This window comes from Brotaphodocola sp., from assembly GCF_050873365.1.
Taxonomy (GTDB): domain Bacteria; phylum Bacillota; class Clostridia; order Lachnospirales; family Lachnospiraceae; genus Brotaphodocola.
Map to the genome: position 1 here is coordinate 57,672 of NZ_JBNMIQ010000010.1, position 43,639 is coordinate 101,310.

Annotated in this window: 35 protein-coding genes; 9 read left to right on the plus strand and 26 right to left on the minus strand. The window is 46.9% G+C overall.

Translation table 11 applies throughout. The features are described 5' to 3' along the window. Positions 1-33 precede the first annotated feature (33 nt). The 8 genes from ACR0QT_RS07020 to ACR0QT_RS07055 form a co-directional block, all read right to left on the minus strand. Positions 34-636 carry a metallophosphoesterase family protein gene (locus ACR0QT_RS07020; protein WP_432630114.1) on the minus strand — a complete coding sequence of 201 codons (603 nt, stop codon included), beginning with the start codon at positions 634-636 and terminating at the stop codon, positions 34-36. Between the two features lie 92 nt (positions 637-728). After that, the gene (locus ACR0QT_RS07025) at positions 729-2,648 is read right to left on the minus strand and encodes a BMP family ABC transporter substrate-binding protein (protein WP_432630115.1); all 1,920 of its coding nucleotides are present in this window, start codon (positions 2,646-2,648) and stop codon (positions 729-731) included. A 227-nt stretch (positions 2,649-2,875) separates the two neighbouring features. Then, on the minus strand, positions 2,876-6,022 hold the full coding sequence (locus tag ACR0QT_RS07030) for a DEAD/DEAH box helicase (RefSeq protein ID WP_432630116.1): 3,147 nt from the start codon (positions 6,020-6,022) through the stop codon (positions 2,876-2,878). Between the two features lie 307 nt (positions 6,023-6,329). Next, positions 6,330-7,118 (minus strand): sulfite exporter TauE/SafE family protein, encoded by a 789-nt coding sequence (locus tag ACR0QT_RS07035; protein ID WP_432630117.1) that lies wholly within the window; start codon positions 7,116-7,118, stop codon positions 6,330-6,332. A 273-nt stretch (positions 7,119-7,391) separates the two neighbouring features. Continuing rightward, the gene (locus ACR0QT_RS07040) at positions 7,392-8,297 is read right to left on the minus strand and encodes a glycerophosphodiester phosphodiesterase family protein (protein ID WP_432630118.1); all 906 of its coding nucleotides are present in this window, start codon (positions 8,295-8,297) and stop codon (positions 7,392-7,394) included. Positions 8,298-8,412: 115 nt separating this feature from the next. After that, positions 8,413-9,231 carry a carbohydrate ABC transporter permease gene (locus ACR0QT_RS07045; protein WP_432630119.1) on the minus strand — a complete coding sequence of 273 codons (819 nt, stop codon included), beginning with the start codon at positions 9,229-9,231 and terminating at the stop codon, positions 8,413-8,415. Further along, complete coding sequence (locus tag ACR0QT_RS07050) at positions 9,231-10,112, minus strand: carbohydrate ABC transporter permease (protein ID WP_432630120.1); 882 nt, start codon at positions 10,110-10,112, stop codon at positions 9,231-9,233. Before ACR0QT_RS07050 ends, ACR0QT_RS07045 begins: the two co-directional genes overlap by 1 nt. A 350-nt stretch (positions 10,113-10,462) precedes the next feature. Further along, the gene (locus ACR0QT_RS07055) at positions 10,463-11,806 is read right to left on the minus strand and encodes an ABC transporter substrate-binding protein (protein WP_432630121.1); all 1,344 of its coding nucleotides are present in this window, start codon (positions 11,804-11,806) and stop codon (positions 10,463-10,465) included. Positions 11,807-12,186: 380 nt separating this feature from the next. On the opposite strand from ACR0QT_RS07055, the gene ACR0QT_RS07060 reads away from it, so the two are divergent. Together ACR0QT_RS07060 and ACR0QT_RS07065 are read left to right on the plus strand one after the other, a co-directional pair. Further along, on the plus strand, positions 12,187-13,944 hold the full coding sequence (locus ACR0QT_RS07060; protein WP_432630122.1) for a sensor histidine kinase: 1,758 nt from the start codon (positions 12,187-12,189) through the stop codon (positions 13,942-13,944). Further along, entirely contained in the window at positions 13,941-15,323 is a 1,383-nt protein-coding gene (locus ACR0QT_RS07065; protein WP_432630123.1) for a response regulator transcription factor, read from the plus strand. The genes ACR0QT_RS07060 and ACR0QT_RS07065 overlap by 4 nt, the downstream gene beginning before the upstream one ends. A 183-nt stretch (positions 15,324-15,506) precedes the next feature. Here the strand turns inward: ACR0QT_RS07065 and ACR0QT_RS07070 are convergent, their stop codons facing one another. Further along, positions 15,507-17,009 (minus strand): sulfatase-like hydrolase/transferase, encoded by a 1,503-nt coding sequence (locus ACR0QT_RS07070; protein ID WP_432630124.1) that lies wholly within the window; start codon positions 17,007-17,009, stop codon positions 15,507-15,509. Positions 17,010-17,223: 214 nt separating this feature from the next. On the opposite strand from ACR0QT_RS07070, the gene ACR0QT_RS07075 reads away from it, so the two are divergent. From ACR0QT_RS07075 to ACR0QT_RS07100, 6 genes are all read left to right on the plus strand, one after another. Continuing rightward, complete coding sequence (locus ACR0QT_RS07075; protein ID WP_432630125.1) at positions 17,224-18,126, plus strand: helix-turn-helix domain-containing protein; 903 nt, start codon at positions 17,224-17,226, stop codon at positions 18,124-18,126. A 150-nt stretch (positions 18,127-18,276) separates the two neighbouring features. Continuing rightward, on the plus strand, positions 18,277-19,062 hold the full coding sequence (locus ACR0QT_RS07080; RefSeq protein ID WP_432630126.1) for an MBL fold metallo-hydrolase: 786 nt from the start codon (positions 18,277-18,279) through the stop codon (positions 19,060-19,062). A gap of 41 nt (positions 19,063-19,103) precedes the next feature. Further along, positions 19,104-19,898, plus strand: a complete 795-nt coding sequence (locus tag ACR0QT_RS07085; RefSeq protein WP_432630127.1) for a threonine/serine ThrE exporter family protein — start codon at positions 19,104-19,106, stop codon at positions 19,896-19,898. A 114-nt stretch (positions 19,899-20,012) separates the two neighbouring features. After that, complete coding sequence (locus ACR0QT_RS07090; protein ID WP_432630128.1) at positions 20,013-20,474, plus strand: threonine/serine exporter family protein; 462 nt, start codon at positions 20,013-20,015, stop codon at positions 20,472-20,474. A gap of 41 nt (positions 20,475-20,515) precedes the next feature. Beyond that, the gene (locus ACR0QT_RS07095; RefSeq protein ID WP_432630129.1) at positions 20,516-21,202 is read left to right on the plus strand and encodes a response regulator transcription factor; all 687 of its coding nucleotides are present in this window, start codon (positions 20,516-20,518) and stop codon (positions 21,200-21,202) included. Positions 21,203-21,249: 47 nt separating this feature from the next. After that, positions 21,250-22,959, plus strand: a complete 1,710-nt coding sequence (locus ACR0QT_RS07100) for an ATP-binding protein (RefSeq protein WP_432630130.1) — start codon at positions 21,250-21,252, stop codon at positions 22,957-22,959. A 238-nt stretch (positions 22,960-23,197) separates the two neighbouring features. Here ACR0QT_RS07100 and ACR0QT_RS07105 read toward each other — a convergent pair whose 3' ends face one another. From ACR0QT_RS07105 to acgA, 12 genes are all read right to left on the minus strand, one after another. Next, entirely contained in the window at positions 23,198-23,836 is a 639-nt protein-coding gene (locus ACR0QT_RS07105) for an RpiB/LacA/LacB family sugar-phosphate isomerase (protein WP_432630131.1), read from the minus strand. Positions 23,837-24,177: 341 nt separating this feature from the next. Next, complete coding sequence (locus ACR0QT_RS07110) at positions 24,178-25,524, minus strand: MATE family efflux transporter (RefSeq protein WP_432630132.1); 1,347 nt, start codon at positions 25,522-25,524, stop codon at positions 24,178-24,180. Positions 25,525-25,852: 328 nt separating this feature from the next. After that, positions 25,853-26,482 carry an SGNH/GDSL hydrolase family protein gene (locus ACR0QT_RS07115; RefSeq protein WP_432630133.1) on the minus strand — a complete coding sequence of 210 codons (630 nt, stop codon included), beginning with the start codon at positions 26,480-26,482 and terminating at the stop codon, positions 25,853-25,855. 202 nt (positions 26,483-26,684) lie between these two features. Continuing rightward, positions 26,685-27,632 (minus strand): ADP-ribosylglycohydrolase family protein, encoded by a 948-nt coding sequence (locus tag ACR0QT_RS07120; protein ID WP_432630134.1) that lies wholly within the window; start codon positions 27,630-27,632, stop codon positions 26,685-26,687. An 83-nt stretch (positions 27,633-27,715) separates the two neighbouring features. Beyond that, entirely contained in the window at positions 27,716-28,717 is a 1,002-nt protein-coding gene (locus tag ACR0QT_RS07125) for an asparaginase (protein ID WP_432630135.1), read from the minus strand. Positions 28,718-28,786: 69 nt separating this feature from the next. Beyond that, positions 28,787-30,244: a LarC family nickel insertion protein gene (locus ACR0QT_RS07130; protein WP_432630136.1), complete on the minus strand. Its 1,458-nt coding sequence runs from the start codon at positions 30,242-30,244 to the stop codon at positions 28,787-28,789. 148 nt (positions 30,245-30,392) lie between these two features. After that, entirely contained in the window at positions 30,393-31,520 is a 1,128-nt protein-coding gene (locus tag ACR0QT_RS07135; protein ID WP_432630137.1) for an aldo/keto reductase, read from the minus strand. A gap of 427 nt (positions 31,521-31,947) precedes the next feature. Then, positions 31,948-32,886, minus strand: coding sequence for an SIR2 family NAD-dependent protein deacylase (locus ACR0QT_RS07140; RefSeq protein ID WP_432630138.1), 939 nt, complete (start codon positions 32,884-32,886; stop codon positions 31,948-31,950). Between the two features lie 164 nt (positions 32,887-33,050). Next, on the minus strand, positions 33,051-33,701 hold the full coding sequence (locus tag ACR0QT_RS07145) for a 4Fe-4S binding protein (protein ID WP_432630139.1): 651 nt from the start codon (positions 33,699-33,701) through the stop codon (positions 33,051-33,053). Positions 33,702-33,742: 41 nt separating this feature from the next. Further along, positions 33,743-34,312 (minus strand): nitroreductase family protein, encoded by a 570-nt coding sequence (locus tag ACR0QT_RS07150; RefSeq protein ID WP_432630140.1) that lies wholly within the window; start codon positions 34,310-34,312, stop codon positions 33,743-33,745. Beyond that, a complete protein-coding gene (gene acgM, locus ACR0QT_RS07155; protein ID WP_432630141.1) occupies positions 34,312-35,451 on the minus strand; it encodes a radical SAM/SPASM domain protein, ACGX system in 1,140 nt (379 codons plus the stop codon). Before acgM ends, ACR0QT_RS07150 begins: the two co-directional genes overlap by 1 nt. A gap of 240 nt (positions 35,452-35,691) precedes the next feature. Further along, positions 35,692-36,033, minus strand: coding sequence for an ACGX-repeat peptide (gene acgA / locus ACR0QT_RS07160; RefSeq protein WP_432630142.1), 342 nt, complete (start codon positions 36,031-36,033; stop codon positions 35,692-35,694). A gap of 443 nt (positions 36,034-36,476) precedes the next feature. Between acgA and ACR0QT_RS07165 the strand changes: the two genes are divergently transcribed. Further along, entirely contained in the window at positions 36,477-36,797 is a 321-nt protein-coding gene (locus ACR0QT_RS07165; protein WP_432630143.1) for a winged helix-turn-helix transcriptional regulator, read from the plus strand. Between the two features lie 117 nt (positions 36,798-36,914). On the opposite strand, the gene ACR0QT_RS07170 is transcribed toward ACR0QT_RS07165, so the two are convergent. The 5 genes from ACR0QT_RS07170 to ACR0QT_RS07190 all read right to left on the minus strand — a co-directional run bounded on the left by ACR0QT_RS07170 (position 36,915) and on the right by ACR0QT_RS07190 (position 42,656). After that, a complete protein-coding gene (locus ACR0QT_RS07170; protein WP_432630144.1) occupies positions 36,915-37,616 on the minus strand; it encodes an HAD family hydrolase in 702 nt (233 codons plus the stop codon). A gap of 135 nt (positions 37,617-37,751) precedes the next feature. Continuing rightward, positions 37,752-38,906: an ATP-grasp domain-containing protein gene (locus ACR0QT_RS07175; protein ID WP_432630145.1), complete on the minus strand. Its 1,155-nt coding sequence runs from the start codon at positions 38,904-38,906 to the stop codon at positions 37,752-37,754. Positions 38,907-39,020: 114 nt separating this feature from the next. After that, positions 39,021-39,890 carry a TPM domain-containing protein gene (locus ACR0QT_RS07180; protein ID WP_432630146.1) on the minus strand — a complete coding sequence of 290 codons (870 nt, stop codon included), beginning with the start codon at positions 39,888-39,890 and terminating at the stop codon, positions 39,021-39,023. A gap of 21 nt (positions 39,891-39,911) precedes the next feature. Next, positions 39,912-41,003, minus strand: a complete 1,092-nt coding sequence (locus ACR0QT_RS07185; protein ID WP_432630147.1) for a hypothetical protein — start codon at positions 41,001-41,003, stop codon at positions 39,912-39,914. Between the two features lie 243 nt (positions 41,004-41,246). Continuing rightward, complete coding sequence (locus ACR0QT_RS07190; protein WP_432630148.1) at positions 41,247-42,656, minus strand: SPFH domain-containing protein; 1,410 nt, start codon at positions 42,654-42,656, stop codon at positions 41,247-41,249. Positions 42,657-43,639 lie beyond the last annotated feature (983 nt).

The following is a 43,639-nucleotide window of genomic DNA, read 5'->3' on the forward strand; positions in this document are numbered from 1 at the left end:
CTCTTCTCACAATTCTTATTCTCACACGTTTTCTCACGCTTCCGGATACTCGATGATATAGTGATCATAAGCGTTGATGACTGTCGTATTCTGATACTTGTCCTTGCGCTTAAACCCCTTTCCATAGGTTGCATGGACATGACCGTGAACGAAGAGCTTCGGCTGATACTTCTCAAGCAGTTCAAGAAAGCAGGCAAAACCCTGATGTGGAAGATCCTCCATATCATTCAGTCCCTTCGCCGGGGCATGGGTGACTAAAATGTCAAATCCCTTGCGTCTGCGAAGTTTCAACCAGAGATGGCGAATCCGCTTCTCCATCTGTTGTTCCGTGTACTGATTCACAGCGTCCTGACGGTAACGCATCGAACCGCCGAGTCCAAGAATCCGAATTCCTTTGTACACATAGATGTCATCCTCAATGCAGATACATCCGCCAATCCGCTCTTCTTTGTTCCAGTGATCGTGATTTCCCAGCACATACAGCACCGGCGCACGGCTGACTGAGGCAAAAAAATCAAGATAATTTCTCCTCAGATCCCCACATGCCAGAATCAGATCAATATCTCTGATCTTTTCCGGATCAAAGTGCTCATATAACACCTTGGATTCGTCGTCTGCCAGTACCAATATTTTCATAATTTTTTCCCCTTGCCCTGTCTCCTCATTTTTCTGTTTCAGGCACACTTAAAACATTTTCTGTCTCTCTGCTTTATTCAACACGTTTATATTTAGACATGCTCCAGTTTCAAGCGAATCTGCGGCTGAATCTCATCCCGGAAATACTCGACAGGCGGAATCTCTCCCACGATATTCTCAGCCAGCCAATCCATCCGCACAATCTCCTCCGGTGTCAGACTGCGTCCTTCTTCTCCAACGATAATTCCATTCTGAGCGGAAATCGGTCCCTCAAACGGCTGGAACGAGCCACTGCGGATTGAACTCTTAAGGAAACGAATCAAACGTTTTGTGTACTGTGGCAAATTCTCCGTACATACCACATCAAGCACATCGGCAGACATGCCCCACCAGAAATTGACTGCCTTCTTTCCCTTCAAATCCTTCGAGTCGAGTGCTCCACGGCAGATCAGGCGGACAATGCGCTCATAAAATTTCCCCCAGTCATTGAGCGTTGTCGCCAAGTTCTCAACCTTTCCGTTCTCGCACCGATGGAAGAGACCAAACTCTCTCGATGCCATATTCGGCGTGATCATATCATTTCCGGAGATATACCGGATTCCCTCTTTCTCCCAATCCACGGTGTCGTACTCCGGACGGATGCCCGACCAGCGCAGATAAACCTTTGCGCGCGGATTGATCATTCTCGCACCCATCGCAAACGCGTTGATACTGCTGATTCTCCCATAGCTCGGGAAATCGCCGAGATAGCCGAGCTTCTCCGAATCACTCATCGCCGCTGCCAGCGCTCCCATCAAGAACTTCGCCTCATAGATACGCGTGTAATAGGTATAAATCGAAGTATAGGAAATATTTACGGAACAGTTGAAGAAGCGGACGGATGGATGATCCAGCGCCGACTTCACACAGGAAAGTGCCATCTGGGGCATTGTCGCAAAGATTACGTTGCATCCCTCTTTCACTGCCTGCTCAATCGCCTGATCAACCTGTTCCTCGGTCTCCGCATTCTCAAAAATCGCCGTCTTGAGTCTTCCATCGAAACACTGTTCAAGATACATGCGTCCAAGCTCCTGTGAGTAGACTCTGCTCGAGTGTTCACGGTCACGCGCATAGATGAAACCAAGTTTGAGCATCTCCGGCTCGATCGACGGGCGGAACCAGTCCATCAGGCGGGACGGCGCTGCCGCCTCTGCCTCTTCTGGCTGTTGAACGACCGCAATCTTTCCACCGCGAGACTGCTGAAGCAGTTCCTCCCAGATCTTGTTCAAATCCTGCGTCATCTGATCCGCTGTGCGATCTTTGATCTCCTCATATCCATAAATCGTCACATAGTCAAGAAAGGCATCCGATGCCGTCATCTCCATATCTTCTGAGCGTTTTTCCTCAAATACCTTTGTGAAACGATCATGCGCACTCTTGAAGTACTGTCTCTCGTCCTCCGTCCAGACCTCATCCGGCTTCTTTCCCATCGCCTCGAGAAGCTGATTGTATCGCCCCTCCTCGCTGAACCAGACATCCGAGTTGAAGGACACCTGATAGAAATCAAGAAATTCATAGTAGAGCCGGATGTCCTTGTCATCTGTCCGTCTCGGAATCAGGCGGATCACCGATGCCGAAATGCTGTATGCATGCACATATTTGAGGACGCTGACGCGCTTGTTTCCCTCCTGCACATAGTAGCGGTTCATAAACTCATAAGCCACAATCGGATCATGGATTCCCTCTTCGACCTGATGATCGTAGAGGTGAGCCCACTTTGCACCAAACTCCGTCTTCTCCCCGAGAAGTGGCATGAAGTTGCCGGCAAACGCCTCCGTCCTTCCCTGTGTCTTCGTTCCCACAATCTTCTCAAGCGGAACATCGATCACGCCAAGATTCACTTCCGAGACAATATCCGTGTTCGCAAGAATCTGATCCAGCACCGGAAGATACGGGTACTCACCTTTTGAAACCGCGAGCTGATACTGTTTTCGTCCCTGACGAAGCGCACCGATGTAATCATATAAAGCCATGTTCTTCTGCCATCCTTTCTGTCTGTTTTTCTGTATATCTGTGTTTCTGTGTTTTTATATTTCCGTTTTTTATATTTCTGTTTCCTGTGTTTCGTTTTTTATTTTATTTTTCAAGTCGACGCTCGCGGAGACTTGGCGCGTGATTTTGGTCAGCTCTGCTGACATCTTCCCATCAAAATCACTGCGCATCCGCTCTGAGTTATATTTTGTTCGTATATTGAATATCACTACGACAACAGCTTCAACAGTTCCTCCCTGCTCAAGGATGTCAGCGAGAGCGTCTCTCCCTCAATGACCTGGCGTGCGAGATCCTGCTTCTGCTCCTGAAGTTTGAGAATGCTCTCCTCGATCGTGTCCTTCATAATCAACTTAAAGACGGACACCTGTTTCTGCTGTCCGATTCGATGTGTGCGGTCGGTCGCCTGATTCTGGGCTGCGACATTCCACCACGGATCGTAGTGGATCACGATGTCCGCCGACGTCAGGTTCAGTCCCGTTCCGCCCGCTTTCAGCGAGATCAGGAAAATCGGCACCTCATCGGTCTGGAATGCACCTGCAAGCCGGATTCTCTCCTCCTTCGGCGTCGACCCCGTCAACATATGGTAGGAGATGCCCTCCTTCGTCAGACGCGTCGCGATTCGCTCTAACATCGAGGTAAACTGGGAGAACAGAAGGATCTTGTGACCTCCCGCAATTCCTCCCTGAATCAACTCGACACAGGTATCGAGCTTTGCGGAAGCTCCGCGGTAATTCGTGTAGCAGAGCGCCGGGTCGCAACAGATCTGGCGCAGTCTCGTGAGTCCCGCCAAAATCTGAATCCGGTTTTCCCCGATTCCGCCGTCCATATTCTGAATCTCCTCTTTCAACTGCATTGCCGCCGCACGATAGAGATCCTGCTGGGTCGCCTCCGCCTGCGAGTAGACCACAGTCTCGAGTTTCTCCGGAAGCTCCTTGAGGACATCCTGCTTCATTCGGCGCAGGATAAACGGTCCGGTCAGTCTTCTCAAATCTTCCAGTGCCTGACGGTCGCCGTCGCGCACAATCGGAAGTTCAAATTTCTTCTTAAATCCCGAGTAGGTGTGCAAAAATCCCGGCATCAGGTACTCAAAAATACTCCAAAGCTCACTAAGCCTGTTCTCAATCGGTGTTCCGGTCAGCGCAAATCTTGTCTGAGACTGGATCATCTTGACCGCCTTTGCGCCCTGAGTCGCCGGATTCTTGATGTACTGTGCCTCATCGAGGATCTGGAAGCGGAACTTTCGATCCTGATACCACATCACATCCCGCTTCAACAGATCGTAGGACGTGATCAGAACACCCGGGCCTACCTCCTTGAGCACAGCCTCACGCTCCCCTGCATTTCCTGCGACGGTCTGAACCGGAAGATCCGGTGCAAATCGCCGAATCTCCTGCTCCCAGTTGTAGACAAGAGATGCCGGGCAGACGATCAGAAATGCCGAGTCAGGATTTCTCTGTGCCTCATCGAGCAGGAGCGTAATCACCTGAATCGTCTTTCCAAGACCCATATCGTCCGCGAGAATTCCGCCAAAACTCCACGCATCGAGCGTTCTCATCCAGCGATATCCGGTCTTCTGATACTCCCTGAGCACAGGGCGAAGTGTCTCTGGGATCTCGTAGTCGCTGTCCTCGACCGACTTCATCCCGCGCACAAGTGCCTTAAACAGGTTGTCACGGTAAAATGTGATTCCGCTTCCCTCCTTGAGCACACTGTCAAGATAGAGCGCGCGGAACGCAGGCACGCGAATCTTCCCTTCTGCAAGCAGGGCACGGTCGACCTCAAGCCCATCGACAAGGCGGGCAACTGTGACCATTCCACCGGCATCGAGACGCAGAAACTCTCCGCTCTTCAAGCGATAGTACGGCTTTTTCGGATCATAACCCGCAAGAATCTTCTGAAACTGCTCCGGCGTCATTCCATCTGCCTCGACATCGAGGTTGAGCCATCCCTCCTGTGCCTGCACGCGAACCTCAACGGCAGGTGGCGGAAGCACGCGGATCTTCTTCGCCGAATCCGACACATAGACCTCGCCGAGCACCATGAACTCTTTCATTCCCTCGTTCAAGAGCCGATACATCGCATCGTCATCGTTGCGAATCAGCAGTGTCTGATTCTGCTCATCCTGATACTTAAAATAGCGCGTGATGACCTGACTGATCCGGAATTCTCCCGGAACATCCCTGCACACGGTTCTCGGAACCTTGTCATCCTCGATCGGCTGGAACGAGAAATCCCCGTAAGAGAGCACCGGCTTCATCGTCAGCTCTCCCGGTGCCGGGCTGTCAAACGAGAACGAAGCGCGAAGCTCCTGCGGTCGATAACTCTCAAGATCGATATCCTTGACTTCCATCTGCGTGTACGGAAGAATCTTTTTTAAGACACGCTCATAGAAAAGAGGCATATCCCGATCCTGAATCTCCATCGTGTGACTGCGCTTGTCCTTGAGCATCTGGGAGAGGAAAATATCCATCTGTGCCGAGACAACCGGCTCCATACACATCAGATGCAGACCGATTCCGACATACCAGCGCGTCTCGCCCGAAAATCCATAGAGGTTCTCATCCACATGGATCTTCACACCGTCACGTCCTGCGCGCTCGATCTGAACCGGAATCGGGATCAACTCTTCCCGCACCTTCATCTGCATGCTGTTTCCCTGAAGATCCTCAACCTCAAGCTCGCGCCCCTCCATCAGCTTAAAGAAGCGGTCGCGATTTCCCCGGCTCAAATTTAACTCTCGAAGTTCTCGGACTGTCACAAACGAGCTTTTCCGAAACTGCTCAAAATGCTCCTGATAGACATTGACAAGCTCCATCAAAAAAGCACAGAGCGGTCTGTCCTCCTCGACGAACGAGTCGAGGCTGTGGTGGAAACTCAGCGTCTTTCCATAAGAAATCTGGGTTCCGCTCTCAACCGCATGGACAAACTCCGCGAGATCTTTCACGACATACGTCCGATCCCGCCCGATCTTAAATTCGAGACTCGTTCCCCCGTCTCTCTTCAAAATCAGTCTCGGAATCAGGCGAATTCCGCGCACTTCTCCCTCCTGCACAATCTGGGCAACCTCACGGTTTGTGTATTCCCGAATCATTGTGCGGATCTCCTGGGAGGTCATGACCGGTCTGCCATTCTTGATCGCCTGTTCTTTCTGCCAGGCTTCCCAGACAAACTTTTCATGCTCACACATTACATATTTTTTCAAACCAGTCTTTACACAAGAACAAGAGTAGCCGTTCAGCTGACTACCCTTGACAAAAAGACTTATTTCATAATGATTGCCCGCGTCTTCTACCGACGCCTGAACCCCAAGTTCTCCTTTCCAGAAAGTGCTGGTTTTCATTTCGGTAATTTTCATACGGTTTTCCTTCCGGACGATCCGGACCAGATCGTCCAGTCTATCCTTTCACAGGCTGTATGTTATTGGAATTGTCCTCCATCAAAAAAGCCTTTAAATCCCCCATCTTTAAAGCGATTTAAAGCGAGGAGACATCCACTCTGAGTTTATCCTTGCATTTCCTTTTATTGTACTTGATTCCAGGTCATTTTTCAATACCGAAACGCTTCCGCGCCCCACTTCCTTCACAAAGAATTTTGTGTTGCTGTACATGGGTAGAAATTTTCTGAACGGAAAATTCCGTATGATACCGTGGTAAAAACAAACATTAGAAACGAATCAGCACGGCACCCGAGATCATCAGCATCACAATCACCGCGGTCTTCACTTTCTTTTCATCGAGTCGCCCTGCGCAGCCAAGTCCGACTCCAAGCCCTGCAATCATGCAAGGAATCAGGCAGATCGCCTGCTTGACTACGCTCGCTGTCAGGATTCCGGTTCCCGCATAGAGGACAAAGCGGTAAAGATTTTCAATCAGAAACACCACGCTGATACTTCCCCGAAACGTCCGGGTATCCTTCGTCGCCCGCCCGACATAAGCCGCAAGAAGCGCACCGATTCCAAACATTCCGCAGAGGATTCCGGAGAGAATTCCAGTGATCAGCATTCCAACTGCCGAGGCCTTGCTCGCTTTTTTGCTCTGACAATTTCCTGATCTCTCCGAGCCCCCACCTGCCTCTGCCTGTGCACTCTCTGCAAGTTTATTTTTTCTCTCGCGAAGAAGCATCTCCAGTGCGACAACGAAGACAACGACTCCAAAAATTGACTTGATCCGATCTACATTCAAATGTTTGAGCAGGACCACTCCGCCTGTGCTTCCCGCAAGCATGAAAATCGTCAGTGGCATCCAGATTTTCTTGTCCGCGTACTTGCGCTCCTTCCACACAAGAAATGCATTTGCGGGAATTCCGAGAATCAGCTCCACCGGCGAGATGTTGATGTTGTCAAAGCGAAAACTCAAAACCGAGGAAAATACAAGCGTGTTTGCAAACCCGCAAAATCCCTTCACAAAATATGCCAGAAACCCGGCGATCGCCATCCATACCATCCGACTCATTGTCATTCTCCCTTATATCCCTTATATCCCTTATATCCACTCAATCTATCCTGGTTTTATCCTTTCATGTGGCAAGACAAACCATTTTCCACTCATCAGAAAACAACCCACCCGCACATTTCCATCTGAAAAAGAGAAACCAAAAGACTGCCCACCACAGCTCATGATCCAACCATGAAATTGCAGTGTGCAGTCTTTCCTATCACAAAACCATTTCCCAAATTTTTTGCTTTATTTTTTTCCCGCAAAGATCTTCTAAGCGTCTAAGCGTCATTACCGCATCTTATTTTCCTTTAAATAGCAGGATACCTCATACGGCCAGTCTGTCTGAAGAATCTGTACGCCACGGTCAATCAGCTCTTTCCAGCCCTTGTCTCCGCCATAGCGAAGCGACAGAAGATCGTCATATCCTGCACCAAAGACAAGGCGTTTTGCCAGGCTCAGAGAATTGCACCAGATCTTGATCTGATGATCTTTCAGCCACTGAAAACTCTCATCCGCGAAAATCGGCTCATCCACAGCGTGAGGCAGAATCTCAACTGCCGGAACAGATGCACACTCATCCAGCTCCAACAGCTTCGGGAACAGGTTCGGATCTCCGCACATCGGGATGAAGATGCAATCGCTGTGTGCCTTCGCCCACTTCATCGGTTCCTCATCCTTGAGATAGAACTTGAAGATCGCCTGATTAACCATCTCCTTCTCACACAGAAGCTCGTAAACCTTATCCCAGCAGTCCCAGCACTTGTCGAGAACGAGAATCGTCTTATCCTTGAGGCTGTCCAGAATCTCATCAAACGTCTCGATTCCTTCCACGCAGATCTCTCCAACGTAGTTGTAAACCGGCATTGCTCTCAGCTCCTCCAGGGTGTAATCGCCGATCTTTCCGTCGTTGTGGAACAGACGCTTCATATCGTTGTCATGATGACCGACAATCCGTCCATCCTTCGTCTCCTCCAGATCCATCTCTACCATGTCAGCGCCCTCTCCGATCGCAGTCAGAAAGGCGAGAGAGGTATTCTCCATCACACTCGAAGAAAATTTTCCGCGATGCGAAGCGATCAGAACGTCATGATTCTCCACATCGTATAACTTTTTCATTGTCTCCTGAAATGTCTTTGTCTCCATCATCTTCACCTCAGCGTTTTTATCGTACCCTTTCTGTTTCTTTTCTCTCAACTCCTATGACCGCCCGATGATCGTCCATCGTCGTCTCATCGAGCAGTCAATCCGTTAACCTGTTCTCGTCCGTTTTTATTAATTTTCATTAATTAATAAGATTAAACAGTCATACTTACTTTACAGCACTGTCCATAGCGCCCTTTACGAAGTACTTCTGTAAGAAGATGTATGCCAGTACCGGAGGAAGAACAACGATGAATGCTGCCGCTGCTGCTGCACCCAAATCCTGTTTGGAATCCGTAAAGAAGGTGCTGATTGCCAGCGTGATCGTGCGCATTGCCGGTTTCTGTAAGAAATACAGCTGGAACTGATAATCGTTCCAGATTCCAACACCGTTCAGGATGATAACGCTGACGGTCGTGGACTTCAGGCACGGAAGGATGACATAGAAGAAGGACTGCATCATACTGCATCCGTCAATCATTGCCGCCTCATCGAGGTCCTTCGGAATGCTCTTGATAAAGTTGCTGTACATGTAAATTGCCATCGGAAGATGGAAGGTTGCGGACACAATCACAATGCCCCAGAGATGGTTGATTCCCTTTAAGGATACCATTTCCTTGTACAGAGGAACCAGAATACTTAACTGAGGTACCATCATAACTCCGACGATCAGAGTCAGGATGATGCGGTTTCTCTTGCTCGTCTTTCTTGCGAGCGGGTAAGCTGCCATTGCTCCTGCTACCACGATGATGATAACCGAAAGGAAGGCAATCATCCAGGTATTCCACATGGCAGAGAGAAGATTTCCGTGTTCAATCGCAGTCGGATAGTTCTGGAAGTACGGATGCAGTGCCGGCATCCATCTTGAGGAACGATCTGACAGTTCCTTTAAGGACATGTTGACCATAATGTAAAACGGTGTGATGTGAAGCGCAATGATCAAAAGCGCTACCAGCGTCTGGAGCCATGTTCTGTCTTTCTTTTTCATTAGCTGAGCCCCTCCACTTTCTTCTCAAGGAAACGACGCACGATCGTTCCGATAATCATGATGATAACAAACAAGCAAAGTCCAACGGCTGCGGAATATCCTGCATTCTGATTCTGGAAGTACAGGTAGTTGATCAAGGTGGACAGGGAGTGGGAAGAATATCCCGGACCACCGGAGGTCGTTGAAAGGATGATGCCGAACAGTTTCAGTCCACCGATCAGATTGAGGACAACGCTCGTCGTGATTGCCGGAAGAAGGAGTGGCAATGTGATGTAGCGAAGTCTCTGAAGATAACCGGCGCCGTCAATCTCGGCTGCCTCCTCGTAGGATTCCGGGATGCCCTGAAGTCCTGCGATCATGATGATCATCGTCTTTCCTACGAACTGCAATGCATTGATGACTACGATGATCCATACGGCACGCTTTCCGTCTGCCATCCAGTCGACCGGTGCTTTTCCGAACAGCATCACGATATCGTTGATGGCACCGTGATTGTACTGTACGAGGAAGTAGGAAATATAACCCATGATCAGCGAAGCGATCATTGCCGGCAGATAGACAATCACGCGGGTAAGCGTCTGTCCGTGAAATTTCTTTTGCAGAAGCAAGGCATACGCCACTCCGACAATCGTCTGAATCGTTGTACTTCCGACACCGTAGAGGAAAGTATTCTTCAACGCGGTATAGAACATTTTGTCCTTAAACATTTTGACATAGTTTGCAAATCCCACATACTTGTATGTAGAAGAGTATCCGTTCCAGTTCGTAAAGGAAATCTGGACTCCGGAAAGCAGCGGGTATACGACAAACACTGTCAGCAATACCAGCGCCGGCAGATATAAGACATCGATGGATACCGATCTCGTCTGCTTCTGCTTCATTGATTTCACGCTCCTTCATGTTTAGAACAAGGTTCCGTCTCCAGCGTTTCTGGAAGCGGAACCCGTCCATTTCTGCTTTTATGCAGTCTCTTTTGTTACTGTTTACAAGTTAAGTTCTGTATTTCTGTCTCAAATTCTGTCTCTAGTCTTGTCCTGAATTCTGTCTGTCATCTAGTCGATTCTCAAGTCGTTGATCTAGTCGTTTTCAGTCAGTCTCTCATCTAGTCACTTATCTAGTCTAGTCTTATTTTCTGTCACTCATTCTGTCCGCAAAGATGTCTGTTTTTCTGTCATTCTGTGCACCTTCTGTGCGATCAGATTCATCTCTTAATCTTATTAATCTCTTAACCTTAGTTCTGCTCGCGAAGCGTATTGTAGTCGGTCTCCATTGTCTTTACGCTCTCTTCTACGCTCATCTCGCCACCCATCAGTGCAGAACCGATGGTACGCATGGTGCTCCACATTCCACTCGGCAGATATACACGGTCGAAGGTCGGGCTGATCTTAACATCTGCATACTTCTTGTAGTCTTCTGCTACTGCGCCAAGGTCCGGATCTACGCCCTTCAGAGCGGAACGCTTACCACTGGACTCACAAACTTTCTTTACGTTCTCCGGCTTTGCCAGATATTTCAGAACCTCCAGGCAGAGCTCCTCGTTCTTCGTATCTTTCCAAATACCATAAGCCTCACGCTCACCACCTGCAAATACATTCTCCTGAGACTCATCAACAGTCGGGATCGGAGCCATGCCGTACTGAGCATCCGGGTTCAGCTCGGAAGCCTGACGGATCAGATCCATGTTGGAGGTGATCAGGAACAGAACGTTGTTCTCAGACATACGCGGTGCGATATCAACGGTATCACAGGTTACGCAGTCCTCATTCAGATATCCGGAATCCTTCAGATCTACAAGTAACTGAGAAAGCGGTGCCCAGTTGTTCCAGTCAAAGGAACCATCGAGAAGCTGAGAAGCGTAATCCTGATCGTTTCTTACTTCCAGATAAGTCTGAGCTGCGATATCAAGCAGGGATGCCGGCTGTCTGCTGTCCTTACCTGCGATGAATACGCCGGTGTAACCTTTCTCTTTGCCCTTCTCACAGATGTCCTTGAGCTCATCCCAAGTCTTCGGAATGTCCACACCAAGCTCGGTCAGAAGTTTCTTGTTGTAAAGCAGACCACCCTGATCCATGTTCAGCGGAAGGACGAAAACCTGTCCGTCTGCATTCTGAACGTTGTCTAAGAAGGACGGCTCAATCTCGGAGAACCAAGGCTGATCGTTCAACGGACGCAGATACTCGCTGTAACGAACAACGCTCCAGCCGTGGGTTGCGAAGATATCCGGCAGATCGTTGGAAGCCATGCGGGCTTTCATCAACTGCTCGTAGTCAGAACCCTGAGTGGTGTAGCTGATCTTGACACCCGGATTCTCCTGCATGAACTGCTCAAGAATCTCATTGACTGCATTGTAAGTCTGCTCATTCGCATTGGTCACGATCTCGATCTCGCCCTCGAGGTTCTTGCTCTCTTCCTTGCTCTCTGCGGTGTCAGTCTTCTCTGCCTCGGCTGATGTCTCAGTCTTTGGTGCCTCTGTTGCCGGTGCATCATTTGATGATGATCCGGAACATCCTGCAAGTCCTGCTGCTACGATCGCTGCGGTACCGATTGCGAGCCAGCTTTTCACGCTCTTTCTCATAAACTTACTCCTCCTAATTGTGATGTCGTGTCGTGACTGTGGAAACCAGCCACAACGTTTTCTGATGACTCTATTATAGAATTGTTTTTTCTTTCGATGGTGTCAATTTTTTACGATTTCATTGTACTTTCTTCCGGTTTCTTATGAAATATTGTAAATTTTATGTAAGGACAGTATAATGAATCTAGCATTTTAGACAATACTTTCATTGAAATCCGCTTAAATTCGATTTGGTTTGATGTAAAATTAACAAAAGCTTGATTTTAATTTAACTTGAAAGGAATTTGAAACGGATTTATATTGAATACTTTGAATGTCTTGAATTTAATATTTTGAATTTAATATTTTAATTTTAATATTTTGAAGGAGAATCATCATTTATGCATACACACCGCTCGTTTTCTTTTCAACTTCAAAAGAGCTTTTTAATCAGTACGTTTTTCCCATTTATCCTCGTCGCATCTTTCATCGCAGCGATCTACTCCTCGATGTATCACCGCGACGTCCAGACGCTTCTCGATTCCACAGCGCACTCGATGGTCAGCAACATTCGTACCTATATGAATGAGCTGAACCAGCTGACGCTTCAACCCTACTACACGCAGAAGGTTTACTACTATTTAAAAGCAAAATCCGTCGGCGGGGGAATGCACAACCGTTTAAATGAACTTGACGTTCAGCGCGAACTCGACGAAAATATGACATATCTGCGCCTGAGCCGTCAGGATATCGACGGAATCTACATCATGTCCGGTCACAACTGCCTGTACTACACAGTGTCCTCGCCCGATCACAAATCGATTGTGACTCCGTTTGCATACTCGACAGAGAATTGGTACCGCCGTGCCCTCTCCGCCGATGGAAATGCCGTCACGATCGGACCTCATGTTCCGGATTACGTTCGCCCTGCCGGAACTCCGGTCGTCTCCGTCGCGCGCGCAATTCTCTCGCTCTACCCGAGATACCCGCTCTGCGTGATGAAAATCGACGTCAACACCTCAATGTTTGAGCGAATCTTTCGCGATTTCGCCCTCCACGTCGATGCAACGATCCTGATCCGCGACGAGAATGGGCGCGTCGTATATGCCAACGCCCCTCTTGATGAGAAGGAGCAGACGATCCTCTCCCGCGCCTCAAACGGTCAGACGATCTCGATGAAGGGGGAGGCTTACCAGATTCACGCCTACCCGATCAATGGTTACCCGTGGAATATCTGCATCGCCCTCTCAGGACGAGAGCTGAGTGCGCGCATCCGCACGATCTATCTGAGTACCCTCTTTCTCTATCTGATCGGAATGGCAATGGCGACGCTCTCCCACTCCGTGACCTCGAGAAAGATGGTTCACGCAGTCAACGCGATGAAGCAGGTCTTTGATGGCATCCAAAATCAGGATTTCAGCAAGCGCTACAATTACATTTCTCACACGGAGCTTGATGATCTCGGAGACCAGCTCAACTACACCACCGAGAAACTTGAGCAGACGATCCGTCAGGAGTACATCCTGAAAATCAAACAGAAGGACAGCGAGTTCAAGGCACTTCAGGCGCAGATTCAGCCCCATTTTCTGTTCAACACGCTCAACAACATGATCGCGTTAAACCAGATCGGCGATCAGAAAACGCTTGAGGATTCCCTCTATGAGCTCTCGGGAATGCTCCGCTACATCTTAAAAGCGCCGTCGATCATCCTACTCTCTCAGGAGCTCCAGTTTGTGCAGGATTACTGTGCACTCCAGAAGCTTCGCTTCAACGACCGCCTGAGCTGTGAATTTCACTTAAACATTCATCAGGAAGACTGGAAGATCCCGAAACTTCTGCTCCAACCGATCGTTGAGAACTCAATCCGCCATGGCGTAGAGCCGTGCACCCACCCGTGCACGATTCATATCACTGCGGAGGAGGCAAAAGGCGATATGGACATTCTGTTCATCACGATCTCCGACGACGGCACCGGATATGATATGAAACAGTATGACACCGATCAGACAAGCGGAGAAGGCGGAATCGGAATCCGAAATGTCAAAGAGCGCCTTCTCTCCTTCTCACCGGAAAGCACAATGGAAATAAAAAGTTCCATCGGAAATGGAACGATCACCCGAATTCGACTCAAAAAAACACCGGAGGTTGCACAACCATGAAAATTTTAATTGCAGACGATGAATCTCTTGTTCGCCAGTCCATCCGACTCTTTCTTCTCGATCTCGGCATTCAACCCGAAGATCTCACAGAAGCCGCAAATGGACTCGCGCTCTCGGAGGCACTGAAAAACAACTATTTTGACCTCGCCCTCGTCGACATCCAGATGCCGTATATGAACGGGCTTGAGGCAATCCGCGACGCGCAGGCAAGCGCCCCTGATACCCTCTTCTATATCCTGACGGGATTTGACGACTTCTCCTACGCGAGAGAGGCCCTCCGCCTTCATGTCAAAGATTACCTCTTAAAGCCGATCCGGAGAACGGAACTTGAGGGAATTCTCGAGGAGGTCATCTCCCAGGTTGAGCAGAGAAAGGCAAGCCAGATCCGCGACTTAAAGCTCTGCATCGCTTCCCTGTTCTCTGACGGAGGATCAGGCGATTCCGGAGTCACGCTTCCGATTCCCTGCCATCCGCTCTTAATCACGGCGGACCAGCCCGGAACTGTCCTCTCCGGCTCTCGTTTTTCCGAGGAAGCCGACGACCACATGATCCTGATTCCTCACCGCAAGGCAGACCGGCTGTTTCTGTTCTTATTTGAGACTCCGGAGTACCCGAACATCTATGCGGACTTTCTTCAGGAATTCACGAAACGCTACGGAAGCACGCACACGATCATCGAGGGAAAGACGTTCTCCGACACCTCGCTCTGGCAGTCCGAGCACCAGCGCATGACGACGCTCGCGTCCTGCCGGTTCCTGTTTGGAAGCAGTCGCTTCTATAAGAATACGACAACGGCACCCGAGCTTTCCAGCTTCGCGACTGAGATCTGTACTCAGTGTCAGAACAGCTTAAATGCCTACACGAACGGAGACTATGCCGGATTCTCGCTCGCGAGTGAGTTTCTCGCCCGCGAATTTCCGCGCCTGAATCAGGAATCCCCCGCGAATGCGACCCACCTGCTCTCGTTTCTTGAGCGCGCCTACGGCATCGATCCGTCCGCCCCGCTCTCCGGGCAGTTCTCGCATCTGGCATCGACGATGATCCAGAACACCTCGAGCGACTTCCGCTACGACGAGATCATCCGATACCTCGAACAGCACTATCAGGAAGACTTGAGTCTCTCCTCGGTCGCTGACCGCTTCTGCCTCTCGCCCGGATATTTCTCTACGATCTTTAAGAAAAAGGCGGGGCACAACTTCGTCCACTACCTGACCTATCTTCGGATTCGCGAAGCGAAACGACTGCTGATCGAGACCAAGATGACGATCAGCGAGATCGCAACCGCGGTCGGATACAGCTCCGCGAGCTTCTTCATCCGCTCATTCAAAAAAACCGAAGACGTTTCCCCGTCCGAGTACAGAAAAAGCAAGCATGCGTGATCTCACGCATGCCTGCTTTTTTATTTTTCAGATGTATTTTCCAGATTTCAAGTCTTACTCTTCTCTTCGTGTTCGTTCTGTTTTTACTCTGTTTTTCCTCTGTTTTTATTCTACTTTTGTTCCGTCTCTACTCTGTTTCTATTTTTTGTTTCTCTTCTGTTTTCTCGCGTTCTTTCGTGTTCTTTAATGCTGTTCTTTTCTTCTGACTGCTGAAACCATCGGAAGTCCGGTATCGTAGTCGAGCTGTCTCGGCTCGTACATCTCCTCTTCCTCTTTCTGGCGCGTGTATCCGCCGTTCGCCCAGGTCGGCTCATATCCGTTTCTCCACGGTCTGACAGCCCACTGGTATCCGCGGTACATATCTCGCGTCTCATCCATCTCTTTCAAGATCTGATCGTGCATTTCATCGCGGATTGTCGCATAGCGCTCATCGTCGATCAGGTTGTGAACCTCGCACGGGTCTTCCTTCGTGTCGTAAAACTCATCCTTGTCCATCAGATGAAGAGCCAGCTTGTAACGCTCTGTCACCGCTGCACGCATCATCTGAAGTCCGCCAAATCCATCGTGGTCAACCTCATAGCGCGTAAACTCGGTGAAGACAACATCGTTGATCTTCTTCGTCGTATCATAAATCTGCGGAAGCATGCTCTTGCCCGCAAGGCACTTCGGAATCTTCACACCGAAGTAGTCCATGATCGTCGGCGCCAGATCGATGTGGGATGCCGGAGCGTCCACAACCTTGCCCTTTTCTCCTCCGCGGATGATTAACGGAATGTTTGCCACCTCGCGGTAGATTGCGGCATTTTTCTGGTTTAAGTGATGGGAGCCGAGCATATCGCCGTGATCGGACGTATAGATGACGAGCGCATCCGGCATCTTCTCATCGATGACTTTCAGCACTCTTCCGATCTCATAATCGGCAAACGAGTTGCATCCCAAAAACAGGGATCTCTTCTCCGTCGGTGTGCGCAGTTCCTCCGAGGTCGCATGGAGGTTCTTTCCCGCCCAGAGTTTCTGCATCAGCGGTTTGTCCTCGAGATCGTCGTGGAAGCCCTCATTGTCGTCAAATGAGAAATCCTCATACATCCGGTTAAACGGAGCCGGGCACAGTGACGGTCCATGCGGTTCGTCGTAGGAGACTGTCAGGAAGAAGTCCTCATCCCCGTACTGCTCGAGGAAACGGATTGCACGATCCGAGCAACGATGCGCGTAGGTGAAATCCTCGGTCATCTCCGGGCTAAATGCTGTCGCGCGCTTTCTCGACTTCACGCGCTCCTCCTCAGTCAGCTCCTCAAGGTAACACCGCATATCGTACCAGTAATCCGGATCCCAGCCCTCCGGGCACTTTCCATATCCAAAATAGTCTCCGCCGTCGAGATGCCACTTTCCGACATAACCACAGTGTACATCCTGATCCGTCAGACGCTGACCGATCGTCTTCACGCCCTCACCGAGAGGCATGCTGTTCGTCGACACCCCATTGCTGTGCGGGAAAAGTCCGGTGAAGATCGCACCGCGCGCCGGACCGCAGACCGGCTGACAGGAGTACGCATTCTCATAGCGGATTCCACCCTCTGCCAGGTGATCGAGATTCGGGGTCTTCATCCGACTGTCCCCGTAACAGCCAAGCATATCCTTTCGTGTCGTGTCCGTCATAAAGAGAATGACCTGTCTCTTTCCACTCATCTTGTGTCCTCCTTGATTTTGCCTTTATATGCTATATACTTACATATAAAATACTTAAAATTCTATAAATTTTGAAATGTTTGTGTAATTTCTTCTATTTTTTCGTATATCTAAATGGTTTATATTTGATATAATTATAAGAACAAATGAAAGCAGACTCCATGTTTTTTTACGCTCACTATATGGACAATTCTGCTTTTTGGGAGGAAGAAGTATGATTGATAATGCAGGATATCTCTATCCTGAAAAGAGGGACAAGGGACGGGAAGATCTCAGTGTTCCAATCTCCATAAACTGCTGTGGCTCCAAGCGTTTTTTCACCCGGGATTACCTTCGCAGAAGACCGGACGGGCGATTGGACTACCAGCTTCTCTATGTTTATCACGGTACCGGACATTATCTGTTTTCGGACGGATGGAAGGCAATGGAGGCTGGCTCTCTGATTCTCTACCGTCCCGGCGAACCTCAAGGATACTGTTATTACGCAGAGGAGACACCGGAAATCTACTGGATTCATTTCACCGGGTCGGAGGTTGAGACCGAGCTTGCACATTACCAAATTCGGACAGGCATGATCGGAAAATCCCCGGAACTGAGGAATCTCTTTGACGAGATTATCTCCGAACTTCAACTGAAAAACCTGCATTTTTCAGATTTTATCAACTGTGATTTCAAGCGACTCCTCGTGTTGATTGCGCGCACAAGAGATCATTATCTCTGTCCGTCCCATAACAACTCTTCTGTGAACCGCCTGATTCTTCATCTGAATCGGACTTACATGGAGCCGTGGACGATTCGCTCGATGGCAGAATTTTGCAACATCAGCCCCGACTACCTCGCTCACCTGTTTAAGGACAACACGAATGTCTCCCCGATGCGGTATCTAAACCAGCTCCGCGTCGAAAAGGCGGAGGAACTCCTCTCGGTCACCGACTTGCAGATTCAGGAGATCGCGACGCTCGTCGGCTACCCGGATTCCCTCTATTTCAGCCGGACGTTCAAAAAATTGATTGGCGAGGCGCCTTTGGCTTACCGCAAACAGCACCGGGAACGTGATTCCATGGATTTTTCCGCTCAGAAACTTCCCGACCGTGTACAAGACCCCTCCCTTTCCTGATCAAAAGTCTGGTCATTTTGAGGATTTTGTTTTATCATAGCATTATCTTAGAAATTAGAATTAGAATTAGAAAAAGTCAGAAATTAGAAAAAGTCAGAAAAAAGATAAAAATTTCCGACTACACCAAGCGAAAGGATTCTATTGATATTTATGGACATCACTTATATTCATCACAGCGGTTACCTGCTTGAAAGCGAACACGCGCTCTTCCTCTTTGACTTTGTGGAGGGAACGCTCCCATCACTTGATCCGGAGAAAGAGCTGTTCGTCTTTGTGAGCCATCGCCATGCGGACCATTTCAGCCCGAGGATCTTTGATCTTCCGGCTTCCCATGCAAAGACCCACTTTATTCTCTCCTATGACATTCGACCGAACAAGGTGCCGGAATCCGCAAAAAGTCTCGTCTCGTTCATGAAACCACATGAGGTTTTGGAATTTCCACGCCTTGAGAAGAAACCGTTTTCCCTTCGCATCACGACGTTTAAGTCCACCGACGAGGGAGTTGCTTTTATTCTTGAGATTAAGGATCCATTATCTCCATCTCCCGATAATTCGGAAGCGGTCATCGATCCACAACCTCCGACTGTCATTTACCATGCCGGAGACTTAAACGACTGGCGCTGGAACGGGGAACCGCTCTCGTGGAACAACAATATGAGCGCCAACTACAAGCGGGAACTTGAAAAAATCCGCGACTCGGGTTTCCGCCCTGATATCGCGATGATCCCGCTCGACGGACGGCAGGAAGATCTCTTCTATCTCGGAATCGATGAGTTCATGCAGATCGTCGGCGCAGATTGGATTTTCCCGATGCATTTCTGGGAAGACTCTTCTGTGATCTCCAAGCTGAAAGCCCTCCCGTGCAGTGCCCCTTACCGCGCACGCATCATAGACCTCGAAAAAGAGAGCTACAACTTACAAAATTTACAAAACTAAAAAACTTACACAAAGAATCATAATAAAGGACTTGCTACTCTATGGACATGATGGACACTATGGACACTCAGGAAATTCTTCTTCTCGCAATGAAAGCCGGGCAGATTCAGCTCGAAAACGGCGCGGAGATTTTTCGCGTCGAGGACACAATCATGCACATCTGCCACTCCTACGGTCTTCACTCTGTGGATACCTTTGTCCTCAGCAATGGCATTTTTTTAAGCTGTGGTGATGAGGAGGAGCCCATGTTTGCCAAGGTGCTCCAAATTCCGGTCAACAACACAAACCTGAGCAGAGTTGCCGAAGTCAACCAGCTTTCCCGGCGGATCGAGGAGGAGGGCTTGTCGCTTGACGAGGTAAAACGAGAGCTTCACCGGATTGAAACTGCCCCGGGATTTCCACCCTCAATCCAGATCCTCGTCGCCGGGATCTCCGGTGCCTGCTTTGGTCTGATGTTTGGCGGAAATACGAGAGATTTTCTCTGCTCGATTCTGATCGGCAGTCTCTACCAATCCTATGCCCTGTATCTCGGCAATCCCCATTTTAGCCGGATTGTCCGAAACATCCTCGGCAGTGCGCTGATCACGTTTTTGTGCATCCTCTGCTATCGCTTCGGTTTCGGAGAAAATTTTGACGCGATGATCATCGGTGGAATCATTCTCATGGTTCCGGGAGTTGCATTCACCAATGCAATCCGCGATATGGCAGACAGCGACTACATTGCCGGCTCCGTCCGAATGCTCGACGCAATGCTCGGTTTCTTCTGCATTGCAATGGGAGTCGGTTTTGTGATCGCTCTCTATGGAATTCTCACCGGAAGCCCACTGATTCTGTAACCTGAAACCTGTAAACTTGTAAATCTTGCAAACCGGTAAATCTTTCAAACCGGTAAATCGGCAAACCTGCAAGTCAGTGATTCCGTATTTTTCGGAGGATATGGAGGATATGATATGATTTTACATTTGCTGACGCAGACCATCTCTGCCTCGATCGCCACGGTCGGATTTTCTCTGCTCTTTGGCGTTCCATCCCGATATTATCCCTGCTGTGCGCTGATCGGCGGGGTCAGCTGGCTCGCCTACCTGCTGATTCTTCCCTACTCGTCCGTCTCAATCGCCACGTTTGCCTCCACCGTGATCGTCATTCTGATGTCACGATGGTTTGCCGTGCGGGAGCGCTGTCCGGTCACGATCTTTCTGATCTCCGGAATCATTCCGCTCGTCCCGGGTGCCGGGATTTACCGTGCCACCTACTACATGGTGACCGAGCAACTCCACCAGGCTGTCCAAACCGGATTTGAGTCTGTGAAAGTTGCCGTCGCCATCGTACTCGGAATTGTGTTTGTGTTTGAAATTCCACAGAAAGTCTTTCAGTTTGGGACAAACAAAACACATTCCTCAAAAAAACAATAGAACGATAAAAGAAACGATAAAAGAAAAGGGGATTTGTTTCCATGCGCATTTTAATTGTCGAAGACGAACATGCACTTGCCGAGACTCTCGCTGACTTAATCAGTGGTCCCGGCGGTGATCGTTCTTCAAACGCTGATATTGCCGAAAATGGTCTTGACGGTCTTGAACTTATCCGAAGCGGGATTTACGATGCCGTGATTCTTGATGTGATGCTCCCGGGCATGAATGGTTTTGATATTTTAAAACAGATCCGGAAGGAGGGGATCGCAACCCCAGTTCTGATGCTGACTGCCCGCTCCGATCTGACTGATCGGGTCAAAGGACTTGACTGGGGAGCGGACTATTATCTCACAAAACCATTTGAGAACGAGGAGCTTCTCGCCTGTCTCCGCTCGATTCTCCGCCGACCGTCCAATATGGTCCCCGAGGATCTGCAATTTGGAGATCTGACGCTGACTCCTTCCGCCTCCAAGCTGACCTGTGGGGAGCGTGAGGTTTTGCTGAGCGCCAAAGAGCTTGAGATGATGCGCCTTCTGATGCAAAACATCGGGCAGTATCTCTCCAAAGAGACTCTGATTTTGAAAATCTGGGGATACGACGGAGATGTCTCCTCAAATAGCGCCGAGGCATACATCTCTTTCCTTAGAAGAAAACTCAAACTGCTCCGCTCGACCGTTCAGATCTGTTCTGCGCGAAACATCGGATATCGGCTCGAGCAGAATCAATAAAAATCAATCATTTTGAGAACAAAGAGAGGAAAGGGGGAAATTTACCCATGCTGAAACAGCTTCGCTGGAAGATCACAGGACTGATTATGGGTGTTGTTGCGATTCTGCTCACGGCCATTTTTCTCGCACTCTACTCCTCGACCGCGCTGAGTTACCGAAATCGCAGTATGGAGGCAATGCGAACCGCGCTTCAACAGAATCAGAGCGGACAGCTTAAGCCCGGGCAAGTAAAACCTCAGAATCAAGTTGAACCTCAGAATCAAGTTGAACCGCAAGATCAAGTTGAACCGCAACCGGATTCCACACAACCGCCTAAGCAAGAACAGAATTCCTCCTTGCCGGACCAGGGCTTATCAGAAACGCCTGCTGAGACACCACCTGAAAAGCCACAAAATGAGCCAACCTCAAAGACAAGCGATCCAACCCCAAAGACAAATGATCCTGATCCGAGTCTGAGTCAGCCTAAGAATACTGATTCCCCGCCACCTCCCAGACAGGAGATTTCCGCAGTCGCCGTCGTCGAGCTCGGCACACAGGCAAGTGCAAATGGAACGCATGCAAATGAAACAACAGCCGATGAAGTCCCTGGGAACACAGACACAGAGGAGACGAATGTCGTCCTTGAAAATCACATTCCCGCCCTCTCCGATGAGGATGCAATCACCTTTGCTCTTCTCGCGGAGAAAGAGGAAAAAGACTGTGGATCGCTAAACGAACAGCACCTTCGCTATATGAGGCAGAAGACTCCGCAGGGAAGTGTCCGCTATGCACTCTCAGACACATTCAGCGAGGATCATGCACTGAAAACTCAGATGCTCCACTCCGGCGCGGTCGCCCTCCTTGCTCTCGTCGCCTTTTTCGTTGCATCATGCCTGCTCTCCCGCCGTCTTGTCGCCCCAGTCGAGACTGCATGGAAACAGCAACAGCAGTTTGTCGCTGACGCTTCCCACGAGCTAAAAACTCCTCTGACTGTCATTCTGTCAAACACCAGTCTGCTTCTTCGCGACTATGACGATCGCAAAAACTGGAATCCTTCGCACATAGGCATAGAAATAGAAACGGAAAATGCGGGTACGGATCAAACGACAATCGAAAACAGGAACATCTCACATACGGACATAGCGGTGGAAAATACGGTTTCCTCGCACACAACACTCGGCACGGCAATCGAGCGAACTTTGCGAATACAGAGCGAGGCGACCCGAATGAAACAGCTCGTCGAGTCTCTCCTTCTTCTCGCCCGAAGCGATTCCGGTCGACTCTCGCAGGATTATCACAACGTCGATTTCAGTTATCTCGCTGAGAGCAGTGTCATGGCATTTGAACCGGTCGCCTTTGAGAGCGGACGGGAAATTGAAGCTGAGCTTGCCGAAGACATCGAGCTCTACGGAAATGAGACAAGACTTCGACAGCTTGCAGACATCCTGATTGACAATGCCTGCAAATACAGCAATCCCGGTTCTGTGATTCAGGTCCAGCTTAGCGAGAAGAAAGACAAGCACACGGTTCTCTTTTCTGTCACCAGTGAGGGAAAACCGCTCAGTGAGGATGAACAGAAGCAGATTTTCCTGCGCTTCTACCGCGCCGATCCTTCCCGCGGAGAGATCCCCGGCTTCGGTCTCGGTCTCTCGATCGCATCAAGCATTGTCAAGGAACACGGAGGCACGATTCAGGTTTCCTCCGACGGAATCCAGAAAAATACGTTTACCGTAACTCTGCCAAAGAAAAAAGAGGGTTCGAGGTCAGATTCCAATTAATCGAATCCTAAAAACACCAAAAAGAAAAAGACGAAGCGTTCTCCGCCTTGCAAATTCACAGATTCGCTTTTGTAATCTCTGAACTTTGTACGCGAAGTTCTCTTCGTCTTTTATGTTTCTACGGATTCGTCACTCCGATCATCACCGTCATTTAGATTCAAGTCGACGCAAGTATCGACTTGGCGCGTGATTTTGATCAGCTCTGCTGACATCTTCCTGTGACGTTTCTTATTTTGATTTATGCCAGAATCTCTTTTACAACTGCCTTCAGATCCTCATCCTTGCAGTTATCCCAGAAATACTCACCAAATCCCTTGGTTGCCAGAGCGCCCTTAACCAGCTCACGATCCAGATTCTTTAAGATCGTTCCGAGATCCTGATAGGTCACGGTCTTCACCTGATCCAGAATCTTCTTGTTGCGCTGTTCCGGAACGGCACGCTCTCTCGGATATCCCCGACCGCTCTCCTCCACATACAGCTTCTCAAAGATATACTCCAGATTCAGATCTCCGCCCCAGCCGAAGCCTTTTGCAAACGGGATTGCAATCGCATTTCCGTCATTGATCTGTGCAAATGTATATGCATCCAGTGCATCCTCTACATGACCGCAGATAACACCCGGGAAGGAGTTGCATGCGAGCATAGCGCCCTCACCCGTTCCACATCCAGTGATCACATAATCTGCTGCGCCGGAATTCAGAAGAACAGCTGCCAGAATACCAACCTGAACATAGGTCAGCTGAGCCTCATCATCTGCGGAATACATGCCATAGTTGTATACCTGATGACCCATCGGCTCTACAACTTTCTTCAGCGCGTTCTCAATGATGGCGTTCTTTCCTGCCTGGCTGTTCTCATTAATCAGTGCAATTTTCATTTTTAAAATCCCCTTTCTGATGATTCATTCGGTAAGTCGATCCATCGATCACTCGAATCATTCCATACCTATTGATACATTCGATACATGATATACCTTCCCTATCATCATATCTGATTTTCCTCATAAAAGCAACGCAGTTTTCACTATTTTCTGAATTTTGAAAGTGATTACAATTTTCGCTTTTTGCGCTCATTTTTTCTTTGCACTTTGCCCATATTTTCTCAATTATCCTATCCCTGCAACTCTCTCTGATTGCGTTTATCTGTTTATGATGGAATTTGTCTGCTTCGCTCTGTTCAGCTCTGTTCAAATTCAGCTCTATTCAAATTCAACTCTATTCAGTTTTCGCGAAACCGCTTAAAAATCCAGATAAAGTAGGCAATCTCCGCGACTGCCGTGATTGACCAGGATACCGGATAGAGCAGATAAAGCGAGCGGATCGTGTGAATGCTCGCAAACACCGTGTAAATCCAGACAAGACGGAAGACACAAGAACCAAGGATCACCACAACCGTCGGCACAACCGTCTTTCCAAGACCACGCGAAGCTGCAATCGTCGCATCCATGAACGCACTGACCGCATAGGAGAGCGCCATCACAGAAAGACGATGGATTCCCGCCTCCATAACCTCACGGTCACTCGTGAACAGACCAAGGAAGGAGTAGCGCATCACATAAAGTCCGACACCGAGAATCAGAGCCACCGTAAACGAGTAAAGAATACTGAACACATAACTCTTCATCATTCTATCGCGTTTTCCTGCACCACGGTTCTGTGCAATGAAACTGGTACCTGCTGTGTAGAATGCCGCCATCATATCATAGACGAGTGGATCTGCATTTGCGGCAGCCGAATTTCCCTCTACCATCACATGATCAAACGAATTGACGCTCGCCTGAACAAAGAGGTTTGCAACCGAGAAAATCGTATTCTGAAATGCCGCCGGAACGCCGAGCTGAAGCACACGGCACAGTTTATCCGCATCAAACTCTTTTCGGATCTCATTTGGGTGAAACGCAAAAGAAGCCTTGCTTCTGATGAGCATTCCCACAACAAGAATTGCGGATACATACTGGGAGGTGACACTCGCAAGCGCGACGCCTGCCACATCCAGATGGCATCCAATGACAAAAATAAGGTTGAGGATTACATTCAGGATTCCCGAAAAGGTCAGACAGTACAGCGGTCTCTTCGTATCTCCCGCTGCACTCAGCACCGCATTACCGAAATTGTACATTGCAAGCGCCGGAGAACCGAGCAGATAAATGTGAAGATACAAGACTGCACCCTCCATCAGTTCCGCCTTCGTCTTCATCATCGTCAGAACTGTCCGCGCAAACACGATTCCAAATCCCATGATCAGAAGTCCCGTCACAAAACAGACCACTCCTGCTGTGTGAACAGTCTGTCGGATGTTTCGCTCATGTTTTGATCCGATATAAAGCGCCGTCAGCGCATTCACTCCACTCGCAATTCCAAGCAGAATTCCCGTAAACAGCGTCACAAGAAGACTTGTCGAACCCACCGCTCCGAGTGCAATCGGGCCGGAAAACTTTCCAACCACTGCAACATCGGACATGTTGAACAAGACCTGCAAGATATTGGAGAACATCAGCGGTACACTGAAGACGAGCATTTTTTTCCACAACGATCCTGTTGTGAGATCCATCTCTGTGCTTTTCATTTTTCTTTCTTTTGTCCTTATTTCCTTTCGTGATTTTTTCCGTTCTCGTATTTCTTTTTCTCTGTCTCTCTGCGCATCCGATATGAAATTTCTTTTCTTCCCCGTTTTGCGCAAGTTTCGTTCCATGCTCACCATACCCACCATGCTCAACTTTCTTGCGAACATAGAATGAGCGTTAGAAGATGTAGGAATCAAAATCCTCTTTCATCCACTAACGCTCATTCCATCATACACTTAAAATATCAAAATGAAAAGCACATTTTTCTTACGAATTAAATCTCTCTACTTAAAAAATTTATCCGTACTCTCAAGATATTGTCAAACATTATCAAGCCACAATCTTTTCCCGCACAACCTGATACACTGCCTCTGCAAGATTTCGATGACCTTCCTCTGTCATATGTTCCTGATCCCGTTTACTTGGATCTGCATAGCGAGAGGCATCAAGGAATTCCACATTCTCTGCCTCTGCAATCTTGTGATACGCTTCTGCAAGCTCTTTCGACACCTGAATCGAATTCTTGCAAAATTCCGGATCAAATCCCGGTTCCCAGACATGATCTCCAAGATGAATCGGGGAAATAATCAGAATCTTACTATTCGGCGCATACTGCCGGATCTGACCGATCAGGCGCTGAATTCCCTGTGCGATCACCTGAGCCGATGCGCCAAAAATCGTCTTGCAGTCATTTGTTCCAAGCATCACCGTCACCAGATCCAGTGGTGCATGGGACTCCAGCAGAGTCGGAAGAAGTTTCACACTGTTTCTTCCATCGCGAAGCGGATCATCAAAGATGCTCGTTCTTCCGCACAAGCCCTCCTCAACAACGTGATAATCCTGCGCTCCGAGTTTTTCACTCAAAATGCTTGTCCATCTAACTCCCCAAGGGTATCTCGCATTCTCTCCCGGTACCAATCCAAATGTATTCGAATCTCCAAAGCATAAAATCTGTTTCATATCTATCACTCACTTCCATATTTTCTGGATTACTTACTTCTGTCGTTTTTTCAAAGTTTTAAAGTTTTGTAGAAATCCATATTCCTACTCAATTCCTACTCACTGTGTCCTTTGATTTATTTATGGGAGTGATTATACCTATTTTTAATCTATTTGAGAAGTTCCAATAATTGATAGGGAGTTATAGGATGAATCTATTAAACTATAAAAAGAGATATCTCTCAATTTTATCTTTCTTTTGCAGTGCATCTATCCATTCTTGCGGAATTTCTTCATAACCGTAATAAAGACCTGCAAGACCGCCCGTCACTACACCGACGGTGTCCGTGTCATCCCCAAGATTCACAGCTGTGATCAGTGCCTCCTCAAAGGAATCTGTCTGAATCAGGCACCAGATCGCCGATTCCAGCGTGTCTACCACATATCCACTGCTCGAAATCTCCGTCTCCGGAACTTCTCGAAATTTCTCCAAGTGCATCAGTCTCTGAAAATGTTGCAGTTCTGCATAATTTCTTAAATCATGCCGGTAATACTCATATGCCTGATCAATTCCCTGCTGTAAACGTTCGATCAGACTTCCCTTCTGTTCCAAAACTGCTTTCACACAAAAATAATAAATTCCACACGCCATCTGGCTTCTCAAATGCGCATGCGTCAGAGCAGACACCGCATGAATCTTGTAAATACACTCATCCTCCGAAGTACAGATTTTCTTCTGTCTCTCAAACAGAAACAGACAGACTGGCAAAATCCGCATCAGTGAGCCATTTCCATTATCATACTCGGTTCTGCCCCCACACTCATCCAGACTTTTTGTCTGTCCATATCGAAGAATCGCCTGACGCGTCGCATTTCCAATATCAAAGACCTCTCCAAAAGGCGTATACTCTCCATACAGACACCAGTCTGAAAACCGTTTCATCATATCTTTCCGATCAAGTTTTCGTTGATTGCCGATGCTGTCAAGCGTCGCGAGCACCATGCTCGTGTCATCCGACCATGTTCCTGCCGGCCGATTGTGCGTTCCATGCCCGCGCATTTCCATCACCGGATCTGCCTTTCTCTCCTCTCTCGAAGTGAACTCTACCGGCACTCCAAGCGCGTCCCCGACGGCAAGACCATAGATTCCATCTCTCCAAATATTTCTCAATTTTTCATCATCTCCCCCATTCCCCTAAATGTTTCTTCGAGTTTTTGTGAACTTGTCACTCAACCTTGTCTTCATGATTATCCTCATGATCGAATTTTCACTTCTCCGGCAATGTCAACTGAAAAATATTCTTTCATCTCCCGAAGATCATCGGTCTGACCAAGCACCCACATCAGTTTCGTCATCGCCGCCTCAGCTGTCATGTCGTAAGCCTGGAGAACCCCTTTTTCGAGTGCCAGTCGCCCTGTCTCATAAACGGAAAGATTGCTTCCCTCATACCGACACTGGCTTCCGACGAGAACCAACATTCCCTTCTCGACTACCTTTCCAACTGCTCCGATAAAATCATTCTTCAAAAATGGCATTCCACCAAGTCCAAATCCCTCAATAAACACGCCCCGGCAACCTCTCTCATAGAGAAGTTCCAAGACATCCGGCGTGATACCCGGATAAAGTTTCAGAAGAGCAACCTTGTCCGAATAGGCAGTCTGCGGTCTGAAAATGCCACGTTTCTCCACAAGATTTTCCCGGAAAATCTGAAGTCCAAGAGAACTGATCTCGCCGACATAGGGATAATTGATACTTTCAAACGCATCAAAACTCATCGTCCTCACCTTGGAAGCGCGACAACCCAGAATCACTTTTCGATTAAAGGCGACAAAAACTCCGGGGCATCCGCTCGCGGACATATGGATTCCACAGCGACAGTTTTCCAGAGCATCTGCCACCGGATTCGCCATTGAGAGCTGACTTCCCGTGACCACAACCGGAATCGATATATTCTGGAGCATGAAGGAGAGCATCGAAGACGTATACGCCAAAGTGTCTGTGCCGTGAATCACCACGATTCCATCATACTCGTGGCTTCTCTGCGCAATGCACGAAGCAAGCCCCGCCCAGTCCTCCGGTCCGATATTGGCACTGTCGAGAGAACAGAAATCCTCTGTCTCAAGCGTCAGATTTTTCGAGACCATTTTCAGCTCTTCCATCATGTCCTTGCCACTGATTCCCGGCACAAGACCATTTGCTCCCTTCACAGAAGAAAGTGTTCCTCCCGTGTTGATAATCAAAATTTTCTTAGACATCTTGTTTCTTCCCTACTGTCCTATCTGTTATGGTTACTTTTTATTATCATTTATTATTTTGTATTATTATTATTTCTTGTTCAAATCTCTCTGTCTTTTCACCAGATCATCCACCTGAGAGATCGAGAGATTCTGCTGTCGTGCAATTTTGACCAGATCATCGTACTCTGCTTTCTCCCGCTCAACGCCCCAACCAGAGACATGTTTGATTCGCACAGGACCGTATTCCGTCTCCACCGTTTCCATGAAACGCTTCATGACATAACGATTGCAGACCTTTTCCCGGATCCCAAGCGTCGTCGTGTGAAGAAATAACAGCTTAATCATCCGCTCTCGCAATTCCGCACGGCACATGCACGTCAACAGAACTGCCGGACGATTTTTCTTCATTCCAATCGGTGTTGTATAGACATCGAGAGCTCCCGCAAAAAACAACTCCTCCATCGCAAATCCGATTCGCTCCGGCGTCATATCATCCAGATTACAGCAAAGTTCCAGCACACTGTCCTGATTCTCTGCGCTCTCACCGATCATTGCGCGCATCACGATTCCGGTATCCGCTCCAATCCTCATCATCCCGGTATGATCTGTATTTAAAGAATCGGCAAACACAAATCCATATCCGATTTCTTCGACTCGCATCCGAGGCTGACTGCCAAACTCCTGAACAAAATGTTTGATCAGACTCGCTCCTGTCAGATCACAGGGTTCCTTTTGAATCTGATCTTTTTGAATCTGATCTTTTTGAGTCCGATTTTCCTGAGTCCAATCTGCCTGAATCTGGCGAATCTGTCCTCCATAAGTCGGCACTCCTCGCAACATCCAAGCAATCTCAGGCGATGGAATCGGGAAAAATCCATGATTTCTGCGCTCTAGTCCACTGCCGACCTGAACACAAGATGCCACGATCTTCTCGGGTTTCAATTCATCCATCAGAACGCAGACAGCGATCACTTCCGCGATCGCCGTCCCATTCTCTGCCTCCCTGATCTTTGCAGCTTTCCAGACACCATTTCCATCTTCTTGCGCTCGAGATCCAGTTCCAGTTTCCTTCTCGTCGCCCAAATCATTATCATTCATTGGCAAATCTGCTTTTGCTTCGATCGATTCAATTGATTCAATCAGCTCAATCGGATAACCACAGACAGCAGATTTTGCCTCTGCAATCAACCGAAAAACCGCCTGCACATCTTCTCGAATCTCCTCCGGGCAACATTCCGATAAATCATCCATCAGATTTTGATGAGAACAAGAATCCAGAAAGAGTGACTGAGGACGAGGAGAAAAACGTTGCGAACCCGAAGCAAGAGAATCTTCTTCAAAAACAGCAGAATCTCTCAAAATCTTCATATGGGTACCAACAAGTCCACCCGTTGCCATCGACTCAACCTGAAACCGGATTCCCGGCAAGTTTAACTCATTCAGCCGTTCGATCACCTGATCCGGATTTGGGTGAATCGCCAGCAATGCCGATGCCAGCATCTCTCCCGTCGCCCCCATATTGCAATCTAAATATAAGGTTTTCATTTCCCGCCCTCGATTCTCCTCACATCATTTTTGTCTATTTCTGATTTTGTTATTCCTCTTATTTTTCTTATTGTTCTTATTTCTTTTACGTTTCCTTTTTCTTACTTCTCTTATTTGTTCTTACTTCTTCCTAATTCTTTTCTTATTTTTATTCTTCTGATTCGTCCGACTTCTTCTCAAATTCATTTGCTACATCTACGAGAAGATCTCGAATCGGCAGGTGCTGAGGACAAACCTTCTCACATTTTCCGCATTTGATACAGTCCGACGCCTTACGTCCCGGAGCCGTGTGAACCACATTGTAATAGTAATCTGCATTCCAGTCATTATAAATCTGCTTGGTGTTCATCGTTGCAAACAGATCCGGAATGGAGATGTGTTTCGGACATCCATCGGTACAGTAACGGCAGGCGGTACACGGAATCAGATGTTTGCTTCTAAAAATCTCCTGCACCTTTTTAACCGCATTGAGTTCGGTCTCATTCAACGGCTTAAAGTCGCGCATAAAGGAGATATTGTCCTCCATCTGCTCCATATTGCTCATGCCGGAAAGCACCATCATCATTCCCGGAAATCCCGCTGCAAAACGAAGCGCATAGCTTGCCGGACTTCCACCGTGCAGTTCCTCTAAAACTGCCTTTGCATCCTCCGGCAGATTAACCAGATTTCCGCCCTTCACCGGCTCCATGACGATAACCGGCTTGTCAAACTTCTGGCACACCTCATAGCATTTACGGCTCTGTACTGCCGGATCATCGTAATCCACATAGTTAAACTGGATCTGAACAACTTCCACTTCCGGATACTCTGTCAGAATCTTCTCCAGAACCTCTGCACGGTCATGGAAGGAGATACCCACATGGCGAATCTTGCCCTCCGCCTTCAGTGCAAACGCAGTCTCATAGGCATGACACTCCTTAAAATGAGAATAGTTTCCCTCGCCCTGTGCATGCATCAGATAAAAATCAAAATAATCGACTCCACAGGCTTTGAGCTGACTCTCAAAGAGCGGACGAATATCTGCTTCCGATTTGAAAAAATTGGCGGTGAGCTTGTCCGTCACAATGTAGCGATCACGCGGATAACGACTCGTCAAACACTCTCTCAGTGCCAACTCACTCTTCCCCTGAAGATAGCCGTGCGCAGTATCAAAATAATTGAAACCCGCATCAAGAAAGGCATCCACCATCCGGTTGGTCTCCGGAATATCCACCTCTCCATCTTTCATCGGAAGACGCATAAATCCAAAACCAAAATTTTTCTTTACTCTCTCCATTTCTGACTCTCTTTCCTATCAAAAAACTCAAAGTTTAAAATACTCCCACTTTTATTTCTAAGACCCTATCGCATAAACCTATATATAAATTTTAAACGATTTCATTCTCAGATGCAATTCCTAGCGTTATAAAAAAATTCTATCAGCACTGTATCATACGGCATTTTCCGTTCAGAAAATGTCTGACCGTGTACAATATGTACCATAACATTCCATCAATCTAATAATCATTAACGAGTACATTATCGCACTGGCACATGTTTGATATCCCATACCATCTATATAATGTCATATATTCAATCCCATACCATCTATTCAATATCTTACCCATAATGCCTTATAACACAAAAACAGAATGAACTTCCATCTTGCAAGATGAAATGCTCATTCTGTCCTTTTTTCCTTTAACTGACTTTCCTGCCCGTTTTTAAATTTGGTTCAGTGTCTCCCCGATATCGCCATCTATACCGATCGCTCTCTTTCGGATCTCCTCCGGTACATACACCTCGCCTTTGTTCAGGCACGCATATACCGCATGTTTCCACCGCTGTGTCATATTCCAGAAGCTGAATTTTATAATACCTGGTGTGTTGTAGCCGACCCCTGTCTCAATAAAAAGTACCTTCATATCCTCGTGTCTGCGCAGAAAGTCTGCGTATCGCTCCGAAGCGCGATGCCAGCCCTCATCCTCCACAAACGTATCATCTGCGCGAAGATTCATGCTCATCGGTGCTCCACATTTCGGGCAACGCAGAACAAGCTCCGACGGAACCACCATTTTGGGAATCGTGTGCTCCGGCAAATTCAAAGTGCCGTCCTCGCCAATCTGATATCCTTGTGCTTCGACCATCTCACGGATTACCTTCTCATTGTCGTAAGTGTCTGCATGACACGGTTTGCTACACTGAAACAGACCATAATCCCCCTGCGTGTAAAACAGGCGGTGTTTATCAAATCCAGCATTCTGAAAACAATGATCGACATTTGTCGTCAGCACAAAATAATCTTTTTCTTTTACAAGATCGTAAAGTTTCTGATACACATCCTTCGGCGGACTCATATAGCGGTTGATATAAATATATCTGCTCCAATATGCCCAGTGCTCTTCCAGCGTCGAATACGGATAAAAACCTCCGGAATACATATCCTGAAACTGATATTTCTCTGCAAAATCCTGAAAATATCGATCAAACCGCTCTCCCGTATAGATAAAACCGGCAGAGGTAGAAAGCCCCGCTCCCGCACCAATGATCACAGCGTCCGCCCGATCCAATTCTTCTCTGAGTCGCTCGATCTCTCCGGTTCTATCAGAGACAGATTTTTCTTTTTCATCTACTCTGTCCCTCGAAAATCTCCAACTAAACATCTGTCCCCTCTCTTTCCAGCCCATCTTCTCTCCGACAATCCGGCAATAACAATATAACCGTGAAACAATAAAACGGCATAAAATAATATGATATAAAATAATATAAAATGATACAAAATAAAATGATACAAAATGGCATAAAAGCATCCAATGATGCCGTAATCTTATTTTCTCACCACTGCTCCGACCGGACAATTTTCAAAACAGCTTCCGCAGTGCAGGCAGTGATTCTGGTTAATCACAAATGGCTTTCTCTTTCCATTCTTCCCTTCACTTCCATTTTCATTGTCCACTTTAACAATACAACTTTGCGGACAAACCTTCATACACTTGCCACAGCCAATACACTTGTCGGTTATAAAATACCCCTTCTCCTGTATTTTAGCATTTCCAAGGCTGTATGTCTCTCTGAAAATCGGCTTCACCCCGAGATTAAAGTACTCGAGTTCTCCCTGATCAATGCAGAAAATCGTCGTGATCTCACGCGTATCTCCCGGATACACATTTGCGAGGTACGGCTGTTCCTCAAAAATCTTGTCCACCCATTTTCTCTGATCTTCCTGCGGGACTGCATGCGCTCTTGCAGACAGGCGAATCATCTCTTTATACTTTGTGTAGCACAAAATCTGTACTCTGCCATCCTCAAGCAGTTCCTTGCAGAAATTCTTTCCGCGTGCTGTGAGAAAATACAACGCATTCGGCTCATAGTGAATTGCGCTGATATTTCTGATCTGAGGTGCCCCGTTTGCATCCACCGTTGCAAATGCGAGTACCCCGACAAGTTTCATTTTCATTAAACATGTGGATAAATCCATTTTTAATCCCACCCCCCCTATTTTATCTTTTATGAACTTCCCTATTCCACTATTTTAATTCGACCCGGTTTGCGTGGTTTGGTTGCAGGCTGTTCTCCATCGATGTATCCAAGGATTACAAAGCACTGACAGGTGTAATTTTCTGGAACATTCCACTCTTTCAACATCCGTTGTCCTTCCTCACTTGAAAATGTCACTTCTGCTCTTGAAATGATGCAGGACGCGATTCCAAGTTCTGTCGCCTGAAGAACCATATTCTCCGCAATGCAGAAGGCATCTGCGATCCGAAACATAAAATTGCTCTGTGCGAAAATTGCAACGACTGTTGGGGCTCCATAAAATCCATTTTTTATCGTCGGATCGTCAATCACACTCGGCTGATCTTTTGAGACATAAGCACCCAGAAGTCCTGCACGATTAAACGAAGCCATGTTCATGATTCCGATTTTTTTCGCAAGTTCTGCATTGTGGATTGCCACCATCATGCTTCTCTGTCCACCACCCGCATTCGGGGCAAAATTTCCTGCTTCAAGAATTTTTTCCAGATCTGCACGCTCAATCTGTTGATCCGTATATTTTCTGATCGAATGTCTACTCTTTATAAGATCCATCAACATGGAAGCATCTCCCCCGTCCTATCATTTTTTGTTTTCCAGCACTGCGGGTCTGCCCCGTAGAAATCACCGCTTGTACCATTTGCGACTGCCGGACATCCTCTGCACCATGCCTTCAGCTCGCATTTGCTACATTTCTTAAACTTATCAAATTCCCGATACCGCTCCATCTGGCAAACCCACACATCCGCCAGCCGGTCCTCAAACACATTTGCCACCCTGCTGTTGGTGACTCTCCGGCATGCCATCACATCGCCGTTTGACGAGATTGTGATATGACAGTTTCCGCAATTACAACCACCATAAATCATCTCATTCTCTGTTTTTGTATTCTCTGTCCCCGCATTTTCTCTTTCTACATTTCCGATCTCTGTCGTCGCATTTTTTAAACTCTGGAAAGAATAATCCGGCAAGGTAAACTGTCCGGTCTCATACTCATACAGCGTCCAGAGATGATCCTTTTTATTAAAATAAGTCTTGCATCCCGCTTTCTGATATGCCTTATACTTCGCATCACAGATCTCAAGAAGATTTCTGTACTCCTGCGGAGTCATGCTCGTATCCACTTCTCCGCCAGTCGGCACATAGCGCGAAAATGCAAATACTTTTACATTCGCATTTACCACCGCATCAATGATATCCGGAATCTCATTCATATTCGTCTTTGACACGGTACTCATAATCACACTCGTGATTCCGGCGCGGTTTAAGCATCCCACTTTCTCTAAGGTGAGATCAAAACTTCCCGGTTTTCGGAACCAGTCGTGCGTCTCTCTCATTCCATCCAACGACATCTGATATTTCTCGCATCCGCAAACCTTCAACATTCTGCAAATCTCATCATTGAGGTGAAACGGATTTCCCATCAGCGTGAATGGAATGCCCTTGCTCTTGAGCAAAACCATCAGCTTCCAGAAGTCCGGATGAAGGATAGGATCTCCGCCAGTGATATAAAAGTAGGGCACTCTGTGATAAACCTCGCAAAAATCTTCACAATTTGCCACCACTTCCTGCATCTGCTCCCAGGTCATGCTTTTCAATTCCTGACATCCTTTTCCTGAGAAAATATAACAATGCTTACAACGCTGATCGCACTCATCTGTGATATGCCATTGAAAAGCAAAATACTGACTCATATCCTATCCTCTCCGTTCCTCTCACTCAACCACTAACAGTTACTGTTCTTAATTGTTCTTACCTGTTTTTAACTATTATCAATTGTTATTGCCTATTTTTTAACTGCTTTATTAACTGCTTTAAATTTCCTGTTTCCTGTTATTTTTTGTTATTTCTTCTTGTTATTTGTTTTTATTATCTGTTTCTGCGATCTTTTCATGTTAGCTATCATTTCATGTTTTGTCGCAATTTCTTATTTTTTATTTATCACCTGCTCCACACGCCGTTCCGCACGCTGCCGGCTTCTGCTCCGGCTGATCTCCCGCTCCACATGCCGTTCCGCACGCTGCCGGCTTCTGCTCCGGCTGATCGCCTGCTCCACATGCCGTTCCGCACGCTACCGGCTTCTGCTCCGACTGATCGCCTGCTCCGCATGCCGTTCCGCATGTTGCCGGCTTCTGCTCTGGCTGGTCTCCTGCTCCACATGCCGTTCCGCATGCTACCGGCTTCTGCTCCGGCTGATCACCTGCTCCACATGCTGTTCCGCATGCGCTACCTGCCTGTGCGTTCTCATTCCATCCTGCAATGTTTGATAATGCCATAAGTCTTTCCTCCATTTTTCTTGCATACTCGTCTCTGACTCGCATGCCACTTTTTGTTTTGTGTTGCTGTGTTTCTTTCTTGCTTTGTGTTGTTACTTGGTTACCTTGTTGCTCTGTCGTTTGTTACGATTTGTTACTGTCTTTTTGTGTTGCGCTTTCCTGTTACATCTTCATCATAGCAAACCTTTTTCCGAAACAGAAGTACGCACTTTTTTATTACATAATCACTTCAAGGTAACTTAGGTTACCTTTTTGTAACCCCTTGACATCAATTTTAATGTTGAATTATAATTCGAATATAACATTCAAATTGAATCTAATATACATATATGCATATCGCAAAATCATATAAAAAATAATAGATTCAATTTCAATCGCTTCATACACCTTCCTATGTGTATGATAAAATCTTTTTATAACTTTCTATAAGGAGGCTATGTCTTATGCTGACAAAAGAAGAATTACCAGAGTGTCCCGTTGCCACGACCGTTGCCCTGATCGGAAGCAAGTGGAAATTACTGATTATCAGAAATCTTCTCCAGAGACCCTGGAGATTTAATGAACTGAAAAAAGATTTGGATGGCATCAGCCAGAAGGTACTCACAGACAGCCTTCGCTCTATGGAAAGCGATGGTCTGATCGTCCGCACCGTTTACCCGGAAGTTCCGCCGAGAGTCGAATACTCCCTCAGCGAGCTCGGTCATTCTTTAAAGCCGATTCTCGACTCTATGGTCGCATGGGGAAATGCCTATAAAGCAATGTAAATTACAATCCACTTTATGCAAATAACTTTCTCAGGAGGGAGCATTCTCTCCTGAGAAAGTTTGCGTTTTTCTTTTTCTAAATTGCAAATTTAAAATCTAAATTACAAATAAAAGTTCTTAAATGTACCGGAAAACCTGATCCAAATGATCGATCACAAAATTAATCCTCTCATCCGGCATTGCGCTCCCAGAATTTCTCCGATAATAGCAAGTCTTCATCCCATACTGCAATCCCCCTGCCATATCAGAGGTCAAAGAATCCCCGATGATCATCGTCTCTTCCGGAGAGATTTTATCGGTTCTATTCTCATTTAACTGAGAAAATGCTTTCTCAAAAAATTCTCGTGCCGGTTTTGACACTCCCATTCTTTCTGAGACAAACACATAATCAAAATATTTTCGCATATCGGCAAGCTCCAAGCGATGCACCTGCTGTTCATACGGTCCATTGCTCGCCACACACAAAATATATTTTTGTTTTAAATATGCCAACATTTCCTGCGCACCCGGCTCCTCAATCGCACTCTCATGAAGAGCCTCCCGGAAATATCGCTCAAACACCGGACCATCAAAAGAAATCCCCAGTTTTTCAAACACAAGATTCCATCTGATTTTCTGTAACTCCGGAAATGTCAATACCCCCTGCTCAATCTTTCGCCAGAGCGCATTATTTTCTTTCTCAAAAATGTCATACATATATGGTTCATACGGTTTCAAATTAAAATGCTCAAACCCATTTTTCATCGTCTGTCTGACATACTCGTCAAAACTCAGAAGTGTATTATCAATGTCAACAAAGACTGCTTTTATATTTGTCATAATATCTATTCGGTTGCTCCGTTCCTATTGCATTCTTAATGAGTCATTTCTTTATGCTTAATCCCTTGATGATTGATCTGTTGTGACTAACCTACTCTACCGATCTATCTGTCCACTTACAACTTGCATTTAGCTTTAGCATTTATTTAGATTTTTTTCAAATGCCTGATAAAAATCTTTCGGATGAATCTGTTGCAAACCAGAAACCTGACCATCTCCAAATTCCATAATCATAAGCGCTCCGTTTTCACGCCTTGCCAGATCGATCGTCACAAAATTACTCTTCACCATCTTCGCAATCTCTTCCACCCATTTTTCTTCTTCCGGTAGAAGACGACGCTCTCCCTGATCCGTCCAGTAATCTCCCATCTTCAATATTCGACCTACAAAAAGAAACACCCGGTATTCTTCCGACAACGGCATTCCACTCTTTTCATGAAAACCAATCCGCTTTAAGCGTTCAAATTTGCGAAGAACCACTCCTCCGACAAGATTCTCACCCTGACGTTCTATAAAATTTCCAATTACCCTTCTTACGCTTTCCTGATTTGCAATATTTTCAATGTAACAAGCATCATACCATTCATGTTTTCTGCTCTTAACATAATCTTTTACAAGGTAAGAACCCTTAAGATCTTTTGTCATCTGAATGGCACTCTCAAGATCTCCCCGTGTTTCCCATACGGATTCTGCTGTCTGCCCATGAAAATCCGGATACCAGTTTGGAAGCAAATGATAATTCTCATACTCTTCTGGCGAATTGATCAAATAAATCCCCTGATTTTTCAAGAGCCGATAGAAGATTCGGTACATTTCCGGTTTCATCATCCAGCCTCGATAGACAACCATCCCGGAAATACCATCGCCATACAAAGATAATGTTCCTTTTTCCAAATCCTCATAGCTAAATAAGGCACATGGATATTTTTCTTTCGCGACTTGATACTCGGCCAGATAATCCTCATCCACTTTTTGAGGATACAACGGATGATTACAAAATAAAAAACAGATTTTCTTCACATCCTCGCCATCATCAAATAAGAGTGTTCCTTCCACTTGCACATGATCTACAAGTTCAAACAAGACTCCAATAGATTCTCTTTCAAATTTCCAATCAAGACGATCTATTGCTGGAGTAATCTGTTCAATCGCCTGAACCCGAAAACGATTTCCCCTGAGATCAAACAAAATCTCTCCTATCTTAATGTTCTGTCCATGGCTCAAATTCAGCTCATATAACGTACCTTTTTCCGCTATTGGAAAACGGTCTACAATTCTTCCTGCTATCATATTTCCGTAACCCTAATTTCCAACATTTTTCCCATATGCCAACGAAAACCATCTATCTTTCCTTCAAAATTCATTATTCATTGGCACGCAATTGCGCACAATTAACATTTCCCATTAAAACTTTCCACCTCGACCTCCGTGAGTCGAACCGGAAGCCGATCTGTGCGTACTGCTTCCATGCATAGTCCCACTGTTATGTACACCACCTCCAGATGGTTTGTTATCCTTCGGTTTTGCGGTGCGCGTAATCGTGTGATAAAGGAAAAGATCACGGCTTGCATTCAAATGAAAACTGCCTTTTTTTACATAGCTGTTTGCAGTTGCCTGCGGACGAACCGTCTTCATTCCACTGACCATACTGCCAACAACCACTCCGGCAAGTCCCGCTCCAATCAAAATAGAAAGAGGAATCCACATCACCGGCATTTTCTCTTCCGAAAAATCTTCATTGTCATAAGGATTTCCGTTTCTCGCACGCGTGATAAAATCATCGCACAGCGAGGCATAAGTCTCAAAAGCCTGCGCATAGTCTCCATCTGCAAGATCCGGTGTCATCGCTTCCCCTATGTATTCAATTCCGGCATCTGTAAACGCAGTAATCCCAAACCCATGCGTGTCAATGTACCAATCACGATCTTCCATGCTGATGAGAAGCAAGATTCCATCTTTCTCCTCTCCATAACCAAACTTACAAGATTCATAGATATTCTCTGCATAATCTGACACACGATTATAACCACCCAGATCCGGAGTTACCACAAGAGTCACATCCATCTTCTGGCGAACACTGATTTCATCTAAGCGTTCCCGAAGATCATACTCTTCCGCTTTCGTGAGAACTCCAACCTGATCGTTGACCCGATCATACTCATTCGCAAATTCACCCTCGGCAAAAGCTGGCATCACCATCAAACCACAATACATCAGGCAGACAAGGAGCATCCACAGAAACAGCCGTAATCGCTTTAATTTTTTCTTTTTCATTCTTCTGTTGTCCCTCCCCGTTTAAATTCCCACCAGATGTAACAGGTAGACTCCACCATAAGTGAGAACACTGAACACAGCCGTCAAACCAAGCATCCATTTCACGGCAACCGATTTATCAACAGGAAGATCCCCGACAAATTTTCCGGTCTGACCGTTCATCGCAAACGTATATTTCTTCCCATTCCAGGTTGTATTCAAGATCCACACCGGATACAGCGCATATTTTGCCCTTCCAGCGTGAAGCTGAATCCTGCTGTTTTCCGGCGTAACTGTGGCATATCCCTGCACCGTATTCCGAAATGCCTCCTCTGTGGAATGTCTCACACGCATATTTGCCCGCTCAATGCTCTCTTCTGCCGTCACATCATACTTATCCGCCAAATATCCCGCCAGATAAGCCGTCTGAAAATCCACTGCCTGCAAACAATCATACGGCTCAATCGATTCCATCAGTTCATCCGCCATCTTGGCAGAACCATCCACAGGAACATTTTCAAATGCCACTTTGCCTTCCCGATGAACCAGAAAATGACTTGTCTCTGTATAGTGATAATTCCGATCACTCCAACTGCGCACTCTCGTCGCCCGATAGCGCACCTGAGCATCTGCATCCGTATCAAAAAGCCAGAATGGAACATAAATTCCCTTGATCTCCTCAATGTGATTCTGATCTTTAAAAATCTTGGGTAAAAGACGCTTTCCAGTCAAATATCTGTTAAGAGCCTGCTTCGCTGACTTTTTATCCAGTTTAAATGGAATCACCAGATCAGGCTTTAAAGTTCCGGAAAACTGATCCATCATCACGATCGGTGTTCCGCAAAATGGACAGGACGTCGCACCTGTATTGGCATCTGCGATGATTTCTCCCCCACAGGAGTTACAGATAAATGATCGAAGACTTTCCGTTTCGCCTGCTTTCCATTCCTTTCCGGCAGTCGTCTCCCATTTCATCTGATCCGGTTGTTCTTTCTGCAATTCTGCATCATAATTTTGAAGCGTCTCCATCTCAAATTCCGTGTCACAGAATGGACACTTCATTTTTTGAACGGTACTGTCAAACGCAATCGATCCCCCGCAACAAGGACATTTATATTCCTGCATTGTCGGCATATCCTCATCACCTCACTTTTCCCATGATTCCCATGAGTTTCTCCTCTGTATCCTGTATATATATTTACGTATTCAAGTCAAATGCTAGCAGAAATCTGACGCATGATTCTAGTCAGCTCTGCTGACCTCTTCCCAGAATCACTGCACATCCACTCTGAGTCATATATGTCTGCATATCGCTTATCTTCACATTTCACGATTCTCACAATACACGAACAATCGGCGATTATGATTTAAACTCAATCATCCAAGATACGGATTCTTTGCCCCACAGTTTGAACAGAATTTTCCCTTATTTACCGTTCCGCAAGAACAAGTCCAGCTCTCATCGACCGGTCTCGGTGAACCGCACTCCGAGCAGAATTTACCCGTTGCAATCGCTCCGCATTTGCACTTCCATGAACCAATCTTCACCGGCTCTGGTCTCTTTGCTCCACATTCCGAACAAAACTTTCCGGTCGCCATTGCTCCACAGCTACATTTCCATGCATCTCCATTCTCCGATGCTCCCGCCTGTGAAGATGTCTGTAAAGATGCTCCTGCGCCACTCATTCCATTCAGCGCACCAAGACCAAGCCCGGCATCCTTAGCACTTGCCATCTGCTGATTGAGCATCTGTTGGTTCATCTGGTTCTGGACCCCCATATTATAAAGGTTCTGAGCCGAGGCAAATCCGCCCTGCGCCCCCATTCCGGTCATTCCCATTCCCATGAATCCAGTCATCGCACCAGCAGAATTTCCTGCCGCAGTCTGCATGGCATCCGCAGTTGCATTCGTCATGCGTCCCGCCATCATGAATGGATTCGCACCGACACTCGCTGCATCCTCCATTTCATTGATCTTCTTCATATCCTCTTCCGTCAGGGTAATCGGATTCAGCGCAATCTTTTCAACCGAAATGCCTCGATTCTCGATCCACTCCTGCTTTAAGGCATTGTTCATCGCCATCTTGAGCGCATTTGCCTTTGCCGGGATCTGCGCCGGACGAAGCTCCTGCTCCGCCAACTCTCCAAAAGCTGGCTGTAAGGCATCAATAAACTCTGCTTTCAGCTGAGCGTCAATCTGATCTCTCGTAAACTCATATTCTACATTTCCGCAAAGTCTCGTATAAAAACGCAACGGATCAGAGATCACATAGGTGTAGACACCATTACAGCGAACCTGCACGGTACGGCTGATCCCGATTCGCTTATTGACGACCTCAAACATGATCGGACTCGGCGTGCCAAACTTATTGTCAATGATCTCTTTCGTATTGAAATAATACACGCGCTGGTCTTTTCCCGTATCTCCGCCGTAAGTAAAACGCTTTCCAATTGTCTTAAACGTCGCCTTAATGCCCTCACCCAGACTTCCTACAAAAATAGATGGCTCTGTGGACGTATCGTAGGTAAATTCACCCGGCTCCGCGCAGACTTCCACGATCTTACCCTGCTCCACAATAATCATACACTGACCATCTGCCACCGCAATCCCGGAACCATTGGAAATGATGTTATCGTTTCCTCTCGTATTGGAAGAACGTCTACCCGTGCGCTTCTGTCCTCTTCTCATCAAAACATCATTTGGCAGAGCATCGCAATAGAAAAATTCCTTCCACTGATCCGCCAGTGTACCACCCAGTGCCCCAATTCCTGCTCGAATAAGTCCCATATTCCCTTTTCCTTTCGCAATGTATTTTGCAACTCACAAATAAATAATTACAAACTTGCTTCCTACTCCGTTATTGTTTGATATGTTTTTGATTTTGCTACATCTTTTAATCTTGTATCGTATTATTTATTGTACTCGATTTCCGCTGAGACTTCAAATTATGTATTTATAAATTTTATATTGCGATTTTCTTTAATGTTATCCCTTTCCTTTTCTCAACTCCATATAACACAAAGATCATGTATTTCTACATGATCCTTGTATTTTCCATTTTTTTATTTTCCCATGTTTAGTTATAATAAATTTTCTGTTCCATTTCTTCTTTTCCACGCTGAAGAAATGAGTAATATGGAGAAGAAGGCTCTAATGTATTATCTTTCAACGGAATATATTCCATGAGATGCAATTGTATCTCTCCCCCTATTTTTTTCTTTAATCTCTCTTTCTAAGAAGTTCTTCCCGCAATTCTATCTGAAAAATTTCTTTCGCCACATTTCTGATTTTCACGTCTTCCATTCCTACAAATCGGTCCAGATTCTGCATCACTGCAATCTTTACTCTCAGATGCAATCGACTTCGATGTGAACTACTCGGTCATTGAATGGCCGAGCATCTGAAAATGCAAAGCTATTCAATGACGATCTATTGGAAATAAGACCAATTTGTATGAATCATACAAACCAGACAGATCTCCGCCAGACAATCCAGATACAGACATGCTGTACCAAGACGATGATAGTTCATATGTTCCTTACTACCAAACGGCAATACACCACAGACCATACCTGTGGGATATTGCCGTTTCTCATAAGGATGCTACTTGCCGGTAAGTTTTAAATCTATCGGCATAAACAATCTTTATGGAATTCTGAAGCAAATGGTGATTATATTTATATTTCTCACATAATTCCATGATTTCGATATCCGTTGCCCGTTTTTTGATATTAACAGCTCCTACATAATCCGCATCTTCTGTGTAACCA

Bases quoted from the DNA above. Each gene is read 5' to 3' on its own strand.
- ACR0QT_RS07170 (WP_432630144.1), bottom strand. From the start codon at position 37,616: ATGACAAATATAAAAGCAGTCTTTGTTGACATTGATAATACACTTCTG.
- ACR0QT_RS07150 (WP_432630140.1), bottom strand. From the start codon at position 34,312: ATGGATCTTATAAAGAGTAGACATTCGATCAGAAAATATACGGATCAA.
- acgM (WP_432630141.1), bottom strand. From the start codon at position 35,451: ATGAGTCAGTATTTTGCTTTTCAATGGCATATCACAGATGAGTGCGAT.
- ACR0QT_RS07030 (WP_432630116.1), bottom strand. From the start codon at position 6,022: ATGAAAATTACCGAAATGAAAACCAGCACTTTCTGGAAAGGAGAACTT.
- ACR0QT_RS07145 (WP_432630139.1), bottom strand. From the start codon at position 33,701: ATGGATTTATCCACATGTTTAATGAAAATGAAACTTGTCGGGGTACTC.
- ACR0QT_RS07140 (WP_432630138.1), bottom strand. From the start codon at position 32,886: ATGTTTAGTTGGAGATTTTCGAGGGACAGAGTAGATGAAAAAGAAAAA.
- ACR0QT_RS07180 (WP_432630146.1), bottom strand. From the start codon at position 39,890: ATGAAAAAGAAAAAATTAAAGCGATTACGGCTGTTTCTGTGGATGCTC.
- acgA (WP_432630142.1), bottom strand. From the start codon at position 36,033: ATGGCATTATCAAACATTGCAGGATGGAATGAGAACGCACAGGCAGGT.
- ACR0QT_RS07135 (WP_432630137.1), bottom strand. From the start codon at position 31,520: ATGGAGAGAGTAAAGAAAAATTTTGGTTTTGGATTTATGCGTCTTCCG.
- ACR0QT_RS07115 (WP_432630133.1), bottom strand. From the start codon at position 26,482: ATGAAACAGATTTTATGCTTTGGAGATTCGAATACATTTGGATTGGTA.
- ACR0QT_RS07105 (WP_432630131.1), bottom strand. From the start codon at position 23,836: ATGAAAATTGCACTGATTAATGAGAACAGCCAGGCAGGAAAGAACGCC.
- ACR0QT_RS07065 (WP_432630123.1), top strand. From the start codon at position 13,941: ATGAAAATTTTAATTGCAGACGATGAATCTCTTGTTCGCCAGTCCATC.
- ACR0QT_RS07175 (WP_432630145.1), bottom strand. From the start codon at position 38,906: ATGATAGCAGGAAGAATTGTAGACCGTTTTCCAATAGCGGAAAAAGGT.
- ACR0QT_RS07085 (WP_432630127.1), top strand. From the start codon at position 19,104: ATGGACATGATGGACACTATGGACACTCAGGAAATTCTTCTTCTCGCA.
- ACR0QT_RS07045 (WP_432630119.1), bottom strand. From the start codon at position 9,231: ATGAAAAAGAAAGACAGAACATGGCTCCAGACGCTGGTAGCGCTTTTG.
- ACR0QT_RS07130 (WP_432630136.1), bottom strand. From the start codon at position 30,244: ATGAAAACCTTATATTTAGATTGCAATATGGGGGCGACGGGAGAGATG.
- ACR0QT_RS07090 (WP_432630128.1), top strand. From the start codon at position 20,013: ATGATTTTACATTTGCTGACGCAGACCATCTCTGCCTCGATCGCCACG.
- ACR0QT_RS07035 (WP_432630117.1), bottom strand. From the start codon at position 7,118: ATGAGTCGGATGGTATGGATGGCGATCGCCGGGTTTCTGGCATATTTT.
- ACR0QT_RS07060 (WP_432630122.1), top strand. From the start codon at position 12,187: ATGCATACACACCGCTCGTTTTCTTTTCAACTTCAAAAGAGCTTTTTA.
- ACR0QT_RS07020 (WP_432630114.1), bottom strand. From the start codon at position 636: ATGAAAATATTGGTACTGGCAGACGACGAATCCAAGGTGTTATATGAG.
- ACR0QT_RS07100 (WP_432630130.1), top strand. From the start codon at position 21,250: ATGCTGAAACAGCTTCGCTGGAAGATCACAGGACTGATTATGGGTGTT.
- ACR0QT_RS07075 (WP_432630125.1), top strand. From the start codon at position 17,224: ATGATTGATAATGCAGGATATCTCTATCCTGAAAAGAGGGACAAGGGA.
- ACR0QT_RS07185 (WP_432630147.1), bottom strand. From the start codon at position 41,003: ATGCCGACAATGCAGGAATATAAATGTCCTTGTTGCGGGGGATCGATT.
- ACR0QT_RS07050 (WP_432630120.1), bottom strand. From the start codon at position 10,112: ATGAAGCAGAAGCAGACGAGATCGGTATCCATCGATGTCTTATATCTG.
- ACR0QT_RS07080 (WP_432630126.1), top strand. From the start codon at position 18,277: ATGGACATCACTTATATTCATCACAGCGGTTACCTGCTTGAAAGCGAA.
- ACR0QT_RS07055 (WP_432630121.1), bottom strand. From the start codon at position 11,806: ATGAGAAAGAGCGTGAAAAGCTGGCTCGCAATCGGTACCGCAGCGATC.
- ACR0QT_RS07070 (WP_432630124.1), bottom strand. From the start codon at position 17,009: ATGAGTGGAAAGAGACAGGTCATTCTCTTTATGACGGACACGACACGA.
- ACR0QT_RS07165 (WP_432630143.1), top strand. From the start codon at position 36,477: ATGCTGACAAAAGAAGAATTACCAGAGTGTCCCGTTGCCACGACCGTT.
- ACR0QT_RS07095 (WP_432630129.1), top strand. From the start codon at position 20,516: ATGCGCATTTTAATTGTCGAAGACGAACATGCACTTGCCGAGACTCTC.
- ACR0QT_RS07110 (WP_432630132.1), bottom strand. From the start codon at position 25,524: ATGAAAAGCACAGAGATGGATCTCACAACAGGATCGTTGTGGAAAAAA.
- ACR0QT_RS07125 (WP_432630135.1), bottom strand. From the start codon at position 28,717: ATGTCTAAGAAAATTTTGATTATCAACACGGGAGGAACACTTTCTTCT.
- ACR0QT_RS07190 (WP_432630148.1), bottom strand. From the start codon at position 42,656: ATGGGACTTATTCGAGCAGGAATTGGGGCACTGGGTGGTACACTGGCG.
- ACR0QT_RS07025 (WP_432630115.1), bottom strand. From the start codon at position 2,648: ATGGCTTTATATGATTACATCGGTGCGCTTCGTCAGGGACGAAAACAG.